This window comes from Xenorhabdus griffiniae (genome assembly GCF_001028135.1).
GTDB classification, from domain to species: domain Bacteria; phylum Pseudomonadota; class Gammaproteobacteria; order Enterobacterales; family Enterobacteriaceae; genus Xenorhabdus; species Xenorhabdus bakwenae.
The window spans coordinates 1-44048 of record NZ_LDNM01000106.1 but is presented as its reverse complement, the minus strand read 5'-3'; the positions used below and the strand labels follow the sequence as shown (position 1 = coordinate 44048).

Annotated in this window: 33 protein-coding genes and 6 pseudogenes; 26 read left to right on the top strand and 13 right to left on the bottom strand. The window is 45.4% G+C overall.

What is annotated here, in order from left to right; all coding sequences use genetic code 11:
• The 3 genes and pseudogenes from AAY47_RS22910 to AAY47_RS16805 form a co-directional block, all read left to right on the top strand.
• Nucleotides 1-211, top strand: a 211-nt coding sequence (locus AAY47_RS22910) for a hypothetical protein (RefSeq protein ID WP_235428393.1), incomplete at its 5' end; no start/stop codon positions are given.
• Between the two features lie 209 nt (nt 212-420).
• Complete coding sequence (locus AAY47_RS16810) at nt 421-1320, top strand: IS982 family transposase (protein ID WP_047771298.1); 900 nt, start codon at nt 421-423, stop codon at nt 1318-1320.
• A gap of 323 nt (nt 1321-1643) precedes the next feature.
• A pseudogene (locus tag AAY47_RS16805) lies at nt 1644-2655 on the top strand (IS630 family transposase).
• A 101-nt stretch (nt 2656-2756) separates the two neighbouring features.
• Here the strand turns inward: AAY47_RS16805 and AAY47_RS16795 are convergent.
• From AAY47_RS16795 to AAY47_RS16775, 5 genes are read right to left on the bottom strand one after another with little or no spacing between them, the layout of a single operon-like run.
• Complete coding sequence (locus AAY47_RS16795) at nt 2757-3335, bottom strand: TerD family protein (protein ID WP_047771296.1); 579 nt, start codon at nt 3333-3335, stop codon at nt 2757-2759.
• A gap of 50 nt (nt 3336-3385) precedes the next feature.
• A complete protein-coding gene (locus AAY47_RS16790; protein ID WP_047771293.1) occupies nt 3386-4414 on the bottom strand; it encodes a TerC/Alx family metal homeostasis membrane protein in 1029 nt (342 codons plus the stop codon).
• Between the two features lie 27 nt (nt 4415-4441).
• Complete coding sequence (locus AAY47_RS16785; RefSeq protein ID WP_047771291.1) at nt 4442-4897, bottom strand: tellurite resistance TerB family protein; 456 nt, start codon at nt 4895-4897, stop codon at nt 4442-4444.
• Nucleotides 4898-4928: 31 nt separating this feature from the next.
• On the bottom strand, nt 4929-6056 hold the full coding sequence (locus tag AAY47_RS16780; RefSeq protein WP_047771290.1) for a TerD family protein: 1128 nt from the start codon (nt 6054-6056) through the stop codon (nt 4929-4931).
• On the bottom strand, nt 6056-6643 hold the full coding sequence (locus AAY47_RS16775; protein ID WP_047771289.1) for a TerD family protein: 588 nt from the start codon (nt 6641-6643) through the stop codon (nt 6056-6058). Before AAY47_RS16775 ends, AAY47_RS16780 begins: the two co-directional genes overlap by 1 nt.
• A 351-nt stretch (nt 6644-6994) precedes the next feature.
• Here AAY47_RS16775 and AAY47_RS16765 point away from each other — a divergent pair, with 351 nt between their 5' ends.
• The 5 genes from AAY47_RS16765 to AAY47_RS16745 all read left to right on the top strand — a co-directional run bounded on the left by AAY47_RS16765 (nt 6995) and on the right by AAY47_RS16745 (nt 11566).
• Entirely contained in the window at nt 6995-8179 is a 1185-nt protein-coding gene (locus tag AAY47_RS16765; protein ID WP_047771287.1) for a phosphoribosyltransferase domain-containing protein, read from the top strand.
• On the top strand, nt 8172-8945 hold the full coding sequence (locus AAY47_RS16760) for a hypothetical protein (RefSeq protein WP_047771286.1): 774 nt from the start codon (nt 8172-8174) through the stop codon (nt 8943-8945). Before AAY47_RS16765 ends, AAY47_RS16760 begins: the two co-directional genes overlap by 8 nt.
• A complete protein-coding gene (locus AAY47_RS16755; RefSeq protein WP_047771284.1) occupies nt 8938-10017 on the top strand; it encodes a cysteine protease StiP family protein in 1080 nt (359 codons plus the stop codon). The genes AAY47_RS16760 and AAY47_RS16755 overlap by 8 nt, the downstream gene beginning before the upstream one ends.
• The gene (locus AAY47_RS16750; protein ID WP_047771282.1) at nt 10017-10946 is read left to right on the top strand and encodes an HpcH/HpaI aldolase/citrate lyase family protein; all 930 of its coding nucleotides are present in this window, start codon (nt 10017-10019) and stop codon (nt 10944-10946) included. The genes AAY47_RS16755 and AAY47_RS16750 overlap by 1 nt, the downstream gene beginning before the upstream one ends.
• A 134-nt stretch (nt 10947-11080) precedes the next feature.
• Complete coding sequence (locus tag AAY47_RS16745) at nt 11081-11566, top strand: hypothetical protein (RefSeq protein ID WP_047771281.1); 486 nt, start codon at nt 11081-11083, stop codon at nt 11564-11566.
• Nucleotides 11567-11639: 73 nt separating this feature from the next.
• Here AAY47_RS16745 and AAY47_RS16740 read toward each other — a convergent pair whose 3' ends face one another.
• From AAY47_RS16740 to AAY47_RS23360, 3 genes and pseudogenes are all read right to left on the bottom strand, one after another.
• Complete coding sequence (locus AAY47_RS16740; RefSeq protein ID WP_047771279.1) at nt 11640-12134, bottom strand: TIGR00645 family protein; 495 nt, start codon at nt 12132-12134, stop codon at nt 11640-11642.
• Nucleotides 12135-12227: 93 nt separating this feature from the next.
• A pseudogene (locus AAY47_RS21390) lies at nt 12228-12449 on the bottom strand (chorismate-binding protein); the annotation flags it as partial.
• Between the two features lie 46 nt (nt 12450-12495).
• Nucleotides 12496-12687 (bottom strand): annotated as a pseudogene (locus tag AAY47_RS23360) (transposase); the annotation flags it as partial.
• A gap of 426 nt (nt 12688-13113) precedes the next feature.
• Here AAY47_RS23360 and AAY47_RS16735 point away from each other — a divergent pair.
• The 10 genes and pseudogenes from AAY47_RS16735 to AAY47_RS16705 all read left to right on the top strand — a co-directional run bounded on the left by AAY47_RS16735 (nt 13114) and on the right by AAY47_RS16705 (nt 26951).
• Nucleotides 13114-13578 (top strand): hypothetical protein, encoded by a 465-nt coding sequence (locus AAY47_RS16735; protein WP_047771278.1) that lies wholly within the window; start codon nt 13114-13116, stop codon nt 13576-13578.
• Nucleotides 13579-13662 (top strand): annotated as a pseudogene (locus AAY47_RS21835) (IS1 family transposase); the annotation flags it as partial.
• 387 nt (nt 13663-14049) lie between these two features.
• Nucleotides 14050-17172 (top strand): autotransporter outer membrane beta-barrel domain-containing protein, encoded by a 3123-nt coding sequence (locus AAY47_RS16730; protein ID WP_083446701.1) that lies wholly within the window; start codon nt 14050-14052, stop codon nt 17170-17172.
• A gap of 424 nt (nt 17173-17596) precedes the next feature.
• Nucleotides 17597-17758 (top strand): annotated as a pseudogene (locus tag AAY47_RS16725) (branched-chain amino acid transport system II carrier protein); the annotation flags it as partial.
• A 38-nt stretch (nt 17759-17796) separates the two neighbouring features.
• Nucleotides 17797-19110, top strand: coding sequence for a sodium-dependent transporter (locus AAY47_RS16720; protein WP_047771275.1), 1314 nt, complete (start codon nt 17797-17799; stop codon nt 19108-19110).
• A gap of 273 nt (nt 19111-19383) precedes the next feature.
• A complete protein-coding gene (locus AAY47_RS20930) occupies nt 19384-19479 on the top strand; it encodes an IS1 family transposase (protein WP_072059817.1) in 96 nt (31 codons plus the stop codon).
• A 2-nt stretch (nt 19480-19481) separates the two neighbouring features.
• A pseudogene (locus AAY47_RS20925) lies at nt 19482-19577 on the top strand (IS1 family transposase); the annotation flags it as partial.
• A 410-nt stretch (nt 19578-19987) separates the two neighbouring features.
• Nucleotides 19988-21103 (top strand): hypothetical protein, encoded by a 1116-nt coding sequence (locus AAY47_RS16715; RefSeq protein ID WP_047771274.1) that lies wholly within the window; start codon nt 19988-19990, stop codon nt 21101-21103.
• A gap of 62 nt (nt 21104-21165) precedes the next feature.
• The gene (locus AAY47_RS16710) at nt 21166-26232 is read left to right on the top strand and encodes an RHS repeat-associated core domain-containing protein (RefSeq protein ID WP_047771272.1); all 5067 of its coding nucleotides are present in this window, start codon (nt 21166-21168) and stop codon (nt 26230-26232) included.
• Between the two features lie 272 nt (nt 26233-26504).
• Complete coding sequence (locus AAY47_RS16705) at nt 26505-26951, top strand: VapA/VapB family virulence-associated protein (RefSeq protein ID WP_047771271.1); 447 nt, start codon at nt 26505-26507, stop codon at nt 26949-26951.
• A gap of 196 nt (nt 26952-27147) precedes the next feature.
• On the opposite strand, the gene csdA is transcribed toward AAY47_RS16705, so the two are convergent.
• A complete protein-coding gene (gene csdA / locus AAY47_RS16700; protein ID WP_047771270.1) occupies nt 27148-28356 on the bottom strand; it encodes a cysteine desulfurase CsdA in 1209 nt (402 codons plus the stop codon).
• A gap of 408 nt (nt 28357-28764) precedes the next feature.
• On the opposite strand from csdA, the gene AAY47_RS16690 reads away from it, so the two are divergent.
• The 8 genes from AAY47_RS16690 (at nt 28765) to AAY47_RS16655 (ending at nt 38314) form a co-directional block, all read left to right on the top strand.
• Nucleotides 28765-29688, top strand: coding sequence for a transcriptional regulator GcvA (locus AAY47_RS16690; protein WP_047771267.1), 924 nt, complete (start codon nt 28765-28767; stop codon nt 29686-29688).
• Nucleotides 29689-29731: 43 nt separating this feature from the next.
• Nucleotides 29732-30127, top strand: coding sequence for a DUF423 domain-containing protein (locus AAY47_RS16685; protein ID WP_047771266.1), 396 nt, complete (start codon nt 29732-29734; stop codon nt 30125-30127).
• A complete protein-coding gene (gene rlmM, locus AAY47_RS16680; RefSeq protein WP_047771265.1) occupies nt 30120-31217 on the top strand; it encodes a 23S rRNA (cytidine(2498)-2'-O)-methyltransferase RlmM in 1098 nt (365 codons plus the stop codon). Before AAY47_RS16685 ends, rlmM begins: the two co-directional genes overlap by 8 nt.
• A 538-nt stretch (nt 31218-31755) precedes the next feature.
• A complete protein-coding gene (locus AAY47_RS16675; protein ID WP_047771263.1) occupies nt 31756-33189 on the top strand; it encodes a serralysin family metalloprotease in 1434 nt (477 codons plus the stop codon).
• 194 nt (nt 33190-33383) lie between these two features.
• Nucleotides 33384-33704, top strand: a complete 321-nt coding sequence (locus AAY47_RS16670) for an AprI/Inh family metalloprotease inhibitor (RefSeq protein ID WP_047771262.1) — start codon at nt 33384-33386, stop codon at nt 33702-33704.
• Between the two features lie 39 nt (nt 33705-33743).
• On the top strand, nt 33744-35504 hold the full coding sequence (locus tag AAY47_RS16665) for a type I secretion system permease/ATPase (protein WP_047771261.1): 1761 nt from the start codon (nt 33744-33746) through the stop codon (nt 35502-35504).
• 50 nt (nt 35505-35554) lie between these two features.
• Nucleotides 35555-36892, top strand: coding sequence for an HlyD family type I secretion periplasmic adaptor subunit (locus tag AAY47_RS16660; protein WP_047771259.1), 1338 nt, complete (start codon nt 35555-35557; stop codon nt 36890-36892).
• Nucleotides 36893-36985: 93 nt separating this feature from the next.
• Complete coding sequence (locus AAY47_RS16655; RefSeq protein ID WP_047771302.1) at nt 36986-38314, top strand: TolC family outer membrane protein; 1329 nt, start codon at nt 36986-36988, stop codon at nt 38312-38314.
• Nucleotides 38315-38405: 91 nt separating this feature from the next.
• Here the strand turns inward: AAY47_RS16655 and xni are convergent, their stop codons facing one another.
• The 4 genes from xni to AAY47_RS16635 all read right to left on the bottom strand — a co-directional run bounded on the left by xni (nt 38406) and on the right by AAY47_RS16635 (nt 43470).
• Complete coding sequence (gene xni / locus AAY47_RS16650) at nt 38406-39161, bottom strand: flap endonuclease Xni (protein WP_047771258.1); 756 nt, start codon at nt 39159-39161, stop codon at nt 38406-38408.
• 77 nt (nt 39162-39238) lie between these two features.
• Nucleotides 39239-40606: a nucleotide 5'-monophosphate nucleosidase PpnN gene (gene ppnN / locus AAY47_RS16645; RefSeq protein WP_047771257.1), complete on the bottom strand. Its 1368-nt coding sequence runs from the start codon at nt 40604-40606 to the stop codon at nt 39239-39241.
• 103 nt (nt 40607-40709) lie between these two features.
• Entirely contained in the window at nt 40710-41555 is an 846-nt protein-coding gene (gene queF, locus AAY47_RS16640; RefSeq protein ID WP_047771255.1) for an NADPH-dependent 7-cyano-7-deazaguanine reductase QueF, read from the bottom strand.
• Nucleotides 41556-41886: 331 nt separating this feature from the next.
• Nucleotides 41887-43470: a cholesterol oxidase substrate-binding domain-containing protein gene (locus tag AAY47_RS16635; protein ID WP_235428394.1), complete on the bottom strand. Its 1584-nt coding sequence runs from the start codon at nt 43468-43470 to the stop codon at nt 41887-41889.
• Between the last annotated feature and the right edge of the window lie 578 nt (nt 43471-44048).

Sequence of the window (44048 nt, the reverse complement as noted above, 5' to 3'; positions counted from 1 at the left end):
GCATCGGAAAAAAAGATGGCACTATTTGCTGCTGAAAAAGGGGACGTCCATCACATCACTACAGACTGGGGGCACTGGCCTGGGCAGGGGTTCGGATGGGCGATATGGCAGGCATGATGAGTCAGGGCGTGGGGCAGGTCAGGCAGTCAGCGGGCATGTTCGGGCAAATGATGATGCAGAAACTGTTGTCCAGAGGAAAGTAGTCAAATAGATGTTTAAAACTTAAGGGATAGAACGCTATCCCTTAAGAATAGTTTGAATTTATGTGAGCTTGATTTTTTCCTCCTGTTTAACCTGTTCATAGTTGTTTCGATAATTAATATAACGCGATGCTCGACTTTTATGATGAGTTGAAATGACATAGCCAGTCCTTTATAACTTTAAGTCGCCAAACTGAGAGAAATAAAGGAACACAAGGCTATGTCACAGCAAGATTTTATCATTTGGGTGTTTTGTTGGGTAGATGACAATTTAACGCAGTTACAGCAAGGTATGCGATTCAGAAGCCGGGGATATCCGCCTAAACTGAGCGATGCAGAAGCCATCACGATGGAAGTGGTGGGCGAATTTTTAGGCTTTTCAACGGATAAAGGCATTTGGACGTACTTTCGTGACCACTGGCGCGAGTGGTTTCCGGAACTGGGTTCACGCGCCAATTTCGCTAAACAGATTTCGAATCTTTGGGTTGTTAAACAACAACGGCAAGAAAAGCTGGCGAGGTTATTGGGCGCGCCCGACAGGCCGGTACATATTATCGACGGATTTCCGCTGGCCGTCTGTGGATTCAAAAGAGCAAAAGGCAGTGCCAACTTCAAAGGACAAGCCGATTATGGGTACTGTGCCGCCAAAAACGAAACTTACTACGGCTTCAAAGGACATCTCATGATAGACGAAATCGGCGTGGTAACCGGGTTTACGCTGACGCCCGCCAATGTCAGTGAGCGTGAAGCAACCTGGGATGTGATCGGTTCGATAAAAGGCTATTTGCTGGGTGATAAAGGGTATTTAGGCGTTGAATTTAAACAGGAAATGAAGGCAGAGGGTATTGAAATGATTACCCCAGTGCGTGCCAATAGGGATGATCCCATCCCCAGAAAAACGAGAAGGGTCATTAACGCCAAACGCCGTTTAATTGAAACCGTGATTGGTCAACTCGCCGGACAATTTGCTATCGAGAAGTGCTGGGCACGGGATTTGTGGCATTTGAGTAACCGAATTGCCAGAAAACTGCTTTCTCACACATTGGGTATTTTTGCCAATTTTAAACAAGGTAAAAGTCAACGCGACTGGCTTCAACAAGCCAACGTTATAGGATGTTAAAGTCGAGCATCGCGTTTAATATAAGTATATTGTCGCATTATTGTGTTAATTCATGGTGTTCTAAATTTAGGACTTGCATTCACATAGTTAGCACAACACTCATGATCTATGTCACAAAAAAGCAAATTGTTTAATGCTATTTTATCCAATATATCTTACATTAAAAACGTATATTGGTATGTTCTATCACATCAATATCCTCCTACTTGTTATAATGAAAATCAATAATTCGTAAAAATAGTTATCCAATTTTTGCATCTGGTTATACCCCTCGTAATTGAAGATGCTTGATTTTTCATTCTTATCAGATCATGATCGTGACCATGAAAATTCATCTGACAGCAGATCAAAAGAAAGCCCTCGAATTGATGCATGATACTACTCGCGATGGACGAGTACGTGACCGCATCAAGGCTGTGCTTTTGGCATCAGAGGGCTGGACTACCCAGATGATTGCTCAGGCCCTGCGTATCCATGAAAGCACCGTGAACCGCCATCTGAAGGAGTACTTCTCTCAGGAAAAACTCGCCCCTGAAAATGGCGGCTCTGAAAGCCGTTTATCTGCTGAACGCACCGTTGAACTGATTGATTATCTGACCGCAAATTTGATGCACACCACCGCACAAATCGTGGCTTATGTCTGGGATCAATGGCAGATGGCTTTCACTGTCGCAGGTATGATGAAATGGCTTCACCGTCAGGGAAGAAGCCAATGGGGGTTCCGCATAAATTTGATGCCGATAAACAGCAACAGTTTATTGGGGCCTACAACGCGCTGAAGGAAGCTTGTGGCCAAAATGAGCCTATTTTGTTTATTGATGCCGTGCATCCTACCCAGTCTACAAAATTAAGTTACGGCTGGATGAAGAAAGGAAGCACGTCAAAGTCGTTGAAACCACCGGCAGTCGTACCCGACTCAACATCCTGGGCGCCCTTCATTTACACCGGATTGAAGACACCCTGATACGTGAATATCCGACGATTAACGCGAAAAATGTCGTCCTTTTTTTCGGCTCAATCCGGGAAACCTACCCACTTTCGCAAAAAATCCACATTATTCTGGATGGTGCGGGTTACCACCGCTCCGAAGTCGTTCAATTTTTTGCCGAGATTTTGAATATTGAGTTGCACTACTTGCCACCTTACAGCCCTAACCTTAACCCGATTGAGCGATTATGGAAATATATGAATGAGCAGGTACGAAACAATGTCTATTTTCCGGATGCAGAAACGTTCCGTCGCTTTTTTCATGTCACATTGTCAGAAAAAGCGAAAGAACTCACCACTCGGTTGACTGATAACTTCCAGATTTTAAAATCTGCATCTTCAAGTTAATTGCGTATAAACAAATAGGTAAAGCCACAAAAAGCCCTACCGATATTATCAAGCAGGGCTTTTAATTTCAGTGCGCTGAATTCAAGCTAATAACACCCAAATTAAGCAGCGTTGATACCATACTGGGCACAAACAGAAGCCAAACCACCAGCATAACCCTGGCCTACTGCGCGGAATTTCCATTCTGTATTGTGGCGATACAGTTCACCGAACAGCATAGCGGTTTCGGTAGACGCATCTTCAGTCAGGTCATAGCGTGCTACTTCAATTTGTGTGTCATCGTTAACCAGACGGATGAAGGCACCGGAAACTTGACCGAAGCTCTGGCGACGAGCTTGTGCGTCATGGATAGTGACTACAAACACCACTTTTTCTACGTCAGCAGGAACTTGATCCAGTTTGATTTTCAGTGATTCGTCATCGCCATCCCCTTCACCGGTACGGTTGTCGCCAGTGTGCATGATGGAGCCGTCAGACGATTTCAGATTGTTGTAGAAAATGAAATCTGCATCACCACGTACTTTGCCGCTTGCTGTCAGCAGGAAAGCTGAGGCATCAAGGTCAAAGTCTTGTCCGTCAGTAGAACGAGCATCCCAGCCGAGACCGAACAGAACGTTTTTCATGCTTGGCGCTTCTTTGCTTAGAGAAACGTTACCGCCTTTAGAAAGAGATACACCCATTGTTATTTCCTCACTTATTACGTCGTATTAGTTATCTGGATTTTACGGATTTAGCTTGCATTTTCTTTTTGCGGGAACAGCAGGCTGGCAAGAATACCGGCTGCCAGTACGCCAATTACCACAAATAAGCTACTTGTTGCTGAAATTGAATAGCCGTGGTGGAATATATGCTCAGAAGCATTTAGACCCAGTTTTATGGCAATAAAGAACAGTAAAACGATCACTGCCTTTTCCAAATGCACCAGATACTTTTTCAATGCTTCAAGCACAAAGTAGAGCGTGCGCAGACCCAAGATAGCAAACATCATGGCGCTGTACACAATTAATGGTTCCCGGCTGACTGCAATCACCGCAGGAACAGAGTCAAAGGCAAACATCACGTCCGACAGTTCAACCACTGCCAGACACAGCATCAATGGCGTAGCATAAAGTGCGGCTTTGCTCGCCCGACCCACTTTCACATCGGCGTTTTCTGGTTTAGCTAATTCCTGGCCCACTTCTTTTTGGTTCAGTACAAATGCATGGCCGCGCAGTTTCGGCCAGATTGGGAAGAAACGTTTCACCAGACGATAGGCAAGGTGCTGTGAATAGTCTTCGATTTCATCGTCATCACCACCACTTTTCAGCATCATAACCGCTGTCCAGCCAACAATAACTGCAAATATGATTTCAACCCACGGCCCAAGTACCAGCAGACTTGTCCCAATGGCAACGAAAATACCACGGAAGACAATCGCGCCGATAATTCCCCAATACAGGACTCGATGGCGATAGCGGTCCGGGACAGCGAACCAGGAGAAAATCGCCATGATGACAAACAGGTTATCGACGGAAAGGACTTTTTCCAGTGCATAGCCCGTGACAAACAGACTTGCGGCTTCCGCGCCGTGATGAACATACAGGAAGCCCGCGAAAACAAAGGCAATTGCGATCCAGAAAATAGACCAAAGGGCGGCACTACGCAGCGAAACCGGCTTATCATGACGATGCATAAAGAGGTCGATAAAGAGCGCACCAACCGACAGAATAATAAATACAGCAACGGTTTCCATCGGAAAACCAATGTGCGTGGATACCATGAAGTAAGCCTCTTAAATTATCTGCGATTACAGTTCGAAATCAGCCGGTGTAAAGCCAAGGGCTAAACAAATTTCACGGGCCGCCTGTTTTTCGTCGTTATCAAAGTCACCATCACTCTTGGCGACTGCAATTCCGACGCGCAAAGCAAGCTGCGCCGCTTCCGGCTGCTGTTTCAGAGCCATAATGAATTTCATGGCTTCACCTTTACCAATGTCAGCATCAAACTCATAGCTGCTGACCAGTTTGTTAAAGAATTCGATAATCTCAGAGGTATCGAACACTTTCAGCTCAGGGGAGTTTTTGATGAAGCCGATCATTTTCTGCTTTTCTTCTGAACTGACGCCGTTACTCGCCATGGCAACGTGTGCACATACGGCTACCGTACCTTCCATGAATTTTCTGTTCTTGAAGCGACTCACTTGAGTGGTGAGTTCTTCACGGCCAGCGTTGAACGCTGATTTGATTTTGTTTAAAAAGGACATCAGTCCCTCCGCTAATTGGTAAAATAGAGAGTTATTTCTTGCCGGATGTCCAGCTAAAGCCCCAGCTAAACGCCTTGTCCATCTCTTTATGCCCGCTGAAGTATTGATTGATGCGTTCTACTTTGATGGTGCCGTTTTCATTGACAAGGCGGGCAATAGCACACATGCCTTTGTGGTTGTTGCCTTCTGTCATCCGCGTTTCAATCGGGGGTTGGTCAGGGACATAAATTGTGACTATGCCATCGGTTTTATCCCAGCCAGGCACGCCCTCATAGATAAAGGCGTAGATCAAAACTTCACGGATGTTTTTCCATTCAACCCCATTGACGTGGAGCCATTCACCGTCACGCACTTGACCGGTGCGATCATCACCCTGTAATTCTACATAGGGTTCATAACGGTAATCGCCAAAGCGATCCCCCAGTGCCTGTACAACGTCTTTCTCTCCATCTTGCAGTCGGACGAAAGCACCGAGATCTAAATCCACGTTTTTGTTTGCACCGAACATGCCTTGCAATAGGCCTTTTGAGGGGGCGGTATTTTGACTCCAGTTCAGATTGATGCGAATTTCACCGTAGCTGTCGCGTTTGCTAAGGCTGATAGTCGGTTTTTCTTTGGTCAAAGAAACCTTACTCAGATTGACGGTATTTGGTGCTGGCTCATCATCCATAATATCTACGCCAAAATGTTCAGCCAGTGGTTTGAGACCGCCATTAAAGCCCTGGGCAATAAAACGGAATTTCCATTCACCGTTCCGGCGATACAGCTCGCCGAGGATCAAGGCAGCCTCTGGACGGCCCTGTACGTCAACATCTCCCTGCAAAATCACGCTGCTGTTCAGTTCAACCTGAATGGAAAGATTACGCAGATTGGAAATCGTTTGATTACCGTCGCAAGTCGCGGTGAACGCGACTTTCTGGACATCCTGGCTCAATGCCGGCAAGTTGACACTGAATGCGGTATTGAGATTACCGGTAGTCAGCCGGACGGTGTTGTCATCATTGACCGGCTGACCGTAGAACACCATATCTGGATCACCCTTCACTTTGCCATCTGCATACAGACGGAAAGCAGAAACATCAACGGCTGAACCCGATAGAACCCGCACAGTGAGCGTTTGATGGGGAACGGGAGCGTTGGCCCCAGGTGTCAGATTCATTAGCGCACCACCGTCTCAACAATCTGCGGAAACATCGCGTCAATAGTACGTCCAAGACAAGGGACGCCGTGTGCTGTGAAATCCCACTGACCCTCGTTGCGGCGCAAGGAGGAGATGATAATGCCAGTGTGAGCGCCTTGCTCATTCAATTGATAGCGAGCCAGCTCTTTGCCGTTTTGGTCAACGACGCGGCAGAAGGCATTTTCAACGTCATTGAAGGTTTGACCACGGAAACTGTTAACGGTAAATGCAAGGTATTCGACATTGGTGGGAAGTTTGATGAGATTGACGCGGATAACTTCATCATCCCCATCACCTTCACCCGTCAGGTTATCGCCAGTGTGTTGTATAGAACCACATTTTGATTTCAGTTGACCGAACCACACGGTATCGATGGCATTCCCCGATTTATCAAGCAGAATGCAGCTTGCATCCAGATCGATTTCATCACTGCCCCCGCCGAATAAACTCGCCAGAAAGCCTTTTTTCTTGGTCACAGGATCCCATCCCAGACCAAAATTCATGTTAGCCAGTGATGCGCTCTGTTTGGCGAGCGAAACTGACTGATTTTTGCTTAACGAAACCATTAATGACACCTCTATTCTGTTCGTCGGTGAATCACGGTAATTTCACGTATTAAAAAATCATAATATGACAAATAGATAACTAAATCTGTCATATTATGACTCCCGTAAACAGGTATATTGGCTGTTAACTGTATGATAGAAAACAGTCTGATTTCGTTTGGTATGATTTCTTTTCCATGCAGAAAAGTCAAACAAATTTTGATGTAAATAATCATAATATGATTGACATTTGTTAGTTTGAAACTCTAGACTGCGATGTATATTTCACCGAATTAAGAACAAATGCTGAAAGTTACCCTATTAGTTCGGGGCGATTGGTTCAGGCCGAGATTTTTTTGAAAAGGCATCCCCATGACCGTGTTGAGTGACACCGATGTTTATAAAAAAACCGTTGATGAAAAACAGATTTTTCAAGAGCAGGTTTACCAAAGAAAGTTAAACAGCGGGACATTGACGGTGACGGCATCGCGTCGCACAGCATGTCTGGAAACCCTGTTTGATATCGCTGAACGCCGTAATCCCAAAAGAGCATTCCTGTTTGTCAGTAAAGTCTTGGGGCGACATATTCCGGTCAAGCCATCGATCATGCGTTCGATTTATCAGCAATTATCTGCCCGGTTCCCTGCTCATCTTCCCGGCCCGGTTCTATATATTGGCATGGCAGAAACGGCTGTCGGGCTAGCTGCAGGGGTATTTCAGGAAACGCAACACAAAGCCGATAAGCCTGTATTTCTGACGTCGACACGCCATCCGGTTGATGGCGATTTATTGTGTGAGTTTAAGGAAAATCACAGCCATGCTACGGATCATCTGATTTATTGGCCAACAGAGAGTCGATTGCGCCAACGGGTGACCCAAGCCCGAACTCTGGTTCTGATTGATGATGAAGCAACCACGGGCAATACGTTCCTGAATTTGCTGGATGCACTGCGTCTTGCAGGGCTTGAGCATATTGAACATATCGTCACCGTGACATTGACAGATTGGAGTGGTAAATCGGTGGTGAAACGCAGCCCGTTGCCGGTTTCTGAAGTTTCCCTGATCGAGGGGAATTGGCAGTGGGAAGCGGATATCTCTGCGCCAGTGCCGGTCATGCCCCAAGTCAATGTGACGGCCCAGGGAGAAATCAACATCATAGGCCAACAGAGCTGGGGACGTTTGGGGCTGGATGAGATCCAATGTGACATTGGCGCTGCAATCAGTGCCAAAGCAGGCGAAAACGTGCTGGTATTGGGTTCCAGTGAATTTGTCTGGCAGCCGTTCCTGCTAGCTGAACGGCTTGAGCAGGAAGGGGCATCAGTGGTATTTGGTTCGACAACCCGCTCTCCCATTTCTTGCGGTCATGCCATCCAATCTGTCATGGCTTTTACGGATAATTACGGGCTGGGCATCCCGAATTTTCTCTATAATGTCGCGCATCAGCACTTTGATCGGGTGTTACTCTGTCTTGAAACGCCCAAAATGTCCGTTGACCCTGCGTTAATGGCACAGCTTGCCCGTGTTTCTCCGGTTGTCGAGATCGTGGGATATGATTAAGCCTGTATTTTTAACTGATCTTGATGACACGCTATTTCAATCTCGCCGCAAGCTGAAAGAAATATCTTTTCGCGTGGGGGCCTTGGATCGAAAATGTTTTCCCCACAGCTATCTGACTGAAAAACAATCCATGCTGGTTGATTGGCTGTTGGCTCATGCCGAGGTTATTCCAGTCACCGCCAGAAATACAGAACAATTAAGCCGTGTGCAGATCCCTTTCAGTTCCTGGTGTATTGTTTCGCACGGTGCGGTGATCCTCACACCAGAAGGTGCTGTTGATGAGCTTTGGCAATCGTGCATGTTGTCAGAATTGTTGTCATATCGGGATAAATTGTGTGAGTTGGAACGGTTGAGCCAGCGTTTGATGGCATCTTATAGTATCGATGCCTGGGTACGCATTGACTATGAGTACGGTGATGTACCTGTTTTCCTGATCATCAAGCACCGCAACCACGATAGATTGAATGAGCTTAATATCCTGGCTGACGCTTTAGCCCAAGAAAGTCATTTCCAGCAAAACTTTTATTTCCATCAAAACAATAACAATCTTACTGTGCTGCCAAAGTGTGTTGACAAGGGGCTGGCGACTCATCACCTCTTGCAAAGACTTCGTGCTGAGAGAGGCGTTTTCCCGGTTATCGGCCTGGGAGACAGTCTGAGTGATCACCGTTTTATGCAACTGTGTGATTGGTTTAGTATGCCTCAGCAAAGCCAGTTTGCTGACACATTAATGACAGCCTTATTTGGAGCTGTAAATAATGAATAGCTTTTCCCCTTTCTCTGGGAGTTACGCTTCTGATGATGTTCAATTCCTGCTAAAGCCCGTTCAAATTGAGATGACGCCTGTGGATATTAAGGAGCAGTTGATCCAATCTGGTGCTCGCCATTATTCGGATATGTTAAGTCAGGAGCCGGAACCTACGTCTTATCACCTTGAACTGTTTGATAAAGCGCTTGGGCAAGGGGCTGTTCGGTTGGCGACGGAAGTTGTGATGCTCGCCAAAGCGCTGGTATCCCGCTTTGGTGATACGCCGATTGTCTTGGTCAGCCTGGTCAGGGCTGGCGTTCCTTTGGGGGTGATGTTGCATCAAACGCTCAGAGAAATGGGCAAATGCTCTTATCATTATGGCATCAGCATTATTCGGGATCGTGGTATTGATCATACAGCGCTATCGTATATTGAGCAGCAACATGGAACGGATGGCGTGGTATTTGTTGATGGCTGGACAGGCAAAGGCGCGATTACGGCAGAACTGTCGCGATCTTTGGCGGGGCGGGATGGTTATTCAGGTCTCCCACGTCTGGTGGTATTAGCTGATCCTTGTGGGTGTTCGTGGCTGGCAGCCAGCGATGATGACTGGTTGATTCCTTTCGGTATTATGGGTGCGCCGGTATCGGGATTGATATCACGTTCGATCTGGCATGAAGAAGGATTGCACGGTTGCGTGCAGTGTGATCACCTGCTCAAGTTTGAGTGCAGCTGCTTATTGGTGGATACTGTTGCTGATTGTCGTCATCGATTGGATTGCGCTGCTATACCAGACGCGGTTTGGTTGCCGCAGGAAAAAACCGCTTTGCAGCAATTAAGCAAAACGGTGATTTCCAGTCTTGCTGAAAAATACCAGATTGACAGTATTAACCGTATTAAACCTGGTATTGCAGAAGCCACCCGTGCAGTATTACGACGTGTGCCAGAACATGTACTCGTGCGTTCCCTGGATGATCCTGATGTTGCCCTGTTGGTTCATTTGGCCCGTCAGAAAAATGTTGTGATTACGGAAGTCGGTGATCTAATCGGTCAATATCGTGCTGTAACTATGATTAAGAAGGTCGCGTGATGAAACCAATCCCTTCTCCACATCGACTCGGTGCCACTCTGTATATGCCAGCTACCCGTCAGGACATTGCTGAAATTGTGTTACAGAATAAGATCCCTGATCTGCGCTCGCTGGTTATTTGTCTGGAAGATGCCGTTAGTGAACAGGATATTCCCCTTGCCCTCGAAAATCTCCGGGAAGTCATGCAAACATTGACCGAAGAAAGCCGTTTTTCTTCCAATACCGATTGCCATCGTCCCCTGATTTTTATCCGTCCACGTGATGAAAGAATGGCAAATTATCTGGTGACCAATGTCAATCTGAGTGCCATTGATGGACTGGTTTTGCCCAAATTTACCCATGCTTCGTTGTCCGGCTGGTGGGATGTTATTGGTTCAACCCATCTGTGCATGATGCCAACACTGGAGAGTGAAGAGGTGTTTGACGTTCGGAAAATGAACCAGCTTGCGGACATTCTCAAACAACACCCTTGCAAGGATCGCGTTATTGCCTTGCGTATTGGCGGTAATGATCTGATGAATGTCATGTCCCTGCGGCGCTCCCGTAATTTTACCCTGTATGATGGGCCGATGGGCTATGTCATTAAAATGTTGGTTGCCGTTTTTGTTGCACGGGGATTTGCTCTGACTGCGCCGGTTTGTGAGCATATTGATGATTTGAGATTACTGGAAAAAGAGCTGGAATTGGATGTTGCCCACGGTCTGGTGGGAAAAACAGCTATACACCCGAAGCAGATTAAATGCATCCAACGAGCGCTAATGGTTAATGCTCATGATCATGCTGAGGCGCTGACTATTCTTAGTGCCAGTGAAGCCGTGTTCAAATCGCAGGGAATGATGTGTGAACCTGCCACCCATCAACGCTGGGCAGTCAATATTCTCGAGCGGGCAGCGCATTATGGTATAGAACCAGAGGCAATAGTATCTTAACCGGTTGAAAATATTGCTAACGCTTTCACTCGTTTTGATATTGATTTGCCTGTGATAGTAGCTATGCTGAAAGTTATTTTTGTAGTTAACAGTAGATAGCCTGGGGTTTGCTATCCCTGACTTGGTAATAAAAAATGCTGCTTAGTCCCAAACAATTTAGAAATTTTAAATTAACTTTATTACTTTCACAGGGTAAACCGGTTAGTAAGGTGAAGATCATTAGGGAACTGAATTGTTCGGAGCCTACGTTAACACGTGCATTGCGGGAATTGAGAGATCTTTACTGTGCGGATATCCGGTTTAGCAAAATGGGCAATACTTATCAGTTAGTGGATAAAGGGATCCTGACCAGGAAAGATGTGAGAAGGATTGAAGAACTCCTTGTGCAGCATCTCAGTTGTAAATCTGAAGACGCCACCAGCCATGTCTTTCTTGATAAAGAGAAAAAAAAGCCGGTTTCCCTATCCCTAAGAATGTCTGTCATCAGAAAAATTGATAGTTTGGCTAATCGTCTGGAAACAACCCGAAGTGATGTCGTTGAAACGGTCGTGGATAGGTTTATTGAAAAATTGCTCAAAGAGTCCGTGAAAGGAAGTTCATCGAAGAGGCGAATTCCGTAATGCCAGCCGGTTGGATTCAACTGGCATCAGGGCGATGATTGTGGGTTGGCTTGTTCGCTTACTGTTTGATCGCTTAATGATTGTGGCGCGTAAGTTTATCCAGATATCCCATCACAAATGCGGACAAAACAAAGGTGAGGTGAATAATGACATACCACATAAGTTTATTGTCCGGCACATTTTTGGCATCCATAAAGACGCGCAGCAAATGAATGGAGGAAATGGCGACAATTGAGGCTGCAACTTTATTTTTGAGTGAGGTCGCATCCATTTTCCCCAACCAGCTTAATTTCTCCTTGCTTTCGTGAATATCCAGGCTTGAAACAAAGTTTTCATAGCCAGAAAACATCACCATTACCAGCAACCCGCCAACCAGAGCCATATCAACCAGGGAAAGCAACGTCAGGATGAGGTCGGATTCTGTAATGTAAAGAAGGTTCGGCAGGATATGCATGATTTCCAGAAAGAACTTAACCGCAAGGGCAAATAATGCCAATGATAAACCGAAATAAACCGGTGCAAGTAGCCAGCGGGAGGAATACATTGTATTTTCGAGAAAGCGTTCCATTGTGTTTTTTATGTGTTGCAAAAGGGGCAATAGTATAGATCAAGAGTGTGAAAGCTATGAAATACATATCGCAGCTAAGTGCCCAACGATGCACTATACATGGTCAGAAAATAGTAAATGACTATCATTGCTATCAGATAATCCCAGAGCTTGTAGCATGGTGCCAAGTTTCACCTCTGTTTCTTGCCATTCACCATGGGGTTGTGAATCAGCAACGATGCCTGCTTCTGCAAAGAGTCGCATAGGGTTTTCGAATCATTCCCCACAACGAAGGGTAACAACCCATTCACCATTTTCCTTGGCATTACACCAACCGCTGGGAACAGGAACTGCTGACCCCTGTATTAAAGAAGGCGTTCGCCTTTTTTAGGATTTCCTTTTCCATCCTTAACTGTTTGTTTTCTTCTCGAAGTTTCAGCAACTCCTGTCGCTCACCAGAGGTTAGGATTCCGGGTTGGAATTGCTCGACATGTTGTTTCCGCCAGACATGTAGCAATTTTTTGGAGACCCCTAAGGATTCAGCGGCTTGTGGGACACAATAACCTTGTTCTATACCAATCTAACTTCAAGATGCGCCTTATATTTCCCCGCGCAGCGGGGAAATATAAGGCCTCGCGTCGTCTTGCGGATTGCAACTTGACGTTTATCGAGTATATAAATATAGTTTTTAATTAGTTATAGGGAGAGGGAATATCCTCTCCCTCTCATCTTTTTATTGCGCATCTAAACATTCATAATAAAAAATTTCTATTAATCCGTTAAATTTACGTAATCCTGTGGTTTTAATCACGGATGGAGTTGCTTTCATATGGTTCTAAGACATTTAAAGATTTAAAAAATAGCGTGGAGGTCTTTTTATAGTAAGTGAATTGTTCTTCTTGAAAATTTTGATGGTAATTAAAAATTAACTTTTGAAATTTTTAACAAAATAATTAAACTATATCATTATTATGAATCGTAAATTTTAGAGGCTTATGTGATGGGTAACGAAAAAAAAGTAGTTTTTTTTATTATTTTAATTGTATCTATATTTACTGCATTTATTGGATTTATAGTTCATGTTATTAACGTTGAGTTGTTAATGCCATACATTAGAAGTGAAGTAAATAACGTATCTGTTTTACCCTCTTGGGATGTTAGGTACTTAGCTGCATTCACAAGTATAGAAACAGGTTTTGGTATAACAATCTTGTATATATTCATAAAAAGGGGTATGCCTACATCTAATTCTTTCACAAGAGGAATTATTATGTGGTTACTTGAATTGGCGATCATGGGTAGACTAGTTCGGCAACCACTAATGGATTTTGCTATAGGAAACTCTTTCTTAATATCTATATTGCAAAACTCAATATCATGGATTAATTGGTTTTTCATTTGCCTTATAACTACATTTTTATATGATTATTTAATTAAATTATGGTGTAAAAATAATAATGGATAACGAAAGACAATTGGTGATTCCAAATCGGAAGAAGTGCACGACAAAGTGATAGGGACGTTTATTGAGCGTGAAAACTACATTTAGCGGGTAATCCACCCATTCAATACCTGACCTACCATAGAAGCAGGCTTCTACGTTCGGGCACGAAATTTGCCAATCAGGGTTAACGAAAATAAAGAACCATTCCAATGTTTCAGAATAACATCATGGAATGTTATGGTTTGGTTAAAATTTATTAAAATAAGGGTTGATTAAATGTGGCATTTTATAGTGAGTATTGGTGGTGTAAATAGTGTAGGTGATGGCTTTGATTAAACCCGCTTTCTTTTGATAACAATCTAAAAAACAGCACGCCTTTTTAATCTGTCCCTGCTTTTTAGACAACGATCACCTTGATGGTTTCAAGCTGCCTACACAATAAAAAACATAAGAGCTGGCATTTTTGCAAATCAACAATGGATGGTGACTAACATGAATAAGAGATACAGAATACCCTGGAACACTCTGGCTTCCTCACGTTTATCCGTCAAAACCCAATCACGAGTACTTTATCACGCGATAGCTTGTTGTTTGGCCGCAGCCAGCGCAGGCACCTATGCGGAAAATTATGTTGAGAAAGGACGGATTGGCGATCCGGCCAGTTGGCGTTCCAGTGAGTTTTCGGGCCAATGGGGACTGGGTGCTATTCACGCTGATGAAGCCTATGCCAGCGGCTATACCGGTAAAGGGATCAAATTAGGCATATTTGATCAGGCCGTTTATGCCAAACATCCTGAGTTTATGGGAAAAGATAAGGTCACCAACTTAAAAACTTCGGGGATACGTGAATATACCGATCCCTATATTCCGGTGAAAAAAGGTGATTCATTCACTTATGATGGCACGCCGTCCGTGGATAGGTACGGGAGGCTAGGAACACATGGTGTTCATGTTGCAGGCATAGCGGCAGCTAACAGGGATGGCAGAGAGATGCATGGCGTGGCTTATAACGCCCAAATATTCACTGCGGATAACGGTGATCCCGGCCCTGAAGATGGCATTATCTTAGGCAATGATGGTGGTGTTTATCAGGCTGGTTGGAATGCCTTGATAGACAGTGGTGTCCGTATCATTAACAACAGCTGGGGGATTGGTATTGATAGGGAGCTTGAGAGAGGCGGGAAAGATCCGAATGCAGCCCATTTTACCCTGGCTGAGGCCCGGATGCAGTTTGATGAAATCAAACCGATTTTGGGGACAAAACCGGGGGGAGCATATCAGGGGGCAATTGATGCTGCCCGTAGCGGTATTGTGACAATTTTTGCTGCTGGCAATAGTAATAACTACAGTAATCCAGATGCTATTGCGGGCCTGGCTTGGTTTGTGCCAGAGATTGCACCAAACTGGTTGACAGTAGCGAGCTTGCAAAAAGATCCAAATAGTACCCATAGCGTGCCTTATATCATCAGCAATTTTTCCTCCCGCTGTGGCTATACGGCCAGTCTTTGTGTCAGCGCACCGGGTAGTGAGATCTATAGTTCAGTCATTAAGGGAACTGGAATAGATGATATGACTACCGGCTATGACAGTTATAGCGGAACCTCAATGGCTGCACCACACGCGGGTGGTAGTATTGCGGTATTGATGGAGCGTTTTCCCTATATGAGCGGCGAGCAAGTCGCTTCCGTGCTTCGTACTACGGCGACTGATATGGGGGAAAAGGGTATTGATGAGCTTTACGGCTGGGGATTGATCAACCTCGGTAAAGCAATAAATGGCCCTGGCATGTTCTATACCGCAGAGGATATTCCTGAAAAACTCCGTATACCAGATCCTGACGGAGTCGCCTACGGCAAGGGGCAGTTTATCGCTGATATTCCGGGTGTTGGTGCCGTACTCGATAAGGATAAACCGACTGAACGCATCTGTGATGCGGGTCAGTGTGCTCAGGATCAATGGAGCAATGATATCAGTGGTCATGGTGGATTAACTAAACAAGGTAGAGGTGCGTTGACTCTCAGTGGCCAGAATACCTATTCTGGCCCAACACGGGTCAAACAGGGATTACTGAACGTGAGCGGTAGTGTCTCTTCTGGCGTATCCGTCATGGAAAGTGGCACGCTTGGTGGGAATGGGACGGTGGGGACGCTCAATGTGCAGCGTGGCGGGACGGTAGCACCGGGTAACTCTATAGGTACGCTTAAGGTTGCCGAAAAAATTACCTTTGAACCCGGTTCTCATTACGCTGTTGAAATCGCTTCCGATGGGCGCAGTGACAACATTCAGGTTGAAAAAAGGGCACAGATCGATGGCGGAAAAGTTACCGTTTCCCTTGAGAATACGGCGAACTTGCTTTCTTTTGAAGAGGTGCGAAGCCTGACGGGTCAGCAATACACTATTCTTAGTGCGAAGCAGAATATCAATGGCCGTTTTGATGATGTCGTCCCGAATTATCTCTTCCTGGGTGCTGGATTGTCTTATCAGCCTGGTGAAGTCACTCTCCATGTTGGGCGTAATGAGACGGCTTTTGTCGATTTTGCTAAGACACAGAATGAACGCGCAGTGGCTGCCGCCGCTGATGCTCTTGGCATGGATAATCCGGTTTACGAAAGTATCTTAGCCAGTCGTTTTGCGGAACAGGCCCGCTCTGCATTCCGTCAGCTTGATGGACAAATCCACGCTGATATTGCATCTCAGTTGGTTAATGACAGCCGTTATTTGCGTGATACCTTGAATTCTCGTTTGAGTCAGATTGAAGGCTATTCATTTTCGCCTGATATTCATGGAGACAAGAACGGTGCATGGGTTCGATTGCTTGGTGCATGGAGCCACGCTTCTGGTACAGCGAATGCGACGGGCTATCAGGTTTCCAACTATGGTTTATTCCTTGGCGCGGATGCTCTTATTGATGAATACAGCCGTCTTGGTATCGCAACGGGTTATACCCGTACTTCCCTTGATAGCGGTAACAGTGTGACTGCTGACAGTAATAACTATCACCTCGCTCTTTATGGTGACCGTCAATTTGGTGACTTTGTTTTGCGAGCCAATAGCGGATTCACGTGGCACCGTATTGATACCAAACGCTTTATCAGCTATGGCAGTCAGCGTGATAGTGAGAATGCCCGGTACAGTGGACGAACAACACAATTATCCGCAGAACTTGCTTACCCTCTGCCGACAGGGGTTGTGAATTTGGAGCCATTCGTTAACTTGGCTTACGTCAATTTCCGCAATGAAGGTATTAACGAAGATGGTGCTGCCGCCGCACTTCGTGGTAACAGCCAACATACGGAAGCCACTCTTTCCACATTGGGATTACGTGCCAATCATAGCTGGCAGACTGCATGGGGTTCTTCAATGACCCTAAAGGGAGAATTAGGCTGGCAACACCAATACGGTGAACGTGAACGAGCAACAGGTTTATCGTTCCGTGGCAGTAACACAACGTTTGTGACTCACAGCGTGCCTGCTTCTCGTGATGGTGTGGTGCTAAAAGCTAACGCGGAGATGAGTGCAAGTAATAACGTTTCATTCACGCTTGGCTATAGTGGATTGCTCTCCAGCGGTCATCAGGACAATAGTATGAATATCGGTTTTAGATGGCAATTCTGATGATGGGCGGGCTGTAAACATTCGATAAAATATGTGGAGTCAGTGATGCTGGCTTCACTATATTTCTTATGGTTTTATTGTGGTGTCATAAATGCCATTTCTATTAATGCCCTTTCTCCTGGTTAATAACTCCATAATTGAAGAGTCTCATTTTCACTTTATCCAAAGCTTGCATGTGAACTTTTGCAAGATTGGTGTTTGGCGATGGGCGTTAAATATGGTCAGCGAACTCTTCTCCGTTAATGCTTCAAGATAATCTCTTTGATGTTAGCACTATCATTCTGTATCTTGCGAATATCAGTGAATAGGATGTTTATCACTGACTGTTAAATCAGAATCCAGTTTCGTCAATGGAAATTCAAGAGGTTGTGATAGTTACTATTACATTTGCAATTATTTTTACAACAATAAGTTAACGATTATTATGACATACCGTTTATCATCTAAAGATATTTGGGCATTGGGCTTTATAACCTTTGCCCTGTTCGTCGGGACAAGAAATATCATCCTGCCTATGGTTAACCTGCAAGCAGGTGAGCCTGTTCGTCGCACTGCTGCTGGTTTTTTGCTCACGGTTATGGGCCTGAGTACATGTGCTAACACAGTATTTATTCGGGGGTTAGCATGAGTCAACAATGGACATCCCGTCTGGGGCACATATTAGCAGCAACCGGCTCTGCCGTTGGCATTGGTGCCATTTGGAAATTCTCGTATGTTTCAGCAACAAATGGCGGCGGTGCGTTTCTGGTTGTATTTTTATTGTTTAGCTTTGTGATTGGATTAGCGGTTCTGTTGGCTGAGAACATGCTGGGAAGCAGTACGGGTGAAGTGGCCGTTAATGCGTTTAAAAAATTACTGGGTAAACACTGGGGGTGGGTTGGCCTTATCGGTGTATTCAGTTCATGGTGTATCTATAGCTTCTACAGTGTTGTCGGTGGCTGGACTATAGGCTACACAGTGATGGCAAGTACAGGGAAATTGAATATTACAGATGTTTCTCAACTGACATCTATTTTCACCAATTTCATCAGCAATCCGTGGTGGCCGATAATCGCCCATCTGGCCTTTTCAGGGCTAACCTGTTTCGTTGTATTATCGGGTGTGCAAAAAGGTTTGGAAAAATCAGTTAAGGTCATGATGCCACTGTTATTTTTGATCATGATAGTGTTAATTATTATTGGCATCCGCTTACCTGGCTCATCAGAAGGGTTAAAATTATTCTTATACCCAGACTTTAATAGCTTGACCGGAAAAGGTGTTTTAGATGCATTAGGGCTGGCATTTTTTTCACTGTCTATTGGTTTAGGGATCCACATTACGTACAGCTCCTATTTGCCTAATAACAAAGGCATTGGTAAATCGAGTATTTGGGTTGTAAGTCTCTCCTGCTTGGTCTGTATATTGGCTGGTCTGATGATTTTTCCTGCTTTGGCTGCTGCTGGTTTAAAACCAAATGCGGGACCTGGATTAACGTTTATGACGATGCCAATTTATTTCGCCAGTCTTCCTGGTGGCTCAATCTTAGCCGTCATTTTCTTTTTATTATTATTAATGGCCGCACTGACCTCAGCAATTTCATTACTTGAGCACATCGTTGCTTATGTTCAGACGCGTTTTCAATGGTCGCGCCGTAAAACAAGCTTAATAGTCACGGCATCGATTATGTTAATGGGGATACCTGTTTCCTTATCTTTTGGTCCTCTAAGTCACGTCACATTAGGTGGAAAATCCATCTTCGACATGCTGGACTTTATTACTTCCAATGTCCTCATGCCATTATTCGGGATTATCATCTGCCTCGTATTTGGTTGGTCACGTAAGGTCAATGCACTAATACCGGATAACATGTCATTGCGCAAGCGTCAGTGTTTACGCTTTATATGGCGATATGTCGGACCTTTATGTATCGGGGTGATTTTGGTACACGGACTTATTTGATTGTGTTAAGTATCATCTTTCATCCATTTTTATTTGATAGAGAATGATACTGCAATTTTGCGACACTGTTGCATTTTAGGTGAAAATTTAAACGGGCGAGTTTATCCACCAAAACCGCCCGTTAGCTGTCATCAAAATGCCTAAAATCGCCGGATCCCTCAAATGGAAGGTGTGCTTATATTCTTAAGCATGAAACGGGGCTATGGGTTTTTCTGGTCACGTATTCAACCCGTTGATGATTATGTATCATCGCTCTTTTTTCGGAGAGATTAAATGGCGACGGTTGAAATAAAATGTCGATTTTGTCAGCAAACGGAATTCGTCAAAAAACACGATAAAGGCGATGCAGGGCATCAACGCTATCCATAACCAAACTGTTGAACCGTAAAACACTCGGTTACTCAAAATCCCCGGAGAGGCATGACAAAGTTATCGGCACTTTTATCAAAAGGGAATACTCTATTTAAGGCGGCTCAACGGGGTGAATACGTGACCCATCACTCCAATTATTTAAATAAATTCATGTCATGAAGTAGTCTTATAAAAAATAGATCAATGAAAATAATTTGTTGTTATTTTGATGGATTTTTTATCTTTTATTTATATAATTTTAATTAATGGGATATTTATTTTTATTATTTTATTGGAAATACTTTAATACGTGGTCTAATATTTATATATACCAATATTGATTATGGGTGTCGCTATCAATTTTTAATTGAATGCAGTGTGTCATATTGGGTGTGAATTTTAATTTAATTAATAATATTTTATTTTTATGGAATTATTCTCAGTGTATTTCTATATTGCATTGTGGAAAAATCAAAGAATCATCAGGGTAATCAGTTGTTTTATTCTTTCTCAGAGGGAAATCATAATGAAAACACAACTAAAGAATAATTTATCTAAAAAAATAGAAGGGTTGCCTACCTTTAATATTGTGGTATCTGATGGTCGCCGAGAAGGTGTGCTATTCGCGAATGGAAATATGCAACTTGGTATTGTGATTAATATACAAGCTACGACGGATAATTATGATGAGGAAGTAAAATTATCTGATGAACAATTAAATAGTATTGAATTGGTTAATAAAATAACAGGTGAAAAATTATCGAGTGAGTGGTCATACAGTTCTGAGGAAAATGATTATTTGCACCAGTTTCCACAACAAGGCCTGACAGAAAACACAAATTTATCACCTGATGAAATAGATTCATTCAATAATAAACCTGAAGCTCAGAAAAAAATTTATTGGCTAAAAACAACAGCAATTGAAACCATCGAAATAATAGCAAGAGTGACATTGGATGGGAAAACATTTTTATCAGATGATGAACATGGCAAGGGATCCCACATTTCTGTTACGGGGCGAAAAGAAATTATTTATCATGCTAATGGTCTGGTGAGGCAAACAGAAAAAAATGTCGCTAATGGTACATATAAATGTAAAGTGACCACTGTTGAACCCGGTGGTCCATTTGTTAGCCCACGTACAGTAATTGAATTTGAGGATCTGGAATGGATTCAAGATAATCATTACATCTATATTAATGATAGTTATAACTTTTCTGTTCATGATGTTGATATTAAAAATACGATAAACGACAACGATATTTCCAGATATGATTACCGAAGGTTTACTCATCATACAAAAGATGATCAACTTTATCTTTGGTTTCTGTGGGGGAAATATAAAGCCAAGAGAACGGCTGGCGCTGATTATCAGTCTAAAAAAGATTATTTTAGTGATTCTGGTATCTCTATAACCAGGGAAGCGACCCCACAAGTAGAAATAGACACAACACCACGTACTGATGTTGTTAGTTTGAGTCGACTTTATTTCAAAAAACCAATAAACAATTTTTGGGTTGATGAAGCTAACCAGGTTCCACAATTTAAATTTCGTGATATTTATGGCAATGAATCAGTCTGGCTAAAAATTATAATGGATGTCTCGGATAGTGAGAACGAATTTCACCTACAGGAGGGGTAAAACGGTCTATAGAGTTTTAACGACCAAAATATTCTGTTCTCAAAGAAAGATAGGTGACAAAGATGAGTGATAATTTTTTCTCCCAGGCCGCTAATTTTCAGAGCACAGCAACGGGCCGTGTCGATCCGCGTACCGGGTTATTTAATTACGCGATGCCGCTGGCACACCTTATCGGCAATAACCAGCTTGGCCCAGAGCAGACTTTTGCACTGTCTTATAGCCCGCTCAATTCGAGCGATATTGGTTTTGGCATCGGTTTTTCGCTGGGACTCACGCACTATGATGCTGAAAACCGGTTGTTAATGCTTTCAACCGGCGAACGGTATAAAGTATTTGAAACCGATGACCGGGTCTTTTTGAAACAATACAAACAGGATGTTATTCGGTTTGAAAAAGATGTCGGACAAAATGTTTACCGAGTGATCCATAAATCCGGTCAGGTGGAAATACTGACCGGTCCCCGGAATCTCTGTGATCTCAAAATCCCCACTCACATTATCAACCCACTGGGGTGTACTCTGACACTGAACTGGGATTATGGAATGGGGGGAATCCCCCGCCTTGTTACAGTATCAGACGAAAATCAGGTGCTGTTAAAAATCCAGTATAAAGCGGCTATCTATACCCGTATTATGGTCTGGCCCGACACACCGGAATCTTATGTTATCCGGTTAGACTTTGAGAATGACCGGGTTACTCATATCCATAATGAGGCGGGTGACCAAACATTAAGCTGGGAACTGGGGTATGACTCAGACAGCGGGTTCTTAACCCGGATTTCATCACCGACCGGCATTGCTGAATTTGTGGATTACGATTTTGAGGGGCATGACTTCCCTAGTCACGCCCATCTACCGCCGTTGCCTTATGTCACCCGACACACTCAACAAACTAAGCGAAATCCTGATGTCATCAGGAACTATGAATATACCGAATATAATTTTCTGGGGTATGGCAGTCATGAGAGCTGGAATGAGGATGATGACTATCTCTACGGTGTCCTGACAAATTATCACTATGGCTCAACCGAGCATTGGAATAATGGCACAGAACAGCGGCATATTACCCGGCTTTACAATAATTACCATCTGCTGATTTCAGAAAACGTGCAGCAAAACAGCTGTCAGCGTCAGCACGAGACAAAATATTATGCCCGCATTGGACAGAGTTTTGATAACCAGCAGCCGCAGTTCCAGTTACCGCAATCCGCTACTGTGCGTTTTATCAGTGACAGTGGCCAGCGGGAAGAAGTGACGCAGACTGAATTTGATGCGGCGGGCAACCCGACCGTTCAGGTAGCGCCGGACGGCACCCGTACTGAATGGGTATATTACCCAGTAGAAGGGGAAGCCGACCTGTGCCCGGCAGATCCGCACGGGTTTGTGCGTTACGTGAAATCTAAAACAGTAACGCCAGCACCGACAGCGGGCTATGACGATGCACCGGTGCATCAGGTGCACTATCGTTATGATACCTTATCCACCCGTTCCGGCAGCCCGAACTCATATGCTGTGGTGTGTACCCGGCAAGAAATGTACAGCGGCAGTCAGTTACTGCAAGCCAGCCAAACGCATTATGTGGATCAGCCAGATCAGCCTCACTACCACGGGCGGTTGGCATTGATTGAAGTAACGGTCTACAGTGTGCCGGATAACACTTCAACGGACACCCCGCAGCACTGGATCAGCCAGAAGCGTTTCAGCTACAGCCTGGCAGACGGAGAACTGCAAAGTACCATGCAGTGGTGCGGACATGACGGGCTGACCGTCAGTGGCATGCAGGTAATATCGTGTGTCAGTGGAAAAATCTTGCGTGAACAAGACCCGTTGAGTTGTACGGCACACTATACCTATGATGCACTGGGACGCCTGCTGAAACATGTGAATAATGCCGACACGGATTACGCCCGCGATACTCAGTTTACTTATACTATTGAAGAAGATAACGTGCTCACCACCACCCAACAGGATGTCTGGGGCAATCAGATGCGCACCCGGCTTGACGGAAAAGGACAGTCTTATCAGCAGGAAATACTGGCGAAAGGGCAGGAAGCGGCGGGCTGGCGTCAGGTTTCAGACACCGAACGGGACAGCTGGGGACGGGTTATCGCGAAAACGTACCATGACTGGTTACCAATGGGAACAGATCCAGAAAAAGAGGCACCGGCCAGGCCGGTTTCCATTCGTCAGCAAACCACTTACGACAACTGGGGGCAACCTTGCCGGGTAACGGATGACACCGGAAAACGGTTGCGGCAGGAGTATGATCCGGTCACTCTGACGACTCGGCATCAAACGGAAGCGGATGGCCTGTCGTTCGGTTATACAGAAGTCGTCTACGACCTGCGACACCAGCCGTTGACCGTAACGCAATATGACAGTCAGGGACAACAGGTCAGCCAGCAAAAGAACGATTATGACGGACTGGGCCGATTACGCGCCACGGTGGATGCGCAGGGGCAGAAGACCGAATACCGTTATGATGTATTTAACCGGGTATCAGTGATCCAGTACAGCGATGGCACCATAGTGCGCAAAAGTTATGCGCCGTTCAGCGTCGGTGCGTTACTGACGCAGATAGAAGCCGACGGAAAAGTGCTGGGTATCCGTGAGTTTGACAGCCTGCACAGGGCGATATCTACCACGGTTGGCGACCGTACCCAACGGGCGACCTATCAGACCAGTAATCCTGCACCGGCAACGATCACCGATGCGCAGGGGCAGACATCGCAGCAGCAGTATGAACCCCGGCTGGGCAACGCGTTGCTCCAGATGATCACGGCGGGTATCCAACAGAACTTTACCTATGAGACTAAAACCGGCGCGATGATTCGGGCGGTGACGGCACAGCAGGTTACTCAGCAACTCAGTTATACCCCTGCCGGGCAGTTACAGCAAGAAAGTGTGTGTTTTGACGATCCCGGCGCGGGAGCGGTTCGGAACGCAGAATACAGTTACTCGCCGGCTGGCAGACTGACGGAATACCGGGGATTTTCAACGGCAGAAGGCCGAAGCCGGCGGCTGCGTTTTGATACGCTGGGGCGGCCGGTTGAAATGGCTGACGATGCCCTCCGCATGACCTTTTCCTATGATGCCGCCAGCCGGGTTAACCGCTGGACGATACAGGATAAAAAAACAACGCGGCAACTGATGACCACGCTGAACTGGGATGATTTTGGCCGGGAAACGGAACGCCAGATCGAAAGCGACACTGACATACTGACACTGACGCAGACCCATACCGTTATTGGTCAGTTAGCGAGCCGGATGACCCGATCACAACAGGCCGGCCTGTTACGGCAGGAAAGCTACACTTACGATACTGCCCGCCGCTGGCTGACTGATTATCAGTGCACAGGGAGCGAGTGCCCACGGGATGCCTATGGTATGACACTGGCTCGCCAGCAGTTCACTTATGATAGGCTGGGTAATATCCTGACCTGTATCACCACGCTGACGGATGGCAGCAGTGATACGGCGACGTTCAGTTACAGCCCGTCCGATACCTGCCAGTTACAGCGTATTACTCATACCCATCCGGGCTATCCGGCGGAAATCACTCTGGCTTACGATAAGAATGGGCGGCTGATCCGGGATGAGACCGGGCGAGAGCTTACCTACGATGCGCTGGGCAGGCTCACATCAGCCAAGCTGAACGAAAACACTTGTGATTACGGGTACGATGCGGCAGGCCGGCTGGCACTGCAACGGCTGAACGGTACGCAGACGCAGGAACTGTATTATCAGGGCAACATGCGGGTGATGGAAGTGCTGCGGGAAAGCGGGGCAGAAACCCAGCGAGTACAGGCGAACGGGGTGCTGGCGGCAACAGTCACCGACAGTGGCATACACTTACTGGGTACTGACGGGCAGGGCAGTGTGCTGATGAGACAACAGCATCCTGATACCCTGACCCGCTATCGCTACACGCCGTATGGACAGCAGGCAACAGACGAACAGGACTCCGTTCAGCCAGCGTATACCGGGGAAGCCTTCGATCCGGTGGGCGGCGGTTATCATCTGGGCAATGGCTACCGTACCTACAATCCGGTACTGATGCGGTTTACCGCCCCGGACAGCTTAAGTCCGTTTGGTGCCGGAGGGCTGAACCCATATGCATACTGTTTGGGTGATCCGATAAACCGGAGCGATCCCAGCGGGCAAATGAGCATAGGCAGTATTCTGGGCATTGTCTTTGGGACGATAGGTTTGGTCATCGGGCTGGCAACGGTGATCCCGACGGGAGGTGCGTCTCTGACTCTTAGCAGCGCGATTTTAGCGGGGATCGGCTTTTTGGGCGATGCCACCGGGATTGCCAGTGCGGTGATGGAAGAGAGCAACCCGCAGAAATCAGCGGTGCTGGGCTGGGTATCCCTCGCTCTGGGGGCATTAAGTTTGGGCAGTGGGCTGCTGGGCGGGCTGGCGCGGGGAATGCGGCAGACCGGTGAAAGGTTGACCGAGAGTTTTTCTCATGGGCTGAGTGGCAGAGGTGCGGCGGCGGCGGGAAGTAGTCATAGTTACACTACGGCTGGCGTTCAGGCTGTCATGGAAACAGAGTATGTACGCGGTTTCAGACAGATTAAGGATCTGGTTGGCAGTGATATTGTGGAAGTCAGAGGTAATAACCCGATAAATAATATCGAAATTAATATAGATAGACTGACTAATACAGTTGAGAGTCACGAGTATCAAGAAATTTTTGGAAATGTTTTGAAATTAGGTTTTTGGGAAACTTCCAGAAGGGATATATGGAGAATAAATAATACTGTTCCAGTAACTTTTCTAGCTGGACAAAGTGCCCATGTGAATATTACAGATAATATTTATTTAAGGTTATATGGACAATTTATTACTAATAATTCTGCTGTAACACACGTTACCAATACTAATCTAATACGTTCAATCATTGATTGTCATTTTACAACTCACACCCCTTTTGATGATTCAATAATGTCGCTAATACTACAAGTGTGGCAGATGAGCAACTATAGAGGGGCGTTTAAAGATTGGGCCGCCGCTGACTTAACACTGAGATTTCCTCAGCAAGAACATAGGATACAACAAATAATAAATTCTATTTATCTTCAGGAATCATTTGTTTTTTCTTTTTTATATAATATGTTTTTTTAGCTGTTGATATTGAATTTTATAATGATTTTGAGGTTAATGATTGTGAGTTAAAAATGCATTAATGCTTAATCAGCTTATACTCAATAAACTTTAAATTGCAAGCCGAAAGACGACGCGAGGTCTTATGTTTCACCGCTGCGCGGGGAAATATAACACGCATCTTGAAGTTGGATTGGTATATTATTCCTATGCCTAAGAATATGATAAATAAAATAATATATTTTGGCTGTTGTTTTTTTCTCCATTTATGGAATATAAAAGAGGATAATATTATGAACGAAGTAGAACAAAATGAAATAAAATTTAAAATCATTGAGGATTTTAAACAATATGCAAAGGATAAATTGGAACCCAATGTTATTGGTGAGGCCGTAAAAAGAATAGCTTCTTCAAGTAATGATAAATATTACACGACAGGTGATGTACAAGGCATCGTTTTTTTCCTACTGTTTAGCCTGGAAGTAAATATTGATAAAAAGTCTTTTAGTGGGAAGGCCGGCGGGCTGACTTCTCCCGGTTTTGCCTGGATGGAAGGCTATGTTTATACCGAAGATTTAGGTAAAGTTTATTCTGATACTGTCAGTTTCGAGTTTAATGCCTCGCCCGTATACTTTAGTTTACTTTTCTTTGATTCACACAGTCATTTGCTTGGTCATTTCCAAAGCGCCGCTATTTCCACTATATCAGGCATTGGTGGTGGATCAGGTTCATGGAGTTAATGATTTATCATATGCAATTTCAGTTAAGTCCAATGATGAGTAGAGTGCTATACTCGATAAACTTCAAGTTGCCATCCGCAAGACGCCGCGAGGCCTTATATTTCCCCGCACAGCGGGGAAATATAACACGCATCTTGAAGTCAGATTGGTATATTTGATAGGCATTTATAATGAGGTAATTGATAACAGGACAATATCAATCATCCATCAGCAGTGATAGTGCAAACTTTACGGCACTGATCAATCTATCCGCATCTTGCTGGTTATTATAAGGCATGAATGAAACGCGCAGACAGCCGCTGATCCCAAGAGCATCCAACAATGGCTGGGCACAGTGTTGGCCTGAACGCAGGGAGATGTTTTGTTCGGCAATCAGCGTCGCTAAATCACTATGGTGTATTCCGGCGATATTGAAAGCCAGCACGCTGGAACCCGCCACACGGTAACTGTTAAAGCCCGCCAGAGTGCTAAGTTGTTGTTCGGTGTAATCTGTCAGCGCAATCGCGTGGGATTCAGCGAGCTGGGTATCAATCGTTTTCAACCATTCCAGGGTTGCGGCAAAGCCAACCACGCCGGCGATATTGGGTGTTCCCGCTTCAAAACGGTAAGGTACGGCTTCCGGTATGAAACCCGCGAACGAGACTTGAGTCAGCATTTTTCCGCCGCCATGCCACGGTGACATCGCATTCAGTAATTCGCTTTTGCCATACAACACACCCAGTCCATTTGGGCCATACAGTTTATGGGCAGAGAAGGCATAAAAGTCGATATCCAGTTGTTGTACATTGACAGGCGCGTGAACGATCCCCTGAGCACCATCGACCAGAACACGGCAATCATATTGATGGGCTAGTGCGGTGACTTGTGCCAAATCTACTGCGGCACCGGTAACGTTAGACATCTGGCTGGTGGCAACTAAGCGGCTTTTTTCATTCAATAGTTCTGCCAGGGTTCCGATTTCTGGTTGGCGTCGATTGCCAATCGGCCATTGAACTATTTTGGCGCCGGTTTGTTCCGCCAGGATCAGCCACGGTAACAGGTTAGCGTGGTGTTCCTGTTCACTGACAATGATTTCATCCCCGACGTTCAGGCGAGGGCGAAAGTAACTTTGGGCAACCAGATTGATGGACTCAGTCGTCCCTTTTGTCCAGATAATATCTTCAGGTAATGACGCATTGATCAATTCCGCCACCAGAGAACGGGCCTGCTCATAACGGGCAGTCATGGCCTGCGCAGTGGCATGTTGACTGCGGTGTACTGTTGCACTGTGGTGTTGGTAATAATCTCCGGTCGCCTCAATCATGCATGCCGGTTTTAATGCCGTAGCGGCACTGTCCAGAAACGTGATGGATTGTTGCAGGGCAGGAAATTGCTGACGGAATTTTTCTGAGTCAAAGGTTTTCATAAACGCTGCTGATTTAATCGTTGTGTGATAAAGAATAAGTTTTGCTTTAATCAGGGAAAGGAGGATTCTACAGCAGAAGGCAGGGAAAAAAAGCACCGCAATTGGCGGTGCATAAAAAAATCACTATGGACAGACAGGGTAAATGTACAGGAAGTGAAAAAAAACAGTAGCATATGCTACAAAGTCTGGTTTTCCAGACAACTTGCAAACACAACATCACAACCACAAAGCCAAAAGCACCAATGTATCGCTACAAAGAGACTTTTCGTTCCGGCTATAGGAAGTGCGCACACTATAGGGATTTGCTGGTATATCATCAATGGACAAATTATAATGATTCGGATTAAAAAAACTAATAACTAAATGAAAAGAGTTACCGGTATCATCACCATTATATAAGAAACGAACATGTCTAAACGTTTACCTCCACTCAATGCGTTACGCGTTTTTGATGCTGCGGCCCGTCATTTAAGTTTTACTAAAGCGGCAGAAGAATTATTTGTGACTCAGGCTGCGGTTAGTCATCAAATGAAAAGTCTGGAAGATTTTCTGGGATTAAAGCTTTTTCGTCGTCGTAACCGTTCGTTATTGTTGACGGAAGAGGGACAGAGTTACTATCTCGATATCAAGGAAATTTTTACCGCCATCAATGACGCAACCCGTAAACTCCAGGCTCGCAGTGCCAAAGGCGCGTTAACGGTCAGTTTATCTCCCAGTTTTGCGATTCAGTGGTTAGTGCCCCGGCTTTCAGGTTTTCATCAGAGTTTTCCGGGGATTGATGTCCGTATTCAGGCAGTGGATCGGGAAGAAGATAAACTGGCTGATGATGTTGATGTCGCAATTTTTTATGGTCGGGGTAACTGGCCGGGGTTGCGAACCGATCGCCTCTATCCTGAATATCTGTTACCTGTCTGCTCTCCGGCATTGCTGGCAGGTGATCGGCCATTGAAAACCTCCTCAGATCTCGCCAATCATACTTTATTGCATGATTCATCCCGACGGGATTGGCAAGCCTATATCCGCCAGCTTGATATGCAGCAGCAGATTAATGTTCAGCAGGGACCGATATTCAGCCATAGCGCGATGGTGATCCAGGCGGCCGTGCATGGTCAGGGTGTTGCCCTGGCCAATAATGTGATGGCACAAAATGAAATTGATGCAGGGCGTCTTGTTTATCCATTTAATGATGTTTTAGTCAGTAAGAATGCATTTTATTTGGTTTGCCACGATAATCAGGCAGAATTGGGCAAGATCGCGGCTTTCCGCAAATGGATACTGACGCAAGCCGCGACGGAACAAGAAAGGTTAGGGTTTATTACCCAACAGACTTAATAGTGATACCCAATAGCTGATAAACAGAAACAGGAGCTGTGTGATGAGCAGTCGAATCATGCTGATTTTGGTTGGGATCAGTGGTTTTTTCTACGTGGCACTGGGAGCGATGGGGGCACATATGTTGGCACCCATTCTGACACCACGCCAGATGGAATGGATTCATACCGGCCTGCAATATCAAGGGCTACATACACTCGCCATGATGGCTCTGGCCGCTTTGTTGATGCGTCAGCCTGTAGCGCCGTTTGGTTGGAGTGGGATTTTTTTTACGGCGGGAATTGTGCTGTTTAGTGGCAGCCTTTATTGTCTGGCCTTTTTACCGCTAAAATTTCTGGTTTATTTGACACCAATCGGTGGGTTCTGTTTTCTCATTGGGTGGTTATGTGTATTAATTGGCGCTCTGCGTCTAAGGAAATCGGCGCCTAGCCATGAATAAAGTTGCTTTATATTGCCGTCCGGGTTTTGAAAAAGAGTGTGCGGCGGAAATTACCGATAAAGCGGGTAAGAAAGAAATCTACGGTTTCGCCCGTGTGAAAGAGAACAGTGGATATGTGCTGTTTGAATGTTATCAGCCGGATGATGCGGATCGTCTGATCCGTGAAGTTCCGTTCAGTGAATTGATTTTTGCCCGTCAAATGTTGGTTGTGGGTGAATTGCTGAAAGATTTACCGTCGGAAGATCGCATTACACCGATTATTGGCATGTTATTCGGTGTTGTTGAAAGAGCGGGTGAGCTGCGAGTGGAAGTGCCGGATACCAATGAAGGCAAGGAGTTGATGAAATTTTGCCGTAAGTTTACGGTGCCGCTGCGTAATGCAATGCGGCAGGAAAAACTTTTGCTGGCAAAGGAAAACGCGGGTCGCCCTGTGATCCATGTCTTTTTCATCGCTCCCGGTTGTTGTTATGTCGGGTATTCCAACAGCAACAATAACTCCCGTTTCTATATGGGCATCCCCCGCCTGAAATTCCCTTCAGATGCTCCAAGCCGTTCAACGCTGAAACTGGAAGAGGCCTTTCATGTGTTCATTCCTTATGATGAATGGGAAGAGCGTCTGGATAGCGGCCTTCATGCTGTGGATCTCGGAGCTTGTCCGGGGGGGTGGACTTACCAGCTGGTGAAACGCTGCATGATGGTTCATGCGGTCGATAATGGCCCGATGGCGGATAGCCTGATGGAAACAGGCCAGGTGAAGCATCATCGTATCGATGGCTTTAAGTTTGAGCCGGCAGTGAAAAACATTTACTGGCTGGTTTGTGACATGGTTGAGAAACCGGCCAAAGTTGCCCAACTTATGACGGATTGGCTGGTAAACAGTTGGTGTCGTGAGGCTATTTTTAATCTTAAATTGCCGATGAAGAAGCGTTATGAGGAAGTGGCGCATATCTTGCTGAAAATAGAACAGCAATTGCAAGAAAATGGGGTGAATGCACAGATTCAGGCGAAACACCTGTATCACGATCGTGAAGAGATCACGGTACATGTCCGTCGGATCTGGTCTGTGTATGCAACCAGTCGGGATTATTGATACCACTCTTTATTGTTAAATATGCTGCCTTATTGGCAGCACTTATTTATTCTATCTATTGCCTTATTATCCTATTTATCTGTTGTCATACCACTTAATTCAGCTATTTCGGTTACCCTTATCCCAGATACGCAATGTAAAACCCAGAGATGTGGAACTAATTTCAAGTTGAATAAAAAATAACCCGCCTTTAAAAAAATAGGGAAAAAGTAGGGAAAAAACAGGTAAAGAGATAATTCTTTCTTAAGATCAATTTTCAGCAGATAAAAACAACATTATTTATTACTAAATTATGTTGTTTTTTTATTATCAAAAAAATTTCATTGTGAAATTAATAATTAATTACATAAATTAAATTTGTTCAATATGTATTCTAAAAAAGTATATTAATTATTTTTACACAGACAGTAACTAACGCTATTTTGTTCTGGAGTTTTATTTCTAAGTGGGTCTTAGAAAGAATTTAAAACTCTTACCGCCGTTATTATGAAAATTTCGGATTTTTAGGGTGTTTATCTTGTTTTTACAGGAGATTTATATGGTCTCAAAGAAAAAGTATACCTATACGGGGTTATCTGATTCCAATTCCGCTCAGGAGGTTAATTCATTTCTTAAAGCCTATGTTCCCAATTACGACACCTCTATTCGGGTTGCTCATGATCCATTAGGAGACAATGCACCTGATAAACTTCTGCGGGGTCATTATAAGTGGTCCAATAAGTATGTTGATTCTACTGGCACCTTGAAATTATCGTATCATTTCATGGAATCTGCACCGGCTATCATGCCGTTGTTTGAAATTTCTGGCTTCAGTGCTTTTAATGAAGAACAAAAAGAAACAGCGAAACTTTCTTTACAATCCTGGTCTGATGTTGCCAATATTAAATTTACCGAAGTCAGTAGTGTTAAAAAAGCGAATATCACTTTTGGTTTCTTTGATCATAGTGACAACGATGATTATGCATTTGCAAATTTGCCACAAGGACAAAAAAACACTTTTACATGGTATCACGCTAAAAGCCATACGTTTGTAGACAATGATATTGATGTGAATGGTTATGCCCGTCAAACTTTCACTCATGAAATTGGTCATGCATTAGGACTGGACCATCCTGCCGATTATGATGCTTCTGATAAAGTGCGTCCAGGCTATATCACGAAAGCAGAATATTTCGAAGATACTCGTGCCTATACGGTCATGAGTTATTTCAGTGAAAAATATACCGGCCAAGATTTTAAATATGAATATTCATCGGCACCTCTGTTGAATGATATTTCTGCCATTCAGGCGTTGTATGGTGCGAATATGGAAACCCGTACGGGAGATACCATATATGGTTTCAATTCCAATACTGACCGCGACTTTATGACCGCAACGGATGCAGACAGCAAACTGGTGTTCAGTGTCTGGGATGCGGGGGGTGAAGATACTTTTGATTTCTCTGGTTTTACTCAAAATCAGCGTATCAACCTGAATGAAGGTGCTTTCTCTGATGTTGGCGGCCTGAAAGGTAACGTTTCTATCGCCCGTGGTGTTGTTATTGAGAATGCGATTGGCGGCAGCGGCGATGACATTCTGGTGGGTAACAGCGCAGATAACATCCTGAAAGGTGGTGCCGGCAACGACATCATTTATGGCGGTCTAGGTGGTGATCATCTGTGGGGCGGTGAAGGCAACGATACCTTTGTTTATCTGGATGGCAAAGAATCTCTGAAAGACAATCCAGACTGGATCCACGATTTCGTCTCTGGTGAAGACAAGATCGATCTGTCTGAGTTCAATTTCGGGGGTAATGGCGATATTAAATTTGTCGATTCCTTCTCAGGTAAAGCGGGCGAAGTGCTGTTCACTTACGATGAAGTGAATGAGGTCACCGATCTGGAAATCAGTCTTGGTGGTGATCTGGCTGGCAACGATTTTCTGGTGAAAGTTGTTGGTCAACCGTTAGCCGAAGCAGATTTCATTGTCTGATTGATGTCATCACGTTAATAGAATACTGCCGTACTTCCCCGCAGGATACGGCAGTATTATGGAAAAGTGGAAAAGTGGAAAAGTGGAAAAGTGGAAAGGTGGAAAGGGTGGACTTCTTACTTTGTGGCTGTCGGTTTTTTAGATCGAAATCGCTCTTATCAATAATTTTTGCGCTCTTTTTTGTCGGAGGATGTATGGCGAGTAGTTTAAGGCTTCCAGCCGCAGGTGAGTTGAAAGGATTATGGGAACTCTCTGATGGAAATAAGTTGTGCAGTATTGAACTGACCGATACCCGTTTACCCGATGGTTCGCTTTGGGCTTTGAAAAGTAATACGTGTGTGACTGAATTGGTTGGACAGCCTGTCGAAGGCTGGTATCCGTCTCCAGATGGCATCACATTGACCGATAATGACGGCAATAGCCTGGCCTTTTTTAGCCATGAATCAGAACAGTGGATTGCTTACTTTGTTGATGGCAGGGAACTGTTCATGACATTCAGTGGCGTATCCAGATAACCCATTTGTTTTGCTTTAGTTAATGATAAAGAGATTGCAGTGAAACTACGCTTTCCGCAGGATGAAATCACGGAGGTTATCCGTGTACGCAGCAAGGTCTTCTGGACGATTGGATTATTTACGGCATTTATCAACTTGCTGATGCTGGTTCCCTCCATTTATATGCTGCAAGTCTATGATCGAGTACTGCCATCCAGTAATGAAATGACCTTGCTGATGCTAACGTTGATCACGCTGGGGATGTTCGCCATGATGGGCGGGCTGGAATATATCCGAAGTCAGGTGGTGATCCGTATCGGCAGTCAGTTTGATATGTGCCTGAATCAACGGGTTTATACCGCGTCCTATGAATCCAACCTGAGAAATGGTTCCACCGATGCAGGGCAGATGCTCAATGATTTGGCAACTATCCGCCAGTTTCTGACCGGTAATGCCCTGTTTGCCTTTTTTGATGCCCCCTGGTTTCCGGTTTATCTTTGCGTCATCTTCCTGTTCAGCCCGTATTTGGGGTTGTTGGCATTGGTTGGGGCGATCATTTTGATCACGTTGGCGGTATTGAACCAGTGGTTATCCCAGGCACCTTTGGCGGAAGCCAGCCACCTTTCTTTACGTTCAGCCAATTTAGCCAGTACCAACTTACGCAATGCCGAAGTGATTGAAGCGCTTGGTATGTTGCCGGCATTGCGTCACCGCTGGTTTGGCCTGCATCAGCGTTTTCTCAATTTTCAGCGTATTGCCAGCGAACGATCAGCCGCTATCACGGCGTTGACCAAAACGATACGTATGGCTTTGCAGTCGTTGATCCTGGGTTTAGGTGGCTGGTTGGCGATTGAAGGCCATATCACACCCGGGATGATGATTGCCGGTTCCATTTTGATGGGAAGGGCGTTGTCGCCGATTGAACAGTTGATACAGGTATGGAAGAGCTGGAGTGCTGCCCGTTTATCCTGGCAACGGCTGGACAAGCTGCTGAAAGCCCAACCGGAGCGCAAAAGTGGCATGTCATTGCCCGCGCCTAACGGTGTGTTGTTGCTGGAAAAAGTATCCGCAATGCCACCGGGTAAAACACGGGCATTGCAATTCTCGCAAAACGGATCAGCGCCGAATAACCAATATGTTTTGCAGGATATCCACTTTGCTCTGGATGCCGGTGATGTGCTGGGTGTGATTGGTCCCAGTGCGTCGGGGAAATCGACATTGGCTCGTCTGCTGGTCGGGATATGGCCTGCGCAAGAAGGCGTGGTACGGCTTGATGATGCGGATATCTACCAATGGAATAAAGATGAGTTAGGGGCATTTATTGGTTATCTGCCGCAGGATATTGAACTGTTTGGCGGCACAATCGCGGAGAATATCGCCCGTTTTAATGATATTGAACCGGAAAAAGTGATCGAGGCGGCGAAAAAAGCCGGTGTCCACGAATTGGTGCTCAATCTTGAGCGCGGTTATGACACGGTAATCGGCGCGGGAGGGATGGGATTATCCGGTGGGCAGAAACAACGCCTCGGTTTGGCTCGCGCTCTGTATGGTAATCCATCGCTCATCGTGTTGGATGAACCTAACTCGAATCTGGATGATGTGGGTGAAAAAGCGCTAAGCCATGCGATCGCACAATTGCGGGAACAGGGGAAAACCGTGGTTGTTATTACGCACCGGCCTTCATTGCTCTCGCAAACAAGCAAAATTTTGCTGTTGGTGCAGGGGAAAATGAAAATGTTTGGCCCTTCCCAGCAAGTGATGGCCGCGCTGTCTCAATCTTCGTCACAGTCACAGTTAAACGTGGTCGAACGTGCTTCGTAACATGATTCAACCCTATTTCAATACTTGGGATATTCTCTCTGGGAGTAAAGATGTCCTATCAGACTAACGCAAAGGATGCCCAAAACGCGGTATCGGAATTATTGCCGCTGGATGCAAATCGTTACCTGCGAATGGGCTGGTTGGTGATTGGGATCGGCATTGTCGGGTTTTTCGTCTGGGCGGCCTTTGCGCCCCTCGATAAGGGGGTGGCTTCTTCTGGTACTGTCGTGGTTGATGGTAACCGTAAAACGATACAATCCCCGCTTAATGGCATTATCAGTCAAATTCAGGTGAACGAGGGGGAACAAGTCAAGGCGGGGCAAGTTTTGGTTCAGCTCAACCAGGTGCAGGTTAATGCACAAATTGATTCACTGAAACAGCAGCTTTACACCACATTGGCAACAGAAGCCCGACTTTTGGCCGAGCAGCAAGGGCAGGATGCTATGGTTTTCCCGCCTGCGTTACTGGATCTGCAATCGGAGCCACGCATTAACGAGACGCTGGCCCTGCAAAGACAGCTCTTTTTATCACGTCGTGAGATGCTGCGTAGTGATCTGGCGGGAATGCAGCAGGCCGAAGAGGGACTGAATTTCCAAATCAGGGGATTGCGCGAAGCGCGGGTAAGTAAACAGCAGCAGCAAGTTTCGCTTAAAGAACAGGTGACAAATTTGCAGCCCCTGACGGAAGAGGGCTATTTCCCCCGTAACCGCTATCTGGAATTACAGCGTAGCCAAAGTGAATTAAGTGGCAGTATCGCGGAAATGACCGGAAAAATGGGCCAGCTTGAAAAGCAGCGGCAGGAAACGCAGCAGCGAATTATCCAGCGTCAGGCGGATTACCAGCGTGAGGTACGCAGCCAGTTATCTGATGTACAGGTTCTGGCGAATGAGCTGAGAAATAAGCTGGAAACGGCACAATTTGATTTGTCACAGACTTCTATCATGGCCCCGGTGGATGGCTCAGTGGTTGGATTAACCGTGTTCACTCAAGGGGGGGTGGTGGCTGCCGGTGAGAAGCTGATGGAGATCCTGCCGACCCAGAGTGCGCTGGAAATCGAGGCGCGTCTGCTGGTGAACCTGATTGATAAGGTTGCCGTGGGGCAAGAGGTTGACTTAATGTTTACCGCGTTCAACCAGAACCGAACACCGAAAGTCACGGGCAAGGTGATGGTGGTTTCCGCTGACCGTCTGGTGGATGAACGGACAAGAGAGCCTTATTACCAGATGCGATTGAAAGTCAGTCCTGATGGCATGGCGAAACTGGCCGGATTGAATATCAGACCGGGGATGCCGGTTGACGTATTCGTCAAAACCGGTTCGCGTTCGTTGTTGAGTTATCTGTTCAAGCCATTAATGGACAGGGCGTCTACCTCGCTGATTGAGGAGTAATAGGGGATGTTGATGTATCACAGTTTTGCCAATAGACGGGCTTCTTTATCTCCCCTGTTTTCCAGCAAATTATTGCCAGCGTCAGTATTGCTGATGTCGATATTGATATTTCCCCGTTTTGCCAGTGCGCTTTCCTTAACGGAGGCTTATGCGCTGGCATTGCAGCACGATCCAACGTTTCAGGCTGCTATCAAAGAGCAGGAAGCGGGACAGGAAGAGAAAAATCTTGGGCTGGCGGAACTGTTGCCCAAGCTATCTTTCAGTTACCAGAATGCCCCCAAAAATGGGCAAAAGATGGACTCGCAATCGTTAGACCTGCGGGGAAGAAGCGTCAGGGAGAGCCGTGATCGGCAGTATGATAGCTATAGCGGTGCGATTATTTTGACCCAGCCGGTGATCGATTTTGAGGCCTGGGCGCGTTATCGAACCCGTCAGGCTTATACCCTGATGAGTGATAGCCGTTTTCGGGCGGATAACCAGCAATTGGCGGTCAGGGTGGTGAACAGCTATGTAGCGGTCGCTTATGCGCAGGATCGGCTGGCACAGGTTGTGCAACAGCGGGCAGCCTATGAGGAGCAACTGGAACGTAACCAGAAACTGTTTGCTTCCGGTGAAGGTACTCGTACCGATGTGGCGGAAACTCAGGCGCGTTACAGTCAGGTACTGGCTGATGAGTTAGCGGTGCAAGATGAGCTGGATGCCGCTATTCGTGGCTTGCAGTTATTAGTTGGCATCCCGTTGCCAGCAGATGTACCGGTTAAGCGTTTATCCGACTCCCCGCCGTTCAAAACCATCAAACTGGATTTAGCACACTACACCGATTGGGAACAACTGGCATTACGTCAGAACCCACAACTGGCGGCCGCCCGCCAGAAAGTGGATGTTGCGTACCATGATATTGAGCGTAACCGGGCGGGATATCTGCCGAAACTGGAGCTATATGCTTCCCATAGCGAAAATAAATCCAGTAGTGACAACAGCATTGACCAACAATACCGGACGGATTCCATTGGCTTACGACTCTCCATAAATCTCTATAATGGCGGAGGCACTGCGGCAGCGGTGCGCCAATCAGCCGCAAATTATGGCAAGACTAAATTCGAAATGGATGCACAGACGGGGGAAATCCTGAACGCACTGAGGCGCAATTATAACGCTTGCGTGAACGGTGAAAAGCGGATACGCGCCTATGAAACGGCGGTGGAAGCGGCCGCATTGCAAGTGAAAGCGACGCAAAAAAGTGTGGCGTTGGGGCAGAGAGTGAATGTCGATATATTGAATGCCGAGCAACAGCTTTATACCGCCCGTCGTGAACTCTCTCAGGCAAAATATGACTATATGAAAGCGTGGATTGGGTTATTAGATGAATCAGGCCAGTTACAGGGTGAACATATTAGGTTAATTGCTGATTATTTTGGTTGAGATGATTAAAGTGTGATATCCCGTCTTCTTTATCCTTAAGATTCGCATAATAGAAACGGGTATCACGCATTATTCACTGACAGAGAACAGTTTATTTATTAATAAGCCGCAGTTGCTGTAAATTGCCCTGTAAGGTCAAATCAGTTCTTAGTGAAGCAATTTCACGGCTGATATAAGCCATTTCTTTGTGAGATGCCAATTTTTTGCGCCATTTATCCGGCTGGGCGTCCAGGTTTTGGAATAAATTATCCAGCGAACCCGCTTGTTGCAGCAGGAGGGCGGCCGTTTTGGGACCAATTCCCTGAATGCCTGGGATCTTACTGCTACTGATACCGGCAAGCCCCCAATAATCGGGAAGCTGGTCAGGCTCAACACTAAACTCTTGCTGGACAAAAGGCAGATCCAGCCAGCGCTTTTGGAAGTAATCACGAATCTGGATATTGGGGGAAAGGAGCTGGCAATAGCCCTTATCTGTTGAAACGATGGTGACATAATGCCCGCTATTGGCGACTTTTGTTGCCAGTGTGGCCGCTAAATCATCCGCTTCATGCCCTTCTGCGTGCCAGCAAGCCACCCCCAGCGCGTTGAATGCCTGCTTAATTAAGGGCATTTCTTGCTGCAAGTTGTCCGGCATGGCAGAGCGGCCCGCTTTGTAATCCGGGAACAGTTGATGGCGCCAGCTATGGCTGCGATCAGCTTCATCAAATACCGCAACCGCGTGAGTCGGTGATGCGTGGGTGATTAACTGCTTTAACGCATGTTCACAGGCCGAAATACAGGGGCTGCCCTGTACTGCATGGATGCGCCGAATCAGGTTTAAGGCGTCTACAATCAGAAGATGTATCATGGTCGTTATAGTCCATCCGTGGATTTATTCCCTGGCACCAGCCTCATTGAATATTGATGAGAAAAGGTATCCGCGATTTATGTGATTATCTCATAACAGGGTTCATAAGCCGTACCTCCGGGGAGTTTCATGCGATCCTGCTCGACAAAATCTTTCAACAGGTCATCCATGCGATGCATAATATCTGCATCACCGTGGATCTTGAATGCCCCGTGTTTTTCTATGGCGTAAATACCCGCTTCTTTGACATTGCCTGCCACAATACCAGAAAATGCGCGCCGGAGCGCGGAGGCAAGTTTCTCTGCCGATTGGTTTGGGTATAAATTCAAATCAGCCATGTTTTCATGGGTTGGCATGAAAGGAGATTGTAGATCAGAGCCGATTTTCAGTGACCAGTTGAAACTGTAGGCATCTCCGGTCGCGCGGCGCTTTTCTTTGACCTTCGGCATGGCTTTTTTCATGATACGGGCGACTTCTGAGGGGGCATCCACAATAATGTGATAGTGCCGGCGTGCCTGTTCCCCCAGAGTATTAACAATAAACTCATCCAACACCCGGAAGTAATTGGCGCTCTCTTTGGGACCAGTCAAGACCAGCGGCAGAACTTGATCTTTATTTTCAGGATGCATCAGGATAGACAACAAATACAGCAATTCTTCTGCCGTTCCCACTCCGCCGGGGAAGATAATGATGCCATGGGCGATACGGACAAAGGCTTCCAGACGTTTTTCAATATCCGGCATGATGATTAGCTCATTCACCAGCGGATTAGGTGGCTCTGCTGCAATTATTGACGGTTCTGTGATGCCGATAAACCGACTTTTTTTGTAATTCTGCTGGGCATGTCCCACCGCGGCGCCTTTCATCGGTGCTTCCATTGCACCGGGACCGCATCCCGTACAGATATTCAGTTCACGTAGTCCCAGCTCATTGCCTACCTTGCGCCCATACAAGTACTCTTTCTCATTGATGGAATGGCCGCCCCAACAAACAATCATATTAGGATCTTCTGAGATATGCAGTGCGTTGGCGTTGCGCAGGATGGAGAAAATGGTATTGGTAATATGCATACCATTTCCCATATCCAAATGATTTGCCTTCTGTGCATCGGTAATTTGTGCGTGGACAAATAAAATATCGCGCAGTACTGCAAAAAGATTGGCTTGCAGGGAACGGATGATTTTACCATCGACGAAGGCGTCTTCGGGGGGATTAATCAGTTTCAGCTTTATCCCTCGCTCTCTGCGCAGGACGTTGATATCAAAATGTTGATATTTTGATAGTAACTCCTTACTGTTATCTGTTTGACTGCCTGAATTAAGAACCGCCAGTGAACAGTTACGGAAAAGGCGGTATAAATCACTGCTTGCGGTACGCTTGAGCATATCTACTTCAAGCTGAGAGAGTAAATTCATTGATCCTAATGGATTGACATGCGTAATCAAAATGACTCCTTTTACCCCTTATGGGGATCCCTCAATAATGACTTATGTCCCTGTTGGGTATAACTGACTTCATCCGGCAGTCCGGTTAGGGTACAGACGATGATTACTGGCGAGCTAACCTTCCGGTTGCTGGAGTAAACGCTTCGTTACTGCGCCACGGATTGATATCCAATCCTCCCCGACGGGTATAACGTGCATAAACCGTCAGCTTTTCAGGTGCGCATAACGTCATTACGTCATTGAAAATGCGCTCAACACATTGTTCATGAAATTCATTGTGGTGGCGGAAAGAAACCAGGTAGCGCAATAGTTTTTCCTGATCGATTTTAGGGCCTTGATAGCGGATCATTACCGATCCCCAATCGGGTTGGTGGGTGATCAGGCAATTTGATTTTAGCAAGTGGCTAACCAAAGTCTCCTCAACGACAGGACCTGTGGCTGCCTGGTTAAGATAATTGCGACTGAACTGATAATCATCAATGTCAATGTCCTGATTATCGATGCATTTTCCCTCAAATTCGGCAATTGGCTGTTGGCTGAAAGTGTGGAGGGGATGCAAAACAACTTCAATATTGCCATTGGCGCAAGCAGATAAATCCTGTTGCAACGTTTTTTGTACGGTTTCCCAATCCGCAAAGCGGGTTTGGTTAAAACTGTTGAGATAAAGTTTAAAGCTTTTTGATTCGATAAGGTTTTCACTGGCTGCATCCAGGCTGACGTGACCGATGGCAACTTGAGGAACGCCGCGTGCGTTGAGCCAGGAGAGTTCGTACATTGTCCAGATATCTGCACCATGAAACGGAAGATTATCAGGAAACAGCTCAAGCGGTTCACGGTTCATACTGCGTGGAACTGCTTGCAATAAAGTAGGATCATAGTTATCACGGTAGGGCGTTGGTTTACCCAATGTGAGTTGGGAAAGCGCATGATTATCTTGGTATAAAGACATTAGGATTCCTTAAGGCTAAAAAATCTTATCATTGAGCTAGTCTTTACGACAAAAAGCGTCTTAATGACTAAAGTCATCTGTAGTGTATCAAGGAATCCTGATGGTTCGTATTTTTATTACACAGGATCCCCTTAGTTTACTGAACCAATATTATTGTCGCTTTTATTGGCGTAATGGGTGAAGTCAGCATCCGTGTTATATTTCCCCGCGCAGCGGGGAAATATAAGGACTCGCGTCGTCTGGCGGATTGCAACTTGACGTTTATCGAGTATAAATAGCAGGTGTATTTTTATATCTGCTATTTATTAGGGTCTTACTAATCAGAAAGCGGTTAACCAGAAAACAAGGTATCCAATAATGGTGATCTAAATACGTGATGTGGATCGTGCTTCTGTAATGCTGCCACTGTTGAAGTCCAGTTGTTATCAGCAGGCAAACCCTCAGTCAATGACGCTGGGATTGTTTTGGTTAATATTTCTTTATTCTCCCATGCAGTGTGAGAACCATAAGCCCAACCTTTACTCCATTCAACACGAGCAGAGGCATAAGAACCATCAAATTCGTTGAATAGCCATTGTTCAAATTGGTGGCAAAATTCAATGGCATAGGGGGTTTCTGGAAAGGTTAAGACATCAAGCCAAACGGCCACATCCCATTCTGGATGATCCAAACGGGGACGAATAGCGGATAAGCTGGGAACCGTTGCTCCTGTATGTATCACTTCAGCCGGATCATCTAACCCAGTGACTCTAACTTCAAGCGGGCCATTGATGGGATATTTCCCCTGGTTTGCATAGTGCTGTATTAATCCCTGCCACTGAGCATAAAACTTATTCAGCACAAGCTGGATATTTGTACGTTGTGTTAATACCGCATAACCATTTGCGGTGACACGTAATGTGGTTGGTTTGACATATAACAGCAGGTTCTTACTCCAACCCCAGATATCTTTTCCATAGTTTTGCAAGGCTGCATGTGTCAGTTGATATTGCATTTCACCAACAAGCGGCGTAATCAGCGGAAAGTTGGCCAGAATATTATCCGCAATATCCGATAAGGTTGATGAAATATTATCGGAAAATGGGTAGTTATAGGGCGCATTAACTTCAACGCTGGAAGCGGGTTTGGTTGGTGCCACACTCCAGACTTTTAGCCACGGTGTCTTGGTAAAAGGAAATAAAATGATTTCGGCACGACCACTTTTATCCAGAAAATAACTCAAGGTCTGTTTTTCTTTTGCGTTTTCTGGCGGGGCAAATAACTCATCCGCTGGAATATCGGTGAAACTTTGGCAGCGAAGGCGTTGATTTTGACCTGCCTGAAATTGCACTTCTAAAATCAGAGCGCCTCCGACATGCGTTAATAACGGTGCACAATCAGGTTCATTTCGCTCAAAACGTTTAATGGTATATTGCTGGTTTTCTTTATCCCATACAACAGCAGACAGGGATAATATCGTATTACTGAGGGAGCCAAATGTGTGTCCAGGAAGTGGCGTTTCATCAACGGCTTTAATGGCAGTTCCATGCCCGTTTATTGCAAGAACAGCGCCGAGTGTTAAATCACCGGGAGCAGGTGTGGCAGTAAAACCCAAGCCTTGTTCTTCCATTTGGGCCATTAATGTTTCCATTAATACGCCGGGTTGTGCAGTCACTATAGAAAATTTCGCACGATGCTCGATATTAACATGGGTGAAATGCGAAGAAAGATCCATCAATATAATATGATTTTTGAAACTTTGCCCTGATTCCAATATGAGTGGTGACCAATTATGGGATTGTCCGATGGGTCTTAGTTTATAATTCTCTTTCCATGCCCAATTGACAACGGAAATCACCTCTTCAATAGTTCTAGGTATACAATATGGTATATTGTCGGCGCAAATTTCTCCTGACCAGTTTTTAAAATTAATCATTTTCCAGATTACGTCTTGGGGAAAGTTGGGTAAGTGATATTCTATTTTTGTAATTATCTCATTTTGTAAATAAATATCTTCTTGTTTCAGTGAATCAGGTGATGGCATGTTTTATTTCCTTCGTTTTTAATTTGTAGGGTGACTTTTTTAATATAAGTTCAACAATATACTCGATAAACTTCAAGTTGCAATTCTAAAGACGACGCGAGGCTTTATATTTCCCCGCTGTGTGGAGAAATATAACCCGCATCTTGACGTTGGATTGGTATATATCTATTTGCTAAAAGCTATTTGTTACGAGCTATTTGTTAAAAGCTAGTTGTTAATAACTATTTTATGGAAATAAAATATATATTCGATAAACTTCAAGTTGCAATCTGCAAGACGACGTGAGGCCTTATATTTCTCTGCTACGCAGGGAAATATAACATGCATCTTGAAGTTGGATTGGTATATAGGATATAAAATAGAATGCCATGATAAATTTTATAATTTATTGAAATAGAGGGTAACATCACAGGGCAAGATCACGAATGTTTTTTAGTCAAAAATAAACAGGTTGCTTCGAGTAAAGAGCT

Bases quoted from the DNA above. Each gene is read 5' to 3' on its own strand.
- AAY47_RS16660 (WP_047771259.1), top strand. From the start codon at position 35,555: ATGTCCTATCAGACTAACGCAAAGGATGCCCAAAACGCGGTATCGGAA.
- xni (WP_047771258.1), bottom strand. From the start codon at position 39,161: ATGATACATCTTCTGATTGTAGACGCCTTAAACCTGATTCGGCGCATC.
- AAY47_RS16690 (WP_047771267.1), top strand. From the start codon at position 28,765: ATGTCTAAACGTTTACCTCCACTCAATGCGTTACGCGTTTTTGATGCT.
- queF (WP_047771255.1), bottom strand. From the start codon at position 41,555: ATGTCTTTATACCAAGATAATCATGCGCTTTCCCAACTCACATTGGGT.
- rlmM (WP_047771265.1), top strand. From the start codon at position 30,120: ATGAATAAAGTTGCTTTATATTGCCGTCCGGGTTTTGAAAAAGAGTGT.
- AAY47_RS16775 (WP_047771289.1), bottom strand. From the start codon at position 6,643: ATGGTTTCGTTAAGCAAAAATCAGTCAGTTTCGCTCGCCAAACAGAGC.
- AAY47_RS16795 (WP_047771296.1), bottom strand. From the start codon at position 3,335: ATGGGTGTATCTCTTTCTAAAGGCGGTAACGTTTCTCTAAGCAAAGAA.
- csdA (WP_047771270.1), bottom strand. From the start codon at position 28,356: ATGAAAACCTTTGACTCAGAAAAATTCCGTCAGCAATTTCCTGCCCTG.
- AAY47_RS16715 (WP_047771274.1), top strand. From the start codon at position 19,988: ATGAAAACACAACTAAAGAATAATTTATCTAAAAAAATAGAAGGGTTG.
- AAY47_RS16810 (WP_047771298.1), top strand. From the start codon at position 421: ATGTCACAGCAAGATTTTATCATTTGGGTGTTTTGTTGGGTAGATGAC.
- AAY47_RS16720 (WP_047771275.1), top strand. From the start codon at position 17,797: ATGAGTCAACAATGGACATCCCGTCTGGGGCACATATTAGCAGCAACC.
- AAY47_RS16765 (WP_047771287.1), top strand. From the start codon at position 6,995: ATGACCGTGTTGAGTGACACCGATGTTTATAAAAAAACCGTTGATGAA.
- AAY47_RS16750 (WP_047771282.1), top strand. From the start codon at position 10,017: ATGAAACCAATCCCTTCTCCACATCGACTCGGTGCCACTCTGTATATG.
- AAY47_RS16760 (WP_047771286.1), top strand. From the start codon at position 8,172: ATGATTAAGCCTGTATTTTTAACTGATCTTGATGACACGCTATTTCAA.
- AAY47_RS16670 (WP_047771262.1), top strand. From the start codon at position 33,384: ATGGCGAGTAGTTTAAGGCTTCCAGCCGCAGGTGAGTTGAAAGGATTA.
- AAY47_RS16790 (WP_047771293.1), bottom strand. From the start codon at position 4,414: ATGGTATCCACGCACATTGGTTTTCCGATGGAAACCGTTGCTGTATTT.
- AAY47_RS16705 (WP_047771271.1), top strand. From the start codon at position 26,505: ATGAACGAAGTAGAACAAAATGAAATAAAATTTAAAATCATTGAGGAT.
- AAY47_RS16745 (WP_047771281.1), top strand. From the start codon at position 11,081: ATGCTGCTTAGTCCCAAACAATTTAGAAATTTTAAATTAACTTTATTA.
- AAY47_RS16635 (WP_235428394.1), bottom strand. From the start codon at position 43,470: ATGATTAATTTTAAAAACTGGTCAGGAGAAATTTGCGCCGACAATATA.
- AAY47_RS16675 (WP_047771263.1), top strand. From the start codon at position 31,756: ATGGTCTCAAAGAAAAAGTATACCTATACGGGGTTATCTGATTCCAAT.
- AAY47_RS16740 (WP_047771279.1), bottom strand. From the start codon at position 12,134: ATGGAACGCTTTCTCGAAAATACAATGTATTCCTCCCGCTGGCTACTT.
- AAY47_RS16780 (WP_047771290.1), bottom strand. From the start codon at position 6,056: ATGAATCTGACACCTGGGGCCAACGCTCCCGTTCCCCATCAAACGCTC.
- AAY47_RS16710 (WP_047771272.1), top strand. From the start codon at position 21,166: ATGAGTGATAATTTTTTCTCCCAGGCCGCTAATTTTCAGAGCACAGCA.
- AAY47_RS16655 (WP_047771302.1), top strand. From the start codon at position 36,986: ATGTCGATATTGATATTTCCCCGTTTTGCCAGTGCGCTTTCCTTAACG.
- AAY47_RS16730 (WP_083446701.1), top strand. From the start codon at position 14,050: ATGAATAAGAGATACAGAATACCCTGGAACACTCTGGCTTCCTCACGT.
- AAY47_RS16755 (WP_047771284.1), top strand. From the start codon at position 8,938: ATGAATAGCTTTTCCCCTTTCTCTGGGAGTTACGCTTCTGATGATGTT.
- AAY47_RS20930 (WP_072059817.1), top strand. From the start codon at position 19,384: ATGGCGACGGTTGAAATAAAATGTCGATTTTGTCAGCAAACGGAATTC.
- AAY47_RS16785 (WP_047771291.1), bottom strand. From the start codon at position 4,897: ATGTCCTTTTTAAACAAAATCAAATCAGCGTTCAACGCTGGCCGTGAA.
- AAY47_RS16685 (WP_047771266.1), top strand. From the start codon at position 29,732: ATGAGCAGTCGAATCATGCTGATTTTGGTTGGGATCAGTGGTTTTTTC.
- AAY47_RS16735 (WP_047771278.1), top strand. From the start codon at position 13,114: ATGGGTAACGAAAAAAAAGTAGTTTTTTTTATTATTTTAATTGTATCT.